Origin of the sequence: Aeromonas sp. QDB34 (assembly GCF_027705405.1) — a bacterium.
Classification (GTDB): domain Bacteria; phylum Pseudomonadota; class Gammaproteobacteria; order Enterobacterales; family Aeromonadaceae; genus Aeromonas; species Aeromonas hydrophila.
The window spans coordinates 1-57671 of record NZ_JAPDBT010000009.1 but is presented as its reverse complement, the minus strand read 5'-3'; the positions used below and the strand labels follow the sequence as shown (position 1 = coordinate 57671).

General features: G+C 52.7%; 53 protein-coding genes. 31 read left to right on the top strand and 22 right to left on the bottom strand.

Features of this window, described 5'->3' with window-relative positions; translation table 11 throughout:
* The first annotated feature begins 49 nt into the window (after positions 1–49).
* Both OKC29_RS13605 and OKC29_RS13600 read left to right on the top strand, forming a co-directional pair.
* Positions 50–1261, top strand: coding sequence for a NupC/NupG family nucleoside CNT transporter (locus OKC29_RS13605; RefSeq protein WP_270669305.1), 1212 nt, complete (start codon positions 50–52; stop codon positions 1259–1261).
* A gap of 182 nt (positions 1262–1443) precedes the next feature.
* Positions 1444–1887 carry an inhibitor of vertebrate lysozyme family protein gene (locus tag OKC29_RS13600; protein ID WP_101613918.1) on the top strand — a complete coding sequence of 148 codons (444 nt, stop codon included), beginning with the start codon at positions 1444–1446 and terminating at the stop codon, positions 1885–1887.
* A gap of 69 nt (positions 1888–1956) precedes the next feature.
* On the opposite strand, the gene OKC29_RS13595 is transcribed toward OKC29_RS13600, so the two are convergent.
* The 18 genes from OKC29_RS13595 to OKC29_RS13515 form a co-directional block, all read right to left on the bottom strand.
* Entirely contained in the window at positions 1957–2499 is a 543-nt protein-coding gene (locus OKC29_RS13595; RefSeq protein WP_043159739.1) for a beta/gamma crystallin-related protein, read from the bottom strand.
* A 197-nt stretch (positions 2500–2696) separates the two neighbouring features.
* A complete protein-coding gene (locus OKC29_RS13590) occupies positions 2697–2939 on the bottom strand; it encodes a DUF3297 family protein (RefSeq protein WP_005302916.1) in 243 nt (80 codons plus the stop codon).
* Positions 2940–3031: 92 nt separating this feature from the next.
* Positions 3032–3211, bottom strand: a complete 180-nt coding sequence (locus tag OKC29_RS13585; RefSeq protein ID WP_024944189.1) for a hypothetical protein — start codon at positions 3209–3211, stop codon at positions 3032–3034.
* 178 nt (positions 3212–3389) lie between these two features.
* Entirely contained in the window at positions 3390–3677 is a 288-nt protein-coding gene (locus OKC29_RS13580; RefSeq protein WP_168756049.1) for a hypothetical protein, read from the bottom strand.
* Positions 3678–3741: 64 nt separating this feature from the next.
* Positions 3742–3981: a DUF6678 family protein gene (locus OKC29_RS13575; protein WP_168756048.1), complete on the bottom strand. Its 240-nt coding sequence runs from the start codon at positions 3979–3981 to the stop codon at positions 3742–3744.
* Between the two features lie 327 nt (positions 3982–4308).
* A complete protein-coding gene (locus tag OKC29_RS13570) occupies positions 4309–4686 on the bottom strand; it encodes a DUF6896 domain-containing protein (RefSeq protein WP_168756047.1) in 378 nt (125 codons plus the stop codon).
* 216 nt (positions 4687–4902) lie between these two features.
* Positions 4903–5322, bottom strand: coding sequence for a hypothetical protein (locus OKC29_RS13565; protein ID WP_270669303.1), 420 nt, complete (start codon positions 5320–5322; stop codon positions 4903–4905).
* Between the two features lie 673 nt (positions 5323–5995).
* The gene (locus OKC29_RS13560) at positions 5996–6214 is read right to left on the bottom strand and encodes a CPCC family cysteine-rich protein (RefSeq protein ID WP_101613924.1); all 219 of its coding nucleotides are present in this window, start codon (positions 6212–6214) and stop codon (positions 5996–5998) included.
* Between the two features lie 151 nt (positions 6215–6365).
* Positions 6366–6692, bottom strand: a complete 327-nt coding sequence (locus OKC29_RS13555; RefSeq protein ID WP_101613925.1) for a DMP19 family protein — start codon at positions 6690–6692, stop codon at positions 6366–6368.
* A gap of 278 nt (positions 6693–6970) precedes the next feature.
* Positions 6971–7132, bottom strand: a complete 162-nt coding sequence (locus tag OKC29_RS23065) for a DMP19 family protein (protein ID WP_353736700.1) — start codon at positions 7130–7132, stop codon at positions 6971–6973.
* Positions 7133–7372: a hypothetical protein gene (locus OKC29_RS13550; RefSeq protein ID WP_201355644.1), complete on the bottom strand. Its 240-nt coding sequence runs from the start codon at positions 7370–7372 to the stop codon at positions 7133–7135. It abuts the gene before it with no gap.
* A 703-nt stretch (positions 7373–8075) separates the two neighbouring features.
* Positions 8076–8606 carry a hypothetical protein gene (locus tag OKC29_RS13545; protein ID WP_270669302.1) on the bottom strand — a complete coding sequence of 177 codons (531 nt, stop codon included), beginning with the start codon at positions 8604–8606 and terminating at the stop codon, positions 8076–8078.
* Between the two features lie 581 nt (positions 8607–9187).
* Positions 9188–9994 carry a tryptophan synthase subunit alpha gene (trpA, locus tag OKC29_RS13540; RefSeq protein WP_201355645.1) on the bottom strand — a complete coding sequence of 269 codons (807 nt, stop codon included), beginning with the start codon at positions 9992–9994 and terminating at the stop codon, positions 9188–9190.
* Positions 9991–11184, bottom strand: coding sequence for a tryptophan synthase subunit beta (trpB, locus tag OKC29_RS13535; RefSeq protein ID WP_011706727.1), 1194 nt, complete (start codon positions 11182–11184; stop codon positions 9991–9993). Before trpB ends, trpA begins: the two co-directional genes overlap by 4 nt.
* A gap of 80 nt (positions 11185–11264) precedes the next feature.
* Positions 11265–12785 carry a bifunctional indole-3-glycerol-phosphate synthase TrpC/phosphoribosylanthranilate isomerase TrpF gene (trpCF, locus tag OKC29_RS13530; protein ID WP_270669300.1) on the bottom strand — a complete coding sequence of 507 codons (1521 nt, stop codon included), beginning with the start codon at positions 12783–12785 and terminating at the stop codon, positions 11265–11267.
* Positions 12785–13798: an anthranilate phosphoribosyltransferase gene (gene trpD / locus OKC29_RS13525; protein WP_005302896.1), complete on the bottom strand. Its 1014-nt coding sequence runs from the start codon at positions 13796–13798 to the stop codon at positions 12785–12787. Before trpD ends, trpCF begins: the two co-directional genes overlap by 1 nt.
* A 15-nt stretch (positions 13799–13813) precedes the next feature.
* The gene (locus tag OKC29_RS13520) at positions 13814–14413 is read right to left on the bottom strand and encodes an aminodeoxychorismate/anthranilate synthase component II (protein WP_005359135.1); all 600 of its coding nucleotides are present in this window, start codon (positions 14411–14413) and stop codon (positions 13814–13816) included.
* Positions 14406–16040 (bottom strand): anthranilate synthase component 1, encoded by a 1635-nt coding sequence (locus tag OKC29_RS13515; RefSeq protein ID WP_241417576.1) that lies wholly within the window; start codon positions 16038–16040, stop codon positions 14406–14408. Before OKC29_RS13515 ends, OKC29_RS13520 begins: the two co-directional genes overlap by 8 nt.
* A 437-nt stretch (positions 16041–16477) precedes the next feature.
* On the opposite strand from OKC29_RS13515, the gene rnm reads away from it, so the two are divergent.
* From rnm to tesB, 6 genes are all read left to right on the top strand, one after another.
* The gene (gene rnm / locus OKC29_RS13510) at positions 16478–17359 is read left to right on the top strand and encodes an RNase RNM (RefSeq protein ID WP_168756044.1); all 882 of its coding nucleotides are present in this window, start codon (positions 16478–16480) and stop codon (positions 17357–17359) included.
* A gap of 102 nt (positions 17360–17461) precedes the next feature.
* Complete coding sequence (locus tag OKC29_RS13505; RefSeq protein WP_016351379.1) at positions 17462–18082, top strand: L-threonylcarbamoyladenylate synthase; 621 nt, start codon at positions 17462–17464, stop codon at positions 18080–18082.
* Positions 18075–18986: a segregation and condensation protein A gene (locus tag OKC29_RS13500; RefSeq protein WP_201355648.1), complete on the top strand. Its 912-nt coding sequence runs from the start codon at positions 18075–18077 to the stop codon at positions 18984–18986. The genes OKC29_RS13505 and OKC29_RS13500 overlap by 8 nt, the downstream gene beginning before the upstream one ends.
* A gap of 35 nt (positions 18987–19021) precedes the next feature.
* The gene (gene scpB / locus OKC29_RS13495; protein WP_011706719.1) at positions 19022–19618 is read left to right on the top strand and encodes an SMC-Scp complex subunit ScpB; all 597 of its coding nucleotides are present in this window, start codon (positions 19022–19024) and stop codon (positions 19616–19618) included.
* Positions 19611–20534, top strand: coding sequence for a 23S rRNA pseudouridine(2605) synthase RluB (rluB, locus tag OKC29_RS13490; protein ID WP_011706718.1), 924 nt, complete (start codon positions 19611–19613; stop codon positions 20532–20534). Before scpB ends, rluB begins: the two co-directional genes overlap by 8 nt.
* Positions 20535–20734: 200 nt before the next feature.
* Entirely contained in the window at positions 20735–21598 is an 864-nt protein-coding gene (gene tesB, locus OKC29_RS13485) for an acyl-CoA thioesterase II (protein ID WP_016351376.1), read from the top strand.
* Between the two features lie 64 nt (positions 21599–21662).
* On the opposite strand, the gene OKC29_RS13480 is transcribed toward tesB, so the two are convergent.
* The 3 genes from OKC29_RS13480 to OKC29_RS13470 all read right to left on the bottom strand — a co-directional run bounded on the left by OKC29_RS13480 (position 21663) and on the right by OKC29_RS13470 (position 24434).
* Entirely contained in the window at positions 21663–22841 is a 1179-nt protein-coding gene (locus OKC29_RS13480) for a dicarboxylate/amino acid:cation symporter (protein WP_011706715.1), read from the bottom strand.
* Between the two features lie 195 nt (positions 22842–23036).
* Positions 23037–23630 carry a class I SAM-dependent methyltransferase gene (locus OKC29_RS13475; protein ID WP_270669299.1) on the bottom strand — a complete coding sequence of 198 codons (594 nt, stop codon included), beginning with the start codon at positions 23628–23630 and terminating at the stop codon, positions 23037–23039.
* Between the two features lie 162 nt (positions 23631–23792).
* Complete coding sequence (locus OKC29_RS13470) at positions 23793–24434, bottom strand: TetR family transcriptional regulator (protein WP_042066025.1); 642 nt, start codon at positions 24432–24434, stop codon at positions 23793–23795.
* A 143-nt stretch (positions 24435–24577) separates the two neighbouring features.
* Between OKC29_RS13470 and OKC29_RS13465 the strand changes: the two genes are divergently transcribed.
* The 20 genes from OKC29_RS13465 (at position 24578) to OKC29_RS13370 (ending at position 53927) form a co-directional block, all read left to right on the top strand.
* Positions 24578–25771 (top strand): efflux RND transporter periplasmic adaptor subunit, encoded by a 1194-nt coding sequence (locus OKC29_RS13465; protein WP_029299706.1) that lies wholly within the window; start codon positions 24578–24580, stop codon positions 25769–25771.
* A 17-nt stretch (positions 25772–25788) separates the two neighbouring features.
* Entirely contained in the window at positions 25789–28938 is a 3150-nt protein-coding gene (locus OKC29_RS13460; RefSeq protein WP_029299709.1) for an efflux RND transporter permease subunit, read from the top strand.
* Positions 28931–30346, top strand: a complete 1416-nt coding sequence (locus OKC29_RS13455) for an efflux transporter outer membrane subunit (protein ID WP_270669298.1) — start codon at positions 28931–28933, stop codon at positions 30344–30346. The genes OKC29_RS13460 and OKC29_RS13455 overlap by 8 nt, the downstream gene beginning before the upstream one ends.
* Before the next feature lie 760 nt (positions 30347–31106).
* A complete protein-coding gene (rfbB, locus tag OKC29_RS13450; protein WP_043169758.1) occupies positions 31107–32192 on the top strand; it encodes a dTDP-glucose 4,6-dehydratase in 1086 nt (361 codons plus the stop codon).
* Positions 32192–33079, top strand: a complete 888-nt coding sequence (gene rfbD, locus OKC29_RS13445) for a dTDP-4-dehydrorhamnose reductase (protein ID WP_270669297.1) — start codon at positions 32192–32194, stop codon at positions 33077–33079. The genes rfbB and rfbD overlap by 1 nt, the downstream gene beginning before the upstream one ends.
* A 112-nt stretch (positions 33080–33191) precedes the next feature.
* The gene (gene rfbA / locus OKC29_RS13440) at positions 33192–34076 is read left to right on the top strand and encodes a glucose-1-phosphate thymidylyltransferase RfbA (protein WP_270669296.1); all 885 of its coding nucleotides are present in this window, start codon (positions 33192–33194) and stop codon (positions 34074–34076) included.
* A 56-nt stretch (positions 34077–34132) separates the two neighbouring features.
* Positions 34133–34696: a dTDP-4-dehydrorhamnose 3,5-epimerase gene (gene rfbC, locus OKC29_RS13435; protein WP_270669295.1), complete on the top strand. Its 564-nt coding sequence runs from the start codon at positions 34133–34135 to the stop codon at positions 34694–34696.
* 2 nt (positions 34697–34698) lie between these two features.
* Complete coding sequence (locus OKC29_RS13430; protein ID WP_270669294.1) at positions 34699–36102, top strand: mannose-1-phosphate guanylyltransferase/mannose-6-phosphate isomerase; 1404 nt, start codon at positions 34699–34701, stop codon at positions 36100–36102.
* 21 nt (positions 36103–36123) lie between these two features.
* The gene (locus OKC29_RS13425) at positions 36124–37485 is read left to right on the top strand and encodes a phosphomannomutase CpsG (RefSeq protein ID WP_270669293.1); all 1362 of its coding nucleotides are present in this window, start codon (positions 36124–36126) and stop codon (positions 37483–37485) included.
* A gap of 4 nt (positions 37486–37489) precedes the next feature.
* The gene (locus OKC29_RS13420; RefSeq protein ID WP_270669292.1) at positions 37490–38287 is read left to right on the top strand and encodes an ABC transporter permease; all 798 of its coding nucleotides are present in this window, start codon (positions 37490–37492) and stop codon (positions 38285–38287) included.
* Positions 38287–39564 carry an ABC transporter ATP-binding protein gene (locus OKC29_RS13415; protein WP_270669291.1) on the top strand — a complete coding sequence of 426 codons (1278 nt, stop codon included), beginning with the start codon at positions 38287–38289 and terminating at the stop codon, positions 39562–39564. The genes OKC29_RS13420 and OKC29_RS13415 overlap by 1 nt, the downstream gene beginning before the upstream one ends.
* A complete protein-coding gene (locus OKC29_RS13410; RefSeq protein ID WP_270669290.1) occupies positions 39564–41675 on the top strand; it encodes a methyltransferase domain-containing protein in 2112 nt (703 codons plus the stop codon). Before OKC29_RS13415 ends, OKC29_RS13410 begins: the two co-directional genes overlap by 1 nt.
* A 16-nt stretch (positions 41676–41691) precedes the next feature.
* Positions 41692–45708 (top strand): glycosyltransferase, encoded by a 4017-nt coding sequence (locus tag OKC29_RS13405; RefSeq protein WP_270669289.1) that lies wholly within the window; start codon positions 41692–41694, stop codon positions 45706–45708.
* A 12-nt stretch (positions 45709–45720) separates the two neighbouring features.
* Positions 45721–46755, top strand: a complete 1035-nt coding sequence (gmd, locus tag OKC29_RS13400) for a GDP-mannose 4,6-dehydratase (protein ID WP_270669288.1) — start codon at positions 45721–45723, stop codon at positions 46753–46755.
* Complete coding sequence (locus OKC29_RS13395) at positions 46715–47695, top strand: GDP-mannose 4,6-dehydratase (RefSeq protein ID WP_270669287.1); 981 nt, start codon at positions 46715–46717, stop codon at positions 47693–47695. Before gmd ends, OKC29_RS13395 begins: the two co-directional genes overlap by 41 nt.
* The gene (locus OKC29_RS13390) at positions 47692–48834 is read left to right on the top strand and encodes a glycosyltransferase family 4 protein (RefSeq protein ID WP_270669286.1); all 1143 of its coding nucleotides are present in this window, start codon (positions 47692–47694) and stop codon (positions 48832–48834) included. Before OKC29_RS13395 ends, OKC29_RS13390 begins: the two co-directional genes overlap by 4 nt.
* Positions 48786–49958, top strand: a complete 1173-nt coding sequence (locus OKC29_RS13385; protein ID WP_270669307.1) for a glycosyltransferase family 4 protein — start codon at positions 48786–48788, stop codon at positions 49956–49958. Before OKC29_RS13390 ends, OKC29_RS13385 begins: the two co-directional genes overlap by 49 nt.
* A complete protein-coding gene (locus tag OKC29_RS13380; protein WP_270669285.1) occupies positions 49955–50920 on the top strand; it encodes an NAD-dependent epimerase/dehydratase family protein in 966 nt (321 codons plus the stop codon). The genes OKC29_RS13385 and OKC29_RS13380 overlap by 4 nt, the downstream gene beginning before the upstream one ends.
* Positions 50920–51945 carry an MraY family glycosyltransferase gene (locus tag OKC29_RS13375; protein WP_270669284.1) on the top strand — a complete coding sequence of 342 codons (1026 nt, stop codon included), beginning with the start codon at positions 50920–50922 and terminating at the stop codon, positions 51943–51945. The genes OKC29_RS13380 and OKC29_RS13375 overlap by 1 nt, the downstream gene beginning before the upstream one ends.
* Positions 51942–53927 (top strand): nucleoside-diphosphate sugar epimerase/dehydratase, encoded by a 1986-nt coding sequence (locus tag OKC29_RS13370; RefSeq protein WP_270669283.1) that lies wholly within the window; start codon positions 51942–51944, stop codon positions 53925–53927. Before OKC29_RS13375 ends, OKC29_RS13370 begins: the two co-directional genes overlap by 4 nt.
* A gap of 257 nt (positions 53928–54184) precedes the next feature.
* Here the strand turns inward: OKC29_RS13370 and OKC29_RS13365 are convergent, their stop codons facing one another.
* A complete protein-coding gene (locus OKC29_RS13365; protein ID WP_270669282.1) occupies positions 54185–54373 on the bottom strand; it encodes a hypothetical protein in 189 nt (62 codons plus the stop codon).
* Positions 54374–54411: 38 nt separating this feature from the next.
* Between OKC29_RS13365 and wecA the strand changes: the two genes are divergently transcribed.
* From wecA to OKC29_RS13350, 3 genes are all read left to right on the top strand, one after another.
* Positions 54412–55455, top strand: a complete 1044-nt coding sequence (wecA, locus tag OKC29_RS13360; RefSeq protein WP_270669281.1) for a UDP-N-acetylglucosamine--undecaprenyl-phosphate N-acetylglucosaminephosphotransferase — start codon at positions 54412–54414, stop codon at positions 55453–55455.
* Between the two features lie 77 nt (positions 55456–55532).
* The gene (locus OKC29_RS13355) at positions 55533–56411 is read left to right on the top strand and encodes a glycosyltransferase family 2 protein (protein WP_270669280.1); all 879 of its coding nucleotides are present in this window, start codon (positions 55533–55535) and stop codon (positions 56409–56411) included.
* On the top strand, positions 56408–57499 hold the full coding sequence (locus OKC29_RS13350) for a glycosyltransferase (protein ID WP_270669279.1): 1092 nt from the start codon (positions 56408–56410) through the stop codon (positions 57497–57499). Before OKC29_RS13355 ends, OKC29_RS13350 begins: the two co-directional genes overlap by 4 nt.
* Positions 57500–57671: the final 172 nt, after the last annotated feature.

Here is a 57671-nt window from a genome sequence, read left to right as displayed (position 1 = left end):
ACCTGTCTGCAGACTTGCCGTATGAAACTTCTCTCTTCATAGGTGCAAGATGACGCTGTTATTGAGTCTGGTCGGTATGCTGGCCCTGATGTTTATCGCCTGGCTGGCCAGTGAAAACCGCCGTGCCATCCGCTGGCGGACCGTGCTCGGGGCCCTCGCCCTGCAAACCGGCTTTGCCGCCCTGGTGCTCTACTTCCCCCTCGGACAAATCATGCTCGGCGCCATGAGCAACGGCGTCTCCGCCCTGCTCGGCTTTGCCGACAGCGGCATCCGCTTCGTGTTTGGCGATCTGGCCAGCAACGGCTTCATCTTCGCCGTGCGGGTGCTGCCGCTGGTGATCTTCATCAGCGCGCTGATCGCCGTGCTCTATCACTTCGGCATCATGCAGTGGGTGATCCGGGTGCTGGGAGGCGGCATTCACCGCCTGCTCGGTACCAGCCGCGCCGAATCCCTGGTGGCCACCGGCAACATCTTCCTCTCGCAGGGGGAGTCGCCGCTGCTGATCCGCCCTTTCCTGGCCGGCATGACCCGCTCCGAGCTGTTTGCGGTGATGACCTGCGGCATGGCCTCGGTGGCAGGCTCTGTGCTCGGTGGTTACGCCGGGCTGGGTGTGGATCTGAAATACCTGATCGCAGCCTCCTTTATGGCGGCGCCGGGGGGCCTCTTGATGGCGAAACTCTTGGTGCCGGAGCAGCAGCAGGTGTGCGAGCAGGACGAGATCACCCTCGACAAGAGTGACTACAGCAACGCCATCGACGCCCTGGCGGGCGGCGCCATGAGCGGCATGAAGATCGCGGTGGCCATCGGCACTATCCTGCTGGCCTTTGTCAGCGTCATCACCATGATCAACGCCGGTCTCACCACGGTGGGCGAGTGGTTCGGCTGGGCCAATCTCTCCCTGCAGCAGCTGCTGGGCTATCTGTTTGCCCCGGTGGCCTGGCTCATCGGCGTGCCGGCCAGCGAGATGATGGCGGCAGGATCCTTGATCGGCCAGAAGGTGATCATGAACGAGTTCGTCGCCTACCTGGACTTTGCCAACATCAAGCAGGATCTCAGCGCCCATACCCAGATCATCATCACCTTCGCCCTCTGTGGTTTTGCCAACCTGGGCTCCATTGCGGTGCAGCTTGGTTCCATCGGTACCATGGCGCCGGAGCGCCGCCACGACGTGGCGAGCCTCGGCTTCAAGGCGGTGCTGGCGGCAACCCTGGCCAACCTGATGAGCGCCACCCTGGCGGGGCTGTTCGCCTCCCTCGGCTAAGCGACCCTTGCCCCCATGTACACCCCGTCTCACCACTGGCGCGGCGGGGTGTCGTCCATCTGGCGCCAGCCATTGACGCCTCGGCACGGCGTGGGCTCGACAGGGGCGGGCACAGGCGGTAGCGTGATGGCGCACGGCCAGTCCGTGCCCGTTCAGGCATTCATATAACAAGGAATCACACCATGACCCGTCTCTCGCGCGCATTGGCGCTCTCCCTGCTGCTGGTCGGCGCCGTACCGGCGTTTGCCGCCGCCACCTATACCTCGGATCTGCTGCTGTCGGCGGACTTCAAGGCCCCCTGGGCCAAGGCGACTCAGGGCATCAAGAACCTGCCCAAGTGGGTGCGCAGCGGCAACGGCACCAGCTCCCCGCTCGAAGCCGTGGCCGGCACCCCGTATCAGAGCGGCTCGGTCTGCAAACCTCACGACTGCGCCAGCCACTACATGCAGCTGCTGGTGGATGCCAAGGCCAAGCGGGTGTGGGGCGTGCTGATCGATCTGCCAGATAGCGACGCCGCCCGCGAAACCCCGTCCAAGTTCGCCCGCTACACCTGGCTCGGCCAGCCGGACAAGGGGATGCAGGCCGCCCTGATGAAGCAGGTTGAGGCCGACCCCAACTGGCAGTAAGCCTCGAAAAGCAAAAACCTCTGCCTGGGCAGAGGTTTTTTTATGGCGAAGAGGTGATGGGGCCAGGCGCTAGCGGCTCAGGATCCGCACCGAGCGGATGCGGTTGTTGAAGTCGGTCGCCTCCTGCTCGCCGCCCTTGCGGGTATAGTAGCCACCGCGAAAGTCGGTCTCCTCGAAGAAGCGCACCACCCAGCCAGCCGGTACGGTGAAGGAGGAGATGCGGTTGGCAAAGCCGTAGCGACCGAGATCCGCAATATCCCGGTCGATGCGCAGGGAGTCGCCGCTCTGATGGGCGCCGTCGAATACCAGCAGGGTGCTGGCGTCGTCCCCTTCGTCCAAGCGGGTTGTCAGGCAGCTCGCCTTGGCCGCCTCGCAAAACAGGCTGTTGTTGCCTTGGCCCTGCTGACAGCGGCGGCTCACCTTCTGGCGCGCCAGCCACTCGCTGCGCCCCGCATCGGCATAGACGCTGTTGAAGGGGGTCAGGGTACAGATGTGGATACGCCCGCCACCCTGGCTCTGGCCGTTCACCACGATCTGGGGATTGATAAGGATATCGGCGCGGACCGCTGTGCTCAGGGTCAACAGCGCCAGCAGGACAAACAGCTTGTTCATGGATGAGATCTTGCCAGTTCAAGGGGCGGCAAGGATTGCCGAGACGCAGCCTCGATGCAAGAGAGAGCGGCGCCCGCTGCGACACTCCTTGCCCACCATCGACGCAAAGATGAAAGGCTCAAAGCAGAACACCGGCGCAAGGCCGGTGTTCTGAACAGCATGGCGGCGGGCCCGGCGGGGCGCGCGGTCAGGGCCGCTTAGGCGTAGAAAGCCTCGACGGTGCCCTTGACGGTGATCAGCATGGGGTTGCCATAGCGATCCTTGGCCTTGGGGGAGGGGATCTTCACCCAACCTTCGCTGATGCAGTACTCCTCGACATTGGTGCGCTCCTTGCCGTTCACGCGAATGCCGATCTCGTGCTGGAAGCACTCCGCCACATGGTGCGGGCTGCGCGGGTTGGCCGCCAGACGGTCGGGCAGGGCCGGTTTGTTGTCGCTCATGGTCATTACCTGTTGTGGATGCAAAGTGCGCCATTGTAGACAATGGCCCCGCCGGGCTCAAGGCAGCGTCGGCGCTGCTTTGAGAATGTCGGTCAGGAGGAGCGCCAAACCGTGATCCTGCCATAGGCGGAGCCAGCCAGAGTGACAAGAAACATGGCGACATAGCTCCAGAGCGGCGGGTCGAAATAGAGATCCTCCGGCACGCTGCAAAGATAGAGGAAGGCAACCGCCAGAAGCGGTGTCAACAGAAGCTGGATAAGTGTTCTTATCATGGGGCGATTCACTTATTGGATGCGAAATATGGAGGATCAGGCGCTTGTCGCTAGCCTTTCGCTACGTTAATCAGCCATGCCAGTTGGTATTATTCAACGATGGGTCATTTTCTTCCGGCACTCTATTCTGTCACGTGCGTGCTATTTTGCGATTCCGGCCTGACGGGGAGTTGCCTTGTCACTCCGGTAGTTGAGATAACCATGCGACAAACCATTCAGCAGGCATGGAGGCAGACTCTTTATTCAACGCAACGTGGATATCCCAGTTCGTTTCTACCTCCGCGAGTATGGGCATCACGGCATCAATCTCTGCGGGGGCATCGACATCAGCGTATCTATTCCAGAAAGCCTCACACCAGTGAGCAATAGACTCATGATGGTGAGGTGCACTTTCTGGATGGGCGCCCCATATCAAAACCTGTTTTACATTGTCTGGCGTAAATGCCAGCTGTATTTCATCGGGCATATTGCTTTACCTGCAACATCAAAGTCGTGTGCGCAATGCAGAAAATAAGGGGCAACACAGTACGCTAGTTCGCGCAGTGATCCTGCCGCTGTGCCTGTAGAGGCTGGTTGTGCATGCAGACGAAAACGGGATGGCTCTCTTTTCTCACATAGCCCCAGACCCGGATACCACGCTCCAGCATGGTAAATTTGACACCGGCCTGGCTCGCAATATGAATCGCTTCATCCGTGAAATCTTCAATGTCCGGTGCCAGCAATGCCCCTCTGGAGTGAGCCTGGTATGCCAGGACGTCCAGGAACTCCATGGCCCAGAAGTTGCCCCCATATTGTGCCAGTTCTGGTGTATAGCTCTCACCATCTTCTGGAAATGTGGAGCCTCCGGATCCGTTCTCCGGTATTGGAAGAACCTGTTGCTTTGATGCAGCAACGCAAAAAGACTATTCCATTTTGAATTGTTCGAAACAGACGTCATGCCTGCCTTGATAACATACTCTTTGACTGGCTCTCTATGTCGAATGTCCATCACTATCCTCTAGGTCGAATGACACCTTGCCAGACAGATCTACGCCGCCGTGTCGTAACAAAATCCATGAAAACCAGATAATGGTTTGATAAACGTCTGGTGTTGTAGATCACCTTTCAAGCGCCATTTTTATAACGCGGTCAAGCAGTTCTTCATCCTCATGCAGCTCGCGGTACGCGGTGAAAGAGAGATTGCCGTCATTGTACTGTTTTTCAAAGAATATTTTTAAGCGCCATTCGTCGGGATCTGGGTTGTTGAAATCAAAGTCTATTCCACCGACAGAAGCAGTTCGGTATATATCGACACCAACACCATGAGTACGATAGACCCAATGAGTCCCTGGTATGGTCATTGTTCCCCTATGCTCTGGTTCCAATATTTTCTCTGCGGAGGCCAGATGAAAAACTCGCACAAGCAGCTCTTCAGCCCACTTCCTTTGTGCATACCATAGCGGAATAAGGTTTTTGATTTTTTCAAGATTATCCATTTTGCCCTCTCAGATTCTATGTTATGGCGTGTTATATCCAGCGGCGGCAACATATCTAGCGGTCGACATGGATAACAGAAATTTGTTCTGCGGCACATTCTGTGTTTGGGATTTGGCTGCAATATTACCCGACCATCTTGGCAAGATGGGGATTTTCAATTCAGACCAGTGAAGGCTATGAACGTCTTGAATGACAGGCAGACAAGACAGGAGTGATCATGGGAACAGCCGCTCATAAAGCTCTTGTTCAAATGGCATGCCAAATGGACTGGCAGTCACCAGATTCTTGCTGTAGCCATGTTTGTTTCCCTGTGCAATAAACCCCAGTGGAGTACCCTTGACCAACAGGGCGACGGAATGACCGTCAGGCGCCCAACGCAGCTCAATATCGCTTTCGAGGGGGGCATCACCTTCACTACCAGGAACAACAAACTTGAGGATTGCCGGCGGTGCGTTGTTGCCGCAGTACTCATTCAGATGTTCAGGGGATGGTACCGTATTGAGCAGCCAACAGTCCGCTGCAGGGTAATCAGACCCGGAGTCTGTCATGTAGAGCCAGACCGAAGTCCCTTCATCAGCAAGAATGGCCGCCTTATGGGAAACAGGATGTCTTTCGGATAAAAAAAGGGGGGTCATTTTTGATGAGCCTCAGATTGAGAGCATGATTGCACCATCAGATACCGGGCCCGTACCGGAATATCTGAATATGCCTGATTGAAATATACTCATGAAGATGGATTTATTGCATTTATAGGCGGCATGGATTGTGATGAAAAAAGGATGTTTGTACTTGCTAAAAATTACCGGATCTTAATTCGTAAATTGAATAGATATTGGTCAAGTACAAGTCCCACTGTGTTTCGGCCTCGGTGAGGCTCGGAAGTAGTTTCTCAATTTCAGGCTCCGCATCGACCTCAAGGTACTGGCACCAAAACCGATCACACCACTCCGCGATTGCCTTATAAGAGTAAGGATAAGACTCGGGCATCGCTCCCCACTTCAGCATTTGAATCGTGGCCTCCTTCGTGAAAGGTATCTCCACTGGCTGTCTCACGTTAACTTCGCTTGTCCTCTATTTATACTGCATAACGTTTTGTTAAGGTACAGGCTTTAGCCTGTCCCTGCGAGCAATTTGAACCATTTGTTAGGCCTCTTATATCCTGGATAAAAAAACACATAAACCATTCTTTATGAATAGATGAATCATTAGTTTCTGTTTATACATTCTTTACTTCCCCGTTACTGTTAACGGTAGGATTTTTTTTGCAGATTTTGAGCGTGATTATTTTTATGGTGGTTCTAATATTTTTCAAGCAGAATCTTTAATAAATCCTTGGGAATCTATAGCTTTATTTATAAAAGCATGTTGAGCTTCACGTAAGCTGCTAACATTAGCTCCACCTTCATAATCAGGGTCTGAGTTTTGTACCAAGTCATCTTCCCAGCCACAAAGCTCACAAATATCGAACGTACCTATAGCAGGCTCATCCAAAGTTTTATAGCCACAGCAAGGGCAGGTATATTTCAACAGTCTCTCCATAATGTATAACGATCAAAGCAGCTACGCGGTACGCGTCGGCTGACTTTGCTTGTTATGTTTTTAATGCCACCCCAACGTTGAGGTAGTATTGGATAATTAGTTTCCAGCGTTGTTCAGCTGCTTGCGAAAACTCTTCACGCTAGTCAGTACATTCACTAAAATATTCATCCGATGTAAAACACAAAAACGTATCTATTTCATTCGCTTCGAAGTCGACGCCAAAGCTTTCAAAGTGCTTTCGATAATTATCAATAATTTTCAGCGAGTTGAAATCACCTGCAAGCTTTAGAGCCCTTAAGACTAGAGGATACAATTCCATACTGTATGTAAAAAAATGATCCCAGCCCTCCATATCCGCTATTGATTCTAAGTACGCCACCGCGAAAATGGGCCACTCTTGTTCCGAAAGGTTGGTTTCATCGCCAATCCCTTTATCAAGTATTTCATCAACAGTTAGAGATTTCATAGCACCTCAAACATAATGTCCGCATTTGCGGAAAATAGAAGCGAAGCGGAAATTTGTCCGAAGCATGCGCTTGTTATACATTTAAAGACACTACCTTATTTTCCCTAACGAATTTATGTAAGAGCTCAGTAAGATTGTCTTCATATATGTAGAGTTCGGTATCTAAACTTTCTAAATCTGCTTCATAGTTTTCATCACCTTCATAACGTGCAAGTTGCTTCCATTTTTTATCTCGGCCTAACGAGGGTTTAGACTCTGAAAAACAGCGTATTTCCTTTTCAAGTAATCCATAAGAATGGATGGCATTGACTTTTGAGCCCCGCTAAAATCTCTAAACAATGGTCGCCAAGTGAATTAAAAAATAGCTGGTCAAAGCCGCCGTTGTGGACTTCACCATCAAAATACCACAGCAAATAAACTAACTGTGCTTCTGGGTTGATTCATTCTAGATATTCAGTATTTCCATCACTGCCTGTAAAAACTATTTCATGGCAGGCATGGAAGACATCAAATGCCGGCTCTTCATTATCTGAAAAGTCTGAGAAGTGCATGGGCATAACAGTGATTAGATAGAAGGCGGCACTAATCCGATAGCAGTGCCTTCCATATAACTCCGCTTTGCCTCTGACACTTGAACGTATTCGCTTGGCTTCTTCGTCGGTGATGGCAAGCGTCGGCATGGCTACCGCCCCTGAGTTTCAGCCCCCAGTTCGCTGCTTTTCATCCGTGAGCTAGCAACAATCGCTTTCATGGCGTTCTTCCGAGAGGTTGATTGTCATTCGGGTATCTTAAGGGGGAGGGGGCGCGTTGAGAAGCATGTTTTGGTGGGAATCTGTTTTGGATTAATACATTAGTCATTAAGGCGTGGGCTGATTGAGCATCTTGCTTGGCTGGAAATGCACGCTCCCCTCACCCCAGCCCTCTCCCAAGGGGAGAGGGAGCATATCTGTTGTTAGACGGGGCTGTGGCTGGCACGGTGTTGATCCCCCTCTTGTTTGCTGAGGCTAGGCCTCTTGTCCAGGCCGCGAGGCAGGATGCCGAGCGAGCGGCGCTGGGCCATGGACGGCCCATCGGCGCGTGCCATTGGACAAGAGGGTGAGCTGAAGGAGCCCGACGTCAGTCGGGCGAATAAGCGGGGGTGGCCTTTCTTTTGGTGACTTTTCTTTGGCCACGCAAAGGAAAGTCACTCGCCCACGCCAGAAGGGCGGGCGAAACCTTGTCGAGGGCGAAGCACTCGCATCTTGCGCAGTGAAGCCGAGCCATCATATCCAATCCGTGAACGTCCAGATACGCTGAGCTATTAGAACCTACGGACTGTTTGGCCGCGCCAGGGGACAAACAGTCTTGATATAATTGTTAGGTCATAAATCAAGGGAATAGCTTTTAGGGAAGCATTTCAACTGAGGGTGGTGGAATTATCGGAAGTGACAATTCAGCAGGCAACTCAGGAAATACCATAGCGGCTACTTCAGGATTCTTCAAGCCTGCTCCATCTGCAAAGCTCCAATTTTTTCCTTGGTCATCCGAATACGCCAGTATATATCCATCACCTACAGTCCTAACCTTTTCCGATTTCAAGGTAAGAATAGTTGGGAAGACCACATATATAAACTTACCGCTATAAACTGCTTTAGTTGCTGGTTTTACCAAATATTCTGATAATTCCATCCCTTGCTCTTTGATGCCAGCAAATGCTGCTCTGGTCATTTCTATTGCCTTATTCCGCCCGCCCATAAGTTGAACTGGCGTGGGGTGCATATTAGAGATAACAAACTCATGGTCGCCTGAAAATATTGCTGTACCTATTTTCTTTGCAATCATCTCGGCATGCTTAATTTCTGGGCGTTCAAGGTTCCCAGAGAATGCAGGATGAGCGAACATTAGTAGTATTAAAAGTTGGAAAATAAATTTCATAGTCGTCTCCAAACTCGAGTTTTGGCCTCACAGTGATTAGATAGAAATTGGTACTAATTCGATAGCAGAATCTTCCATATAGCTCCGCACAGCCCTGATAGTTACCACTAAAAAATCAAATTAAATAAAAATATTACCAGTCTGCCTATGATATTTGAACGTATTCGCTTGGCCTCCTTTTTTTGCCCTATACCTTACCACTGTCAAATAAGGAACCGTCCATGGCAAGTGCATGTAAAGCTACCGTCCTCCCCCAGTTAGCTGCTTTTCAGCCACGAGATAGCAACAATCGCTTCCATGACATGTTCCCGAGAGATAGATTGTCGTTTGGTTATTTTAAGGGGCCGGATTGAGACATGGAAAGAGGGAGTTGATAGAAATCTGAGCTGGTTCAACCAATTAGTGAAGGTTGTTGATTAAGTGAGCTGTTGGGTTAATGGGGGGGGGGAATTCCCCTCACCCTCTCCCAAGGGGAGAGGGGACAAAGACGCTGGGAGCGGCAACAAGCAAAAAATAGAAAGGGAGCCTATCAGGCTCCCTTTTTGCAGACATGGTCAATGGCATGTGACCCATGCCGCCCCTTATCGATTGGTCGCCGCCTTCATCCCTTCCACAAACTCTTTCAGACGGTTCAGCATATGCTCCGGATTCTGGTGGTGGGTCTCGATGATCTTCACCACGGCGGAGCCGGAGATGGCACCGGCGGCGCCAGCGGCAATCGCTTCACGTACCTGAGTCGGCTCGCTGATGCCAAAGCCGAGCAGGGCAGGGGGAGCATTGAACTCGCGCAGGGTATTGATGAGGCCCTCCACCGGCATGCCGGCCTTGGTCTCGGCACCGGTGACGCCAGCGCGGCTCACCAGATAGGTGTAACCATTACCCAGCTCCGCCACCTGTTGCAGGGTCTCGGCGTCGCCATTGGGCGGAGCGATAAAGATGCTGTCGATACCGCACTTGTCGGCAGCCGCCTTGTAGGGGGCGCACATCTGCACCGGCACGTCGGCGACCAGCACCGAGTCTACGCCCGCCTGCTGGCACTTCTCGTAGAAGCCGTCAATTTTGCGCACATAGACCAGGTTGGCGTAGACCAGCAGGCCAATGGGCAGCTGCGGGTACTTGGCGCGGATACGGCCTAGCAGCTCGAAGCAGTCGTCCGGGGTGGTGTGGCTGGCAAATGCCCGCAGGGCGGCGCCCTGAATGGTGGGGCCGTCCGCCACCGGATCGGAGAAGGGAATGCCGAGCTCGAGGGCATCGGCGCCCCCTGCGACCAGCGCATCGACGATGGCCAGCGACAATTCGGGGGTGGGGTCACCCAGCATCACGAACGGCACAAAGGCGCCCTGATTGGCCTTGTCCAGACGGGAGAAGAGTTGTGCGTAACGGTTCATGACAAGGTTCCTTCTTTCTCGAAAATGTCGGCAACAGTGAAGATATCTTTGTCGCCACGGCCGGAGAGGTTGACGATGAGCACCTGCTCTTTTTCCGGTTCACTGCGGGCCATCTTGAGGGCATGGGCCAGCGCGTGGGAGGACTCCAGCGCCGGGATGATGCCTTCGGATTTGGCCAGCTCCTGGAAGGCGTCCAGCGCCTCCTTGTCGGTCACCGAGGGGTACTCGGCGCGGCCGATGGCGGCCAGGTGGGCGTGCTGCGGGCCGACGGAGGGGAAGTCCAGCCCCGCCGAGACGGAGTAGGACTCCTGAATTTGACCCTGGGTGTCCTGCATCAGGTAGGAGTGCATGCCAAAGAAGACCCCCTTGCTGCCGTGACCGAGCGGCGCACCGTGCTCGCCGCTCTCGATGCCATGACCACCCGGCTCGACACCGATGAGGCGCACCGACGGCTCATCGATAAAGTCGGCAAACATGCCGATGGCGTTCGACCCGCCGCCGACGCAGGCGATCACCGCATCGGGCAGCCGCTCTTCCTTTTCGAAGCACTGGGCCTTGGCCTCTTCGCCGATCATCTTCTGGAACTCCCGCACGATAGTGGGGAAGGGGTGCGGGCCGGCGGCGGTACCGAGCAGGTAGTGGGCCGACTCGTAGTTGGCAGCCCAGTCGCGCAGCGCCTCGTTGCAGGCATCTTTGAGGGTGCTGGAACCGGAGTGCACCGGGATCACGGTGGCGCCCATCAGCTTCATGCGAAAGACGTTGGGCTTCTGGCGCTCGCAATCCTTGGCACCCATATAGACCCGGCACTTGAGGCCGAGCAGAGCGCAGGCCAGCGCGGTGGCCACACCATGCTGACCGGCACCGGTCTCGGCGATGATCTCGCTCTTGCCCATCCGCTTGGCCAGCAGCGCCTGACCCAGTACCTGGTTGGTCTTGTGGGCGCCGCCGTGCAGCAGGTCCTCACGCTTCAGATAGAGGCGGGTCTTGGTGCCCTTGGTCAGATTGCGAGTCAGGGTGAGCGGGGTCGGGCGACCGGCATACTCGGTCAGCAGGGTCTGAAATTCGGCGATAAAGGCCGGATCATCCTTGGCATCGACAAAGGCCTTCTCCAGCTGGAGCAGGGCGGGGATGAGGATCTGGGGCACGTACATGCCGCCAAATTCACCAAAAAACGGGTTGAGCAGGGTCATGGTTTCTTCCTTATACCTTGAGTCGAAAACGGAACATCAATTACGAAACAGTGATTCAGTAGTGGCCTCACAGGGCGCGCTTACAGTTGGCGCAGGGCGGCAAACGCGGCCGCCAGCTTGTGCGCATCCTTCTGGCCCGGGGCACTCTCCACCCCGGAGTTGAAATCAAGGCCGAGGCAGCCCACTTGCGCGGCTTGCAGGGCGTTGTCGGGGTTAAGGCCGCCCGCCAGCATCAGCTTGGCTTTATCGAGATGGGCCAGCAGGGCCCAGTCGAACGCCTGACCGGTGCCGCCGCTCTGGCTGCCGACCGCAGTTTTCACGACAGTATCCAGCAGCAGGCGATCGGCCGGGTAGTCGAGGGCGGGCAGCGGCTCGCCACTTTCCTTGCCAAGAGAGACGCCGACGGCCTTCCAGATCTGGCAGCCAGCCGGCAGCAGTACTCGCAGGCCCTCGATATAGGCGGCATCTTCATCCCCGTGCAGTTGCACCGCGGCGAGGCCAAGCGCTTCCACCGTCTTGGCGATGGTGGCGGGCTGGGCATTGCGAAATACCCCGACATAGGCGAGCGGCGCGCCCGCCATCACGGCGCGGGCGGCAGGGATGTCCACATAACGCGGGCTTTTGGCTACAAAGATAAGACCCCCGAATACCGCGCCCGCCTGATGGGCAGCGGCGGCATCCTCGGCGCGGGTGAGGCCGCACACCTTGTTCTGGCCCAGAGTGAACTTGCGCACCGCAGCCTCCAGATCCGGCTCGGCCATCAGGGACGAGCCCACCAGAAAGCCCTTGGCATGGTGGCGCAGATCCGCCACCTGGGCGCGGTGGTTGATGCCGGACTCGCTGATCACTACCCGATCGCTTGGAATGTCTTTGGCCAGCTGCTTGGTGCGGGCGAGGTCGACGCTCAAGTCGCGCAGATCCCGGTTGTTGATGCCAATCACCGGCGCCCCCAGCGCGATGGCGCGGGTCAGCTCCTCCTCGTTGCTCACCTCGGTGAGCACGCCAAGGCCCAGCTCCTTGGCGACCGCGAACAGGGCGCGATAGCCCTCGTCGGTGAGCACCGAGAGCATCAGCAGGATGGCGTCCGCCTGATAGTGGCGGGCCAGATAGACCTGATAGGGGTCAATCATGAAATCCTTGCAGAGCACCGGCTGCTGAACACGGCTGCGAACCCGCGGCAGGAAGGCGAAATCCCCCTGAAAGAACTTCTCGTCGGTCAGCACCGAGATGGCGGTGGCGTATTTGCCATAGATGTCGGCGATGGCCTCCGGGCTGAAGTCGTCGCGGATCAAGCCCTTGGAGGGGGAGGCCTTCTTGCACTCCAGAATGAAGCGGGTGGAGCCCGCCTTGAGCGCCCCGACGAAATCCCGATCGCTGGGGGTGAGCGTGCTCTGGAAGCTCTCCAGCGGCTGGGCCAGCTTGCGGGCGGCAACCCACTCCTGCTTGGCCGCCACGATCTTGCCGAGGATGGTCTGGCTGATGGAGGCCATGTTCAGAAAAGCATGGGGGGCAATAAGGTCTGACATCTCGTTATCCTTGCGAAGCTGGCTATTGCCCTGCGGGCGTACTGAATGACTGCTGTGCAGAGTCGTGGCTGACATCATGCCTCCTGATGACTCAAGGTGGCCAGCCGAGCGGCGAGCTCCGCCGTCTTGCCGCTTGCCAGCACCGCCAGCACCTCGGCCGCCGCGCTCTTGAGATCTTTCGCCTTGCCTGCCATCAGCAGCAGCGGTGCCACGTTAGCGGCAATGGCGGCGTTGTGGGCCGGGGTGCCACGCCCTTCCAGAATGGCGGCGGTGATGGCGCGGTTCTCTTCAGGCTCACCGCCCTGAATGGCGCTGACCGGGTAGGTCTCCAGGCCAAAGTCAGCTGGGGTTAACAGAAACTCGCGGATCTCTCCGTCACGGATCTGGGCCACCTGGGTCGGGCCGTGGATGGCAATCTCATCCAGCCCGGCGCCGTGCACCACCATACCGGTTTTCAGCCCCAGAGCCAGCAGGGTTTCGGCGATGGGGCGCACCAGCTCGGGGGCATAGACTCCCATCAGCTGATAGGTGGGGCGAGCGGGGTTGATAAGCGGCCCCAGCACGTTGAACAGGGTGCGGGTCTTGAGGGCCTGACGCACCGGCATGGCGTGGCGCACCCCGGCGTGATACTGGGGGGCGAACAAAAAGCAGATGCCGAGCTCGTCCAGGCAGCGGCGCGCCTGCGCCGGGCTCATGTCGAGCTTGATGCCCATCTTGTCCAGCAGATCGCTCGAACCCGACTTGCTCGAGACCGAGCGGTTGCCGTGCTTGGCCACTTTCAGGCCGCAGGCGGCGGCGACCAGCGCCGAGGTGGTGGAGACGTTGATGGTGTTGAGGCCATCGCCACCGGTGCCGACGATGTCGCAGAACTCATAGTCCGGACGCGGGAAGTCACGCGCTTCTGCCAAGAGGGCCTCGGCGGCGCCGGCGATCTCCTCCGGGGTCTCCCCCTTGATCTTGAGGGCGGTCAAGAGACTGGCGAGCACGATGGGATCCACTTCGCCACGTACCACCTGGCCGAAGGCGTCGCGGGTACTTTCACGGCTCAGAGACTGACCCTGATAGAGGGTGTTGAGATGATGATGCATGTTGGTCTCCTTACCTTACCGCACGCTGCTTTCTGGACGGGTGATATGGGCGAGCGCCTGGGTCAGCAGACGGGCCCCTTCCGAGGTCATGATGGATTCCGGGTGGAACTGGAAACCCAGCACCCGTTCATCCTGCTGCTCGATGGCCATGGGCATGCCTTGATAGTGGGCAATCACCGTCAGCTCTTCCGGCACATAGGTGGCGACTAGCGAGTGGTAGCGGGCCACCGGCAGCGGGCTTGGTAGACCGGCGAAGGCGCCGTGGCCGTTGTGCTCAATCAGCGAACGCTTGCCGTGGACGATCTCGCCTGCCGCGCCGACGGTGCCGCCGTAGGCTTCGCACAGGGCCTGATGGCCGAGACAAATGCCGAGGATGGGTACTTGACCGCGGGCCAGCTTGATGAGGTCGATGAGGCAACCCGCTTCATGGGGGGCGCCCGGCCCCGGCGAGAGCACCAGCACGGCGTCCCCTTCGCAGGCGGCGATCTCGCTCATGATGCGGCTGGCCGGCAGGCTGTTGCGGTAGATCCGCACCGGATAACCGAGGGAGCGGAACTGGTCGACGAGGTTGTACGTGAAAGAGTCGAAGTTATCGAGCAGGAAGATGTTAGTCATGGCTCACGTCCTTATGTTGCTCCTGCTGGGCGCTCAGGGCTTGCAGGGAGGTGCCATGGCTGGCTGCGATGGCGGCCAGCACGGCCGCCGCCTTGGCGCGGGTCTCGTCCGCCTCGGCCTGGGGCTTGGAGTCATAGACCACGCCGGCACCGGCCTGCACATGGGCCACGCCCTCTTTGACAAAGGCGGAGCGGATCACGATGCAGGTATCCATCTCGCCGGCGCCGTTGATGTAGCCGACCGCGCCGCCGTAGCTGCCGCGGCGCTTGCCTTCCACCATGCGAATGAGCTCGCTGGCGCGGATCTTGGGGGCGCCGGTGAGGGTGCCCATGTTCATGCAGGCCTGATAGGCGTGCAGGGCATCGAGATCCGAGCGAAGAGTGCCGACCACCTTGGAGACCAGATGCATCACGTGGCTGTAGCGATCCACTTTCAGCAGCTCCTTGACGTAGCGGGTGCCGGGCTCGGAGATGCGGGCGATGTCGTTGCGGCCCAGATCCACCAGCATCAGGTGCTCGGCCACCTCTTTCTCGTCCTGACGCAGTTCCAGCTCGATGCGGCCGTCGAGATCCCGGTTGATGCTGCCATCGGGGTTGAAGCCGCGGCGGCGGGTACCGGCAATGGGGTACATCTCCACGTCGCGGCTGGTGGCGCAGAATTTCACCGCGCTCTCCGGCGAGGCGCCAAACAGGGTGAAGCCCTCATCCTGCACGTAGAACATGTAGGGGCTGGGGTTGGTCTGTTTGAGGCGGCGATAGGCGGCGACGGGGCTGGGGCAGAGCAGGGAGAAGCAGCGGGACGGCACCACCTGGAAGATGTCACCGCGGCGAATGAAGCCCTTGAGCTTCTCCACCTCGGCGCAGAACTGCTTGTCGCTCTTGTCCACGCTCATGCCGCCGGCGAGGGCCGGGGTGGCCGGGGCCTGCGCGGGGGCTTGCTGGCAGGCGTGCTTGAACTGGGCGAGGCGCTCGCTCAGGCGGTGGTATCTGTCTTCCACCCGGCTCTCGTCGCTGTCGCCGCCAAAGATGCAGGCAAGCAGCGCAGTGGAACGTGCGATGTGGTCGATGGTGATCAGGGTCTCGGCCACGTAGAAGCAGTAGTCGGGGCAGTCGTTGCTCCCCTCCGGTACCTCTGGCAGATCCTCGAAGGAGGCGATGAGGTCGTAGGCGAAGCTGCCGGCCATAAACAGGGCTTCTTTACCGAGTTGGCAATCGAGCTCCCGCTGCAGGGTGCGCAGCACGTCCAGCACGCTGATCCCCTTGAGACGGCTGTCTTCATCCTGCTCCCGATCGGATGCCGGGAAGTCGAGCTGCAACTCTCCGGCCACCATGCTCTGGGCAACGGCGGCGGGCAGACGCTCGGCCAGCAGGCTCTGCAGCTGGGCGCCGTTGTCGTTCAGGCTGCGCACCCGCACGGTGCGGCCACGGCACTCGATGCGCAGGCAGGCGTCCACCAGCAGCAGGCTCTGTTTGCCGGCCTTGGAGTCGATCTCGACCGATTCGAGCAGCAGGTTGTTGGGGCGACCCTGGCAAAGCTCGCTGTAGAGTGCCAGCGGATCGGCCACGTAGGGGGCGTTGAGGGTGAGGGTATCGAATTCACCCAGAGGAAGGCGATGGCTGGCTGTCATAGTGCGTTCCCTTGCGTGTGATGCTGTTTACCGATGTTCATGACGTTGAATTCCTTGAAAATTTAATGGGTCTGGGGTGGCTGGTTCAGGGGCGCCATCGCCAGGTCAGGTTGCTTGTCTGAATTCTCGGTTTCATCACAGGTCCATTTGCCGGATAATAAAAAAGCCCGCTGGGGTCAGCGGGCTTTTTCTTTGGGTTCTTTATTTGCTGTCAGATTTACAGGTACAGCAACGACCACACGCCCGCATGTCAGGGAGTGTGCCACCACCAGATGGTCAGGATGGAAGTCGTTTGCATGATAAAGTCCTGTAAAAAGATGTTTGCAATGAAGTGCCTACAGAAAACGATAAAGCCGCGGCCAAGTCAAGTCGCTTTTTAGCCTTCTTTCACCGAATGTGTACCCATGGTGACCTGACCACGAGAGCGGAATAATCTGATGAGATTCGATCTACACTGCCATACCACGGCCTCGGATGGCGTGCTGAGCCCAGCCGAACTGGTGCGCCGCGCCGCCGCACAAGGGGTCGAAGTGTTAGCAGTCACTGACCACGATACCCTTGCCGGGCTTGATGAGGTGCGCCGCACCATCGACGCCGAGCAACTGCCGCTGCGGCTGGTGAGCGGGGTCGAGATCTCCACCGGCTGGGAGCATCACGAAATTCATATCGTGGCGCTGGGGGTGGATGAAAAAAATCCGCAGCTGGTGGCGTTTCTGGCCGGCCAGCTGGCCCGTCGGGAGGCGCGCGCCCAGGAAATAGGGCGTCGTCTGGAGAAGTGCCAGCTCTCCGGCACCTATGAAGAGGCCAAGCAGCTGGCCGGCGACGCCGCCGTCACTCGGGCCCACTTTGCCCGGGTGCTGATGGCGCGCGGGGTAGCCGATACCATGCAGAAGGTCTTCAAAAAGTACCTGAGCCGGGGCAACAAGGGCTATGCTCCGGCCGAGTGGCCCGAAATGGGCGAAGCGATCAGCGCCATTCACACCGCTGGCGGTCTGGCGGTGCTGGCCCACCCGAGCCGTTATGATCTCACCGCCAAGTGGATCAAGCGGCTGCTGGTGGCCTTCAAGGCGGCCGGTGGTGATGCCATGGAGGTTTCGCTGCCCCAGCAGAGCCCGCAGGAGCGGGCGAATCTCGGCCAGTGGGCCAAGGAGCACGACCTCTACATCTCGGTGGGATCGGATTTTCACTTCCCCTCCAACTGGACCGAGCTGGGGCGCCACCTCTGGTTGCCCAAGGAGGGCACGCCGCTCTGGCTGGCCCATCCCGGCCACTTCGGCCTGAGCGCCGAGCAGCACGCCGCCCTGCTGGCCAGCCGTTGATAGGCGCCGGCGGGCGTCAAACAGATTAAGGTAGTGTCGTGGAGCCTGGCTCCACGACCATCAAGCGGGCAGGCATTGCCGCCCCCATTGCGAGAACGAGTCATGAGTCAGCACTTTTACGTACATCCGGAAAACCCCCAGGCCCGTCTGATCAGCCAGGCGGTACAGATCATTCAGAACGGCGGCGTCATCGTCTATCCCACCGACTCGGGCTATGCGCTGGGTTGCCAGATGGGCGACAAGGGCGCGCTGGAGCGCATCTGCCGCATCCGCCGCATCGATCCCAACCACGACTTCACCCTGGTGTGCCGCGATCTCTCCGAGATCTCCACCTATGCCAAGGTGGACAACACGGCGTTTCGCCTGATCAAGAACAACACACCCGGCCCCTACACCTTCATCTTCAAGGCCACCAAGGAGGTGCCGCGCCGCCTGATGAACGAGAAGAAGAAGACCATCGGCATCCGGGTGCCGGACAACAAGATTGCCCAGGCGCTGCTGGAAGCGCTCGGCGAGCCGCTGCTCTCCACCACCCTGATCCTGCCGGAATCTGACATGGCGGAGTTCGACCCGGAGGAGATCTTCGACAAGCTGGGCAAACAGCTGGATCTGGTGGTCAACGGCGGTTATCTGGGCGAGCAGCCCACTACCGTGGTGGACTTCTCCGACGACGAGCCTGTGCTGCGCCGGCGTGGTGCCGGGGACCCGACTCCGTTTGAGTGATACTGCCGATCCTGTGCCGGTGACGACCACGCCCATGGCGGGCGAGAGGGGGACGAACCCGGCGGGGGAAGCCATTCCCCCCCAGGCCGTCCCGTCTCCCATCGCCCGGGTGCTGGGGCAGCCCTATCACGAGCTGCCCCAGGATTTGTTCATCCCGCCCGATGCGCTAGAGGTGTTTCTCGATACCTTCGAGGGGCCGCTCGATCTGTTGCTCTACCTCATCCGGCGCCAGCAGCTCGACATCCTCAACCTGCCGATCCTGCAGATCACCGCCCAGTACATGGAGTACGTGGAGCTGATGCAGGGCCTCAATCTGGAGCTGGCGGCCGAATACCTGCTGATGGCGGCCTGGCTGGCGGAGATAAAATCCCGTCTGCTGCTGCCCAAGGCGCCGGAGCTGGAAGATGAGGAGGAGGGGGAGGATCCCCGCGTTACCCTCATTCGCCGGCTGCAGGAGTACGAGCGCTACAAGGTAGGGGCGGAGCGGGTCAACGAGTTGCCGCGGCTGGAGCGGGAGATCTTCATCGCCACCGCCCTGCCGCCGGATTTTGGCGATCTCAAACCATTGACGCCCGATGTTTCGCTGGTTGAGCTCGCCCTTTACATGCAAAGTGTGGTAAAACGCGCGACTCATTTTGAACATCACCAGATCCGCCGTGAGCAGATCCCGACCCGGGTGCGCATGGCTGAGATCCTTGCCATGCTCTCGCTGGGCCAGACCCTGCGCCTGGATCGGGTGCTGCGCGCCGAAGAGGGGCGCATGGGGGTGTTGGTGACGTTTCTGGCACTGCTGGAGCTGTGCAAGGAGCAGTTGATCTGGATCCTGCAGGCGGAACCGCTGGGGCCGATCCACTTTGCCCTGGCCGGCCAGCATGAGGAGAGCGAGCGTGGCGCTGCCCACTGAACGGTTGAAGAGGCCGATGTTGCGAGGAGCGGACCATGGCGCTGCCGGCTGAACGACTCAAGACGCTGATCGAGGCGGCACTGTTCGTCGCCGGACGCCCGCTCAACGTCAGCGAGCTCAAGAGCAGCGTACTGGCGGACTACCCGGTCACCAGCCGCTACGTCCAGCTGTTGCTGGCGGAGCTCAGACAGGATTACAGCGAACGGGGGGTGGAGCTCAAGGAGGTCGCCTCCGGCTGGCGCTTTCAGGCCCGCCAGGAGTACGCCGAGGAGCTCTCCAGGCTCTGGAGCGAGCGGGCGCCCCGTTATTCGCGCGCCGTGATGGAGACGCTGACGTTGATCGCCTATCGTCAGCCCATCACCCGGGCCGAGATCGAAGCCATCCGCGGGGTGGCGGTCTCGAGTCAGATAGTGAATACCCTGAAAGAACGTGGCTGGGTGCGTAGCATCGGCCACAAGGAGGTAGTGGGCCGCCCGGAGCTGCTCGCCACCACCCGAGAATTTCTGGATTATTTTAATCTGCAGAGTCTGGAGCAGCTCCCCGAGCTGGATCCGGAACTGCAACCCTCGTTGTCCACGCTGACACTGGCAGCTGCGGGCAGCGATCAACAATCAGGTAACCCCGATGAGTGAAAAACTGCAAAAAGTGTTGGCCCGCGCGGGTCACGGCTCCCGTCGTGAGATGGAGGCCCTGATCACCGCAGGTCGGGTCAGTGTGGATGGCAAGGTTGCCACACTGGGGGATCGCGTCGAAGTGAACGCCGTGATCCGGGTGGATGGTCACCAGATCAAGACCCGTGCCGCAGAGGAAGTGATCTGCCGCGTGCTGGCTTACCATAAGCCGGAAGGGGAGATGTGTACCCGTCACGATCCGGAAGGTCGTCCCACCGTGTTTGATCGTCTGCCCAAGATGGAAGGGGCCCGCTGGATCGCGGTCGGCCGCCTTGACGTCAACACCTCAGGTCTGTTGCTGTTCACCACCGACGGTGAGCTGGCCAACCGGCTGATGCACCCGAGCCACGAAGTGGAGAGGGAATACGCGGTGCGGGTCTTTGGCGAGATCACCGAAGCCATGCTGCAGCGCCTGCGCAAGGGTGTGCAGCTGGAAGACGGCATGGCCAAGTTCAACAAGATCAAGCCGGCCGGCGGCGAGGGTCTGAACCAGTGGTTCAACGTCACCCTGACCGAAGGTCGCAACCGTGAAGTGCGCCGCCTGTGGGAATCCCAGGAAGTGCAGGTGAGCCGCCTGATGCGCATTCGCTACGGCGACGTGCAGCTGGATCGCGGCATCCCGCGCGGTGGCTGGCAGGAGCTGAAACTGCCCGAGGTGAACTATCTGCGTGGCCTGGTCAACTTGCCCAACGAGACCGAGTCCAAGGTTGATCTGCAGCAGGACGGCAAAACCAGTCGTCACAAGCAGGCCGCCCAGATCCGTCGCGCCGTCAAGCGCCACAAGGAGATGCAGGGCAAGGAGCCGCGTGCCCGTGCCACCACGGCCCGTCGCAAGCCGACCTCCTCCACCCGCAACTCGGGTACCGGCAGCAAGTAAGCGCTGCGTGGCCGCAAGGCCGCACTGCAAAAGGCCCGCCTCTTCGGCGGGCCTTTTCGTTGGCACCTTTTGAGTTCGTTATTGTTCAAATTCACGTAAAGCTGAATTAATGGGGCCGGGCAGGCGACTGCCAGGGGCGGGGGTGGTTGCTCGGCACGGGCGGGCTTGTTAGCCTTCCCGCACTGACACAGGAGATAATAATGAGCAAGGTACTTGATGAGCTGCTGGCGTTGCTGGCGCTCGAAAAAATCGAGGAGGGCCTGTTTCGGGGCCAGAGCCAGGATCTCGGTCTGCGGGCCGTGTTTGGTGGACAGGTAATGGGACAGGCCTTGTCAGCCGCCAAACAGACGGTGGCAAGCGATCGCCAGGTGCACAGCTTCCACTCCTACTTCCTGCGCCCCGGCGATGCCAACCGTCCCATCGTCTACGACGTGGAGAACATCCGCGACGGTCAGACCGTCTCCACCCGTCGGGTCAAGGCCATTCAGGGCGGCAAGCCCATCTTCTATCTCAATGCCTCCTTCCAGGTCGAGGCGGACGGCTTTGAACACCAGATCGCCATGCCGGCGGGGATCACGCCGCCCGAGCAGCTCAAGAGCGAGCTGGAGCTGGTGCGCCCCTACGAGCAGCAGATCCCGCCCGCCCTGCGCGACAAGATCATGTGCGAGAAGCCCATCGAAATTCGCCCGGTGACCCTGGTTGACCCGATCCGCCCCGATGTGCACGAGCCGCTGCGCCACGTCTGGTTCAAGGCCAATGGCCAGATGCCGGACGATCAGCGGGTGCACAAGTACCTGCTGGCCTATGCCTCCGACTTTCACTTCCTGTTCACCGCCCTGCAGCCCCACGGCGTGTCGTACTGGGAGCCGGACATGCAGGTGGCCACCATCGATCACTCCATGTGGTTCCACCGGGACTTCCGGCTGGACGACTGGCTGCTCTACGTGGTGGACAGCCCGAGCGCCAGCGCCGGTCGCGGCCTGGTGCGCGGCCAGTTCTTCACTCGCGATGGCGTGCTGGTGGCGAGCACGGCGCAGGAAGGGGTGATCCGCCGCCGTGGTTGATGAGCGCTGACCGCCAACAAAAAACGGGAGCCAATGGCTCCCGTTTTTTTATGCGCTTGCTCTATCAGGCCGCATCTTGCTCGGCGCTGAGCGCTGGCTCGCCGCTTTGGGCGAAACGGTCGGCCCACAGGGCGATGACGCCGTCGCCGGTGACGTTACAGGCGGTGCCGAAGCTGTCCTGGGCCAGGTAGAGGGCGATCATCAGGGCGATGGAGGCCTCACCGAACCCCAGCATGGAGGTGAGCAGACCCAGCGCGGACATGACGCCGCCACCCGGGGCACCCGGCGCGGCGATCATGATGACGCCCAGCATCATGATGAAGGGCAGCATGGTGTCTATGCCCGGAATGGCCAGATGCTCGGAGAGGAACATCACGGCGGTGGCGCAGGTCACTAGCGTGATGGTGGAGCCACACAGGTGAATGGTGGCGCACAGCGGCACGGTGAAGTTGGCGATGCCGTCGCTCACGCCGTTGTTCTTGCTGGCCTGCAGGGCGACCGGGATGGTGGCGGCGCTGGACATGGTGCCGAGGGCGGTGAAGTAGGCTGGCAGCATGTTCTTGATGAGCTGGGCCGGGGAGCGGCCCAGGGCCAGACCGGTGCCGACGAACAGCACGGAGAGCCAGAGCCAGTGCATGACGATGGCCATCACCAGCACCACGCCGAAGGTCTTCAGGGTGGCGAATACAGTGCCTTCCACCGTCATCTCGACGAAGACGCCGGCGATGTAGAACGGCAACAGCGGGATGATCACCTTGGCCAGCAGGCGGTCGATGATGTCACGGCCCTGATCGGCGACCCGGCGCAGATCGGTGGCCTGGGTGGCGCTGATGCCGATGCCGAACACGAAGGCGGCGGCCAGCGCCGACATCACCCCGAACAGCGGCGGGATCTCCAGGTTGATGTAGGAGGCGAGCTTGATGGCGCTCTCGGCGGTGGGCTCGGCGGCGGTGGTCAGGCGCGGGATCAGGTTGCTGGCCACGGTAAAGGCGAACAGACCCGCCAGTATGGTGGAGCAGTAAGAGAGGGCGACCGTCTTGCCCAGCAGTTTGCCGGAGTTCTTCGGCAGGCTGGCGATGCCGCTCATGATGAAGAACAGGATGATGAGCGGAATAGTGAAGGTGATCAGCTGACCTATGACTGTCTTGGCCGTAAACAGCACGCGTGCGACCCATTCCGGGGCGTAGAGACCGAGCAAGAGACCGGCGAGGATGCCGGCAACCAGTTTGAGGACAAGTTTCATAAGTAAATCCAGGTGTTAGTGTCTGATTTGTTATTTAATTTTGATTTTAATGCCGCTTTTTAACACAAAATCCGCATCATGTCTGTCGTGTGTGCGTTAATGTCGAGTTAAATATTGTTAAATGTGATAATGGTGGTGATAGCCACTGACGAGGTGAGCGCGAAGAAAGGTTGGTGATTAATTTGACGCGCCCTTTCAGGCGCGGATAAGCAAAGCGTGCAGCCAGCGGCCATCCGCCTGCTCACACTCCCAGCACCGCTGCAGTTGCAGCGGCAGCGGGGCGATGAGCTGGCGCAGGCCGTCCTCATCGAGCGGGGTCAGGGATAGGTGCGCTTGGGCTGAGGGATCACCAAGAGTGCTGCCGGTGGCAACGATCTGGCCACTGGGGTGGGGAAAGGCGCAGTAGAGCGGCCCGGCGGGCTTGAGCAGGCCGGCCAGATGGGTCAGCGCGTCGCTGAGCTCGTCTAGCGCGATCGCCGGCAAGGCCCCGCGCGCCCAGATACCGTCATAGGGCACCACGCTATGCAACTGCTCGATGCGGCAGACCCGCACCGGCTGGCCGCTGCGCCGAGAGGCTACCCTGGCCTGTGCCAGGCGGGCATCGAAGGCAGTCACCACCAGCCCCTGCTGGCGAAAGAAGCAGAGATCGTCGCCTTCGCCGCAGCCCGCCTCCAGCAGGTGGGCGCCCGGTGGCAGCAGCGCCAGAAACGCTTGGCGCGCCGCTGACCATGGGTCGGCTGAGGACGTGGCAATGGAGACCGGAGGGCAAGAGGAGGATGAACGGGACATGGCGGGCACCTTGGTTCGGGGGGCGCAACTCAATTTCGGGGGCGTGACTATAGCAAACTTGAGCCAATTTGGCGCCGGGGCGCCAAAGTGATGGCAGGAGATGGAAGGAAGTGAGGGGGTGTCTGCGCCTGGCCAGGGCCGCCAGTGTTCGGCCTTGCTGGCTCAGGAGCGACGGGCGGCCGGGCCGGTTGGCAGGGCGATCAGGGCGAACAGGCTGTCCAGCAGGAAGTCGGCCTCCTGGCGCAGATCGATGCGCTCCGGAAAATGCAGCCAGTTGATGATGTAGCCATCCAGGGTGCAGTGCAGCAGGGTGGCGGCCCGCTGCAGATCCAGCCCCTGCGGCAGCTGGCCGAGGCGCACTGCATTGCCCAGGGTGGTTTCCAGATCCCGGAAGAAGTTGCTGGACTGGCTGCGCATGTGTTCGCGCAAGGAGATGGCCTCTCCCTCCAGCGACTCTAGGTTGAACATGATGGTGAACATCTGCTGATGGGCCGGGTTGGTGCAGATTTTGACCAGCACCTCCTTGAGGAAGGTGCGCAGCTTGCCGAGGGGGTCGGGCTCCAGCTCGGAGACACAGGCATCGAGCTGATGGGAGAGGGGTTGGCACAGCTCTTCCCAGAGGGAGACGAACAGCTCTTCCTTGTTCTTGAAATGCCAGTAAATGGCGCCCCGGGTCAGCTCGGCTGCCCTGGCGATGTCGGTCAGGCTGGTCTTGGCCAGGCCGTGTGAGCAGAACAGATCCAGGGCCGTACTCATGATGTGGCAGCGGGTCTGCTGCGCCTCTTCTTTGGTTCTTCTGGCCATCTCTGCGCGCACCTTGTAAAAGTAAAAAAAGTCACTTACATACATTTATGAATGTATGTATATTGCCTCATCTTTCCGATTTTACCAACCGGGTCCTATAAACCCTGTGGTTATTCATTGATAGACAGAGGCTCAGGTTCTCCATGCATAAACATATTCTCGCACGTTCAGTCGGCCTTGCGCTGCTGGCGAGCGGTCTGCTGACCGCTTGCGGCGAACAGGGCAGTGCCCAGCAGGGGCCCGGTGCGATGCCGCCGGCCGCGGTGGATGTCGTCACCCTGCACACGGCGCCGCTACAGCTCACCACCGAGCTGACCGGCCGCAGCGCCCCGCTGCGGGTCGCCGAGGTGCGCCCCCAGGTGAGCGGCATCATTCTCAAGCGTCTCTTTACCGAGGGCAGTGACGTCAAGGCCGGCCAGCTGCTGTACCAGATCGACCCCGCCGTCTATCAGGCTGCGGTGGCCAGTGCCAAGGCCAACCTGGCCAAGGCGCAGGCCAACGAGCAGAGCGCCCGCCTCAAGGCCAAGCGCTATGCCGAGCTGGTGAAGGTGAAGGCCATCAGCAGCCAGGAGTATGACGACGCCGACGCGGCCTGGAAGCAGCAGCTGGCCGAAATCGGTGCCGCCAAGGCGGCGCTGCAGACCGCCAACATCAACCTGGCCTACACCCGCATAACGGCGCCCATCAGCGGCCGCATCGGCAAGTCCGCGGTGACCGAGGGTGCCCTGGTGACGGCCCAGCAGGCCGACAGCCTCACCTCCATTCAGCAGCTCGATCCCATGTATGTGGACGTGCGCCAGTCCACCGCCGATCTGCTGCGTCTCAAGCGCCAGGTGGCGGCCGGCAAGCTGACCCAGGACGAGCAGAAAGGCGCCCGGGTGAGCTTCCAGCTGGAAGATGGCTCCACCTACGGCGAAGAGGGCTCGCTGCAGTTCTCCGACGTGACCGTGGATGAGACCACCGGCATGGTGACCCTGCGGGTGATCGTCCCCAACCCTCATCAGCTGCTGCTGCCGGGCATGTTCATGCGTGCCACCCTGCAGGAGGGCGAGCGCGCCGAAGGGCTGTTGGTGCCGCAGACCGCGGTGACCCGTACCCCGAAAGGCGGCGCCACCGTGATGGTGGTGACGGCGGACAACAAGGTGGAGCTGCGTGAAGTGCAGCTGGGCCGCATCGTCGGCAGTGACTGGGTGGTGGAATCCGGTCTCAAGGCGGGCGAACGGGTGATCGTCGCCGGCCTGCAAAAGGTAAAACCCGGGGTCGTCGTGGCACCTGCTGAACAGAGTGCCGCTGCGCAGTCTGCCCAGGCGCCGGCCAATGCCCCGGCCAACAAGTAGGATGGAGTAGTCGCCTCATGGCACGATTTTTCATAGACAGACCCATTTTCGCCTGGGTGATCGCCCTGGTGATCATGCTGGCGGGGAGCCTGGCCATCATCAAGCTGCCGGTCGCCCAGTACCCGAGCATTGCGCCGCCGGCGGTGGGCATTTCCGCCAGCTACCCGGGGGCCTCCGCCAAGACGGTGGAAGACTCGGTGACCCAGATCATCGAGCAGAACATGACCGGGCTGGATCACCTGCTCTACATGTCCTCCCAGTCGGACTCCTCCGGCCGGGTATCGGTCACCCTCACCTTCCAGCCGGGGACTGACCCCGACATCGCCCAGGTGCAGGTGCAGAACAAGCTGCAGCAAGCCATGTCGCTGTTGCCGCAAGAGGTGCAGCAGCAGGGGATCCGGGTCCAGAAAACCTCCAGCAGCTTCCTGATGGTGGCCGCTTTCATCTCCAAAGATGGCGCCATGACCAACGATGACCTGGCCGACTATGTGGTGGCCAACATCAAGGAGCCGCTCAGCCGTCTGGACGGGGTAGGGGACATCACCCTGTTCGGCAGCCAGTACTCCATGCGGGTCTGGCTCGATCCCAACAAACTCAACCGGGTGCAGATGACCCCGGGTGACGTGCAGGCCGCCATCAAGGCGCAGAATACTCAGGTGGCCTTCGGCAAGCTGGGGGGCACCCCGGCGGTGACCGATCAGCAGTTCACCGCCACCATCATGGGGCAGACCCGGCTCTCCACTGTGGAGGAGTTCAACGACATCCTGCTGCGGGTGAACCAGGACGGCTCCAAGGTGCGGCTCAAAGACGTGGCCCGGGTCGAGCTGGCCGGCGAAAGCTACGATGCCGAGGCGCTCTACAACGGTCAGTCGACCGCGGCGGTGGCCATCAAGCTGGCAACCGGTGCCAATGCGCTGGATACCGCCGAGAAGGTGCGTGGCAAGCTGAATGAGCTCTCCACCTACTTCCCGGCCAACATGGAGATCGTCTACCCGTACGACACCACGCCGTTCGTGAAGATCTCCATCGAGGAGGTGGTGCAGACTCTGGTGGAGGCGATCTTCCTGGTGTTCTGCGTGATGTATCTGTTCCTGCAGAACTTCCGTGCCACCCTAATCCCGACCATTGCGGTGCCCGTGGTGCTGCTGGGGACCTTCGGCGTCATGTCGGCGTTCGGCTTCTCCATCAACACCCTGACCATGTTCGGTCTGGTGCTGGCTATCGGCCTCTTGGTGGATGACGCCATCGTGGTGGTGGAGAACGTGGAGCGTCTGATGAGCGAGGAGGATCTCTCTCCACTCGAAGCGACCCGCAAGTCCATGACCCAGATCACCGGCGCCCTGGTGGGGATCGCCCTGGTGCTCTCGGCGGTGTTCGTGCCGATGGCCTTCTTCGGCGGCTCGACCGGTGCCATCTATCGCCAGTTCTCCCTCACCATCGTCTCGGCCATGGTGCTGTCGGTGCTGGTGGCGCTGATCCTGACTCCGGCCCTGTGTGCCACCCTGCTCAAGCCCATCAAGCATGGTGAGTTCGGTGCCAAGCGCGGCTTCTTCGGCTGGTTCAACCGGGCCTTCGACGCCAGCGCCAACCGCTACCAGAGCGGGGTGCGCAAGGTGGTCAAGCAAGGGGTGCGCTACGGCATCATCTACGCCGCCATGCTGGCGGTACTGGCCATCCTGTTCATGCGCATGCCCACCTCCTTCCTGCCGGAAGAGGATCAGGGGGTCATCATGTCCATGGTGCAGCTGCCGGTCGGTGCGACCAAGCAGCGCACCGAGGTGGTGCTGGCCGACATGCGCGACTACTTCATGAAAAATGAGAAGGATAACGTCGACTCCGTGCTGACGGTGGCGGGCTTCAGCTTCGCCGGTAGCGGTCAGAACAGCGGCATGGCGTTCATCAAGCTGAAAGACTGGAAGGAGCGCAACACGCCGGATCGCAGCGCCAATGCCATCATCGGTCGTGCCATGGGCTACCTGTTCAGCATCAAGGAAGCCCAGGTGTTTGCCTTCAACCTGCCTCCGATCCCGGAGCTCGGGACGGCGACCGGTTTTGACTTCTTCTTGCAGGATCGGGCCGGCGTGGGTCACGACAAGCTGATGGCGGCGCGTAACCAGCTGCTCGGCATGGCGGCGCAGGATCCCAATCTGGTGCGGGTGCGCCCGAACGGGATGGAAGACACCCCCCAGCTCGACATCAAGATCGACTACGAGAAGGCGCTGGCGCAGGGGCTCTCGATCAGCGACATCAACAGCACGCTCTCCAGTGCCTGGGGCTCTGCCTATGTGAACGACTTCGTCGACAGAGGCCGGGTCAAGAAGGTCTATTTGCAGGCGGATGCCCCCTTCCGGATGAACCCGGAAGATCTCAAGCTCTGGTACGTGCGCAACAGCGCCGGTCAGATGGTGCCTTTCTCTGCCTTTGCCAGCACCGACTGGAGCTTCGGCTCGCCACGACTGGAGCGTTACAACGGCGTGCCGGCGATGGAGATCGTCGGGGAAGCGGCTCCGGGCAAGAGTACCGGTGACGCCATGGCCGCCATCGAGCAGATGGTGAAGCAGCTGCCGGAAGGCATCGGCATCGAGTGGACCGGTCTCTCCTATCAGGAGCGGCAGGCGGGCTCTCAGGCACCGGCCCTGTACGCCATCTCGCTGCTGGTGGTGTTCCTCTGTCTGGCCGCCCTCTACGAGAGCTGGAGCATCCCGTTCTCGGTGATGCTGGTGGTGCCGCTCGGGGTGCTGGGGGCCATTGTGGCCGCCACCCTGCGCGGGCTGGAGAACGACGTCTACTTCCAGGTAGGCCTGCTCACCACCATCGGTTTGTCGGCCAAGAACGCGATCCTCATCGTCGAGTTCGCCAAGGAGCTCTATGACAGGGGCATGGGGCTGAGCGAAGCCGTGGTGGAGGCGGCGCGCCTGCGTCTGCGCCCGATCCTGATGACCTCGCTCGCCTTCATCCTCGGCGTATTGCCGCTGGTGATCAGTACCGGGGCCGGCGCCAGCAGCCGCAACGCCATCGGTACCGGCGTGATGGGGGGGATGATCAGTGCCACCGTGCTGGCCATCTTCTTCGTGCCGCTGTTCTTCGTGCTGGTGATGCGCTATTTCACCAAGCACAGCACCAAGCAGGCGCGTCTGGCCCATGCCGAGGAGATCAAACATGACTAAGACCCTGATCGCCCTGAGCGTGACGCTGCTGCTGGGGGGCTGTTCCATGGCCCCCGATTACCAGCGCCCGGAGCTGCCGCAAGGCGCCGCCTGGCAGAACAACCAGACAGGGGAGGCGGCCGTCTCCCCCTGGCGCCAGCAGTTCCTCGATCCTGCCCTGCAGCAGTTGATCGCCACGGCCCTCGAGAACAACCGGGATCTGCGCATCGCGGCCCTCAATGTGGAGGCCTACGAGGCCAGATACCGGATCCAGCGGGCGGCCCAGCTGCCGACCCTGGCGGCCAATGGCTCGGGTACCCGCCAGCAGGGATCGGACGATCTCAGCAGCACGGGGCAGGGCACCATCAGCAGCCAGTACGGTGCCAACATCGGCATCACCTCCTACGAGCTGGACCTGTTTGGCCGGATCCAGAGCCTCAAAGATCAGGCGTTGGAAAACTATCTAGCGCAGGTGGAGACTCAGCGCAGCACCCAGATCGCGCTGATCGCCTCGGTGGCCAACGCCTATCTCACCCTGCTGGCGGATCAGGAGTTGCTCGCGCTGAGCGAGGCGACCCTGGCCACCGAGCAGGAGAGCTATGGCCTGACCGAGCACAAATACCGGCTGGGGGCCGCCTCCGAAATGGAGCTGGCCCAGGGCCGTACCGCGCTGGAGAGTGCCAAGGTGAGCCTGGCCCAGTATCAACGACAGGTGAAGCAGGATCGCAACGGCCTGGCGCTGCTGCTCGGGACTGGCGTCCCCGCGCTGATGACCGAGCCGGCGACCCTGGCCGAGGTGCAGCTTGCTGCCATCCCGGTGGGCGCCCCATCCAGCCTGCTGCAACAGCGCCCGGACATCCTGGCGGCCGAACACAGCCTGAAGGCGGCCAATGCCAATATCGGCGCCGCTCGTGCGGCTTTCTTTCCGACCATCTCGCTGACCGCGACGGCGGGTACCGCCAGCAACCAGTTGAGCGGACTGTTTGACGGCGGCACCGGCACCTGGACCTTCATGCCGCAGATCAACCTGCCGATTTTTGATGGCGGCAAGCGCATCGCGGATCTGGACGTGGCCGAGGTAAGCACCAGGCAGGCGGTGGCGAGCTACGAGAAGAGCATCCAGACCGCGTTCAAGGAAGTGGCGGATACGCTCGGCGCCCAGGCTGATTATCAGCAGCAGCTGCAGGCGCAGCAGGCACTGGTGGAGGCGAACCAGACCTACTTCAAGCTGGCGGAGGTGCGCTACGAGAAGGGGGTGGACAGTTATCTCACCCGACTGGATGCCCAGCGCTCGCTGTTCAGTGCCAAGCAGGGGCTGATCAGTACCCGTCTGGCGCAGCTCAGCAACCAGGTCGCGCTCTACAAGGCCGTCGGCGGCGGTTGGCAAGCCGCCGATGCCGAGGGTGACAAGGGCGAGCGCCAGCAGTAGGCACACTCATACCTTCCATCAGCAGGCCAATACGGGGCGAACCATCGGGTTCGCCCCGTTTCTTTTGAGCAAAAACATATACATATGAAGCCCAAATGACATAATACGTCGTGCAGACAGTCTATCGGCAGTCTGCAGAGATGGGTGAAAAGACCTGAATTCTGAGCATTCAGTGAATGGCAATTGTAAGAAAGTGTTACTCATCTTCTTCAAGGATTGGAGCAAAATGGTGTTCTTGTGAGCTAGCTCCACTCCGATACGCAATTTATCACTATTTTTACTTGGGATATTAGCAGTGGAAAATGATGATGAGGTGTCGATAGGGGCTTTTTGAATGATGACCGAACATTTCCGGCCACCAATAGAGTGTTGAGCAACAGCAAAATGGGTTGTAGATGACTTGTTTTGAGCAAGGTTGTTTTGGCTATTCAAGGCGCAGGGAAAGGCGCTAGAATCCAGACTTTGTCCTTGGGGCATAGCAATTTATATGGCTTCAGCTTGTGCAACGGCCAGGCTGAAGGCCAAACAGACAGCAATCTTGTCATCAGGGACGATGGCAGAACAATCCCAAGCTGGAGGGCATTATGACCAACAGCACATACATTCTGGTTAAAAGCAGCAAACTGGGGGCTGTAACTCAGGGGCGGTAGCTATCGCTTTTGATTTGCACAGCATCAGACATTCTCTGCAAAGACGAGGGTAATCGTCGATTCAGTGCGTCTAAAAACTAAGTTTTCTATTAATTTTCAAGAGCATAACTATGAAAATTCTTGTCACTGGTGGTGCTGGTTTTATCGGTTCGGCGGTTGTTCGTCATATCATCCGAGATACCAATGACTCAGTTATCAACCTCGACAAACTCACCTATGCGGGCAACCTGGAATCCTTGGCCTGTGTCGCCAGCAGTGAACGTTATGCCTTTGAACTGGTGGATATCTGCAACCGCGCCGAGCTGGATCGGGTGTTTGCTCAGTATCAGCCGGATGCCGTAATGCACCTGGCTGCCGAGAGCCATGTTGATCGTTCCATCACCGGCCCCGCCGACTTCATCGAGACCAATATCGTCGGCACCTACATGCTGTTGGAAGCGGCTCGCGCCTACTGGAACGGCCTGGATGAGGTACGCAAGGCGGCCTTCCGTTTCCACCATATCTCCACCGACGAGGTGTATGGCGACCTGCCCCATCCGGATGAAGTGGTCCCCGGTGTGGCACTGCCGCTCTTCACCGAAACCACCCCCTATGCCCCCAGCAGCCCCTATTCTGCTTCCAAGGCTTCCAGTGACCATCTGGTGCGCGCCTGGCGCCGTACTTACGGTCTGCCGACCGTCGTCACCAACTGCTCCAACAACTACGGTCCGTACCACTTCCCCGAGAAGCTGATCCCGCTGGTGATCCTCAACGCCCTGGATGGCAAACCGCTGCCGGTGTACGGCAAGGGTGACCAGATCCGTGACTGGCTCTATGTGGAAGATCACGCCCGCGCGCTTTATACCGTGGTCACCACAGGTGTCATCGGCGAGACCTACAACATCGGCGGCCACAACGAGAAACAGAATCTGGAAGTCGTGCATACCATCTGCGATCTGCTGGATGAAATGGTGCCCAAAGCCGGCTCCTACCGCGATCAAATCACCTACGTGGCCGACCGCCCTGGCCATGACCGCCGTTATGCCATTGACGCCAGCAAGATGAGCGCTGAACTCGCTTGGCAACCGCAAGAAACTTTTGAATCCGGCATTCGCAAGACAGTGCTGTGGTATCTGGATAACCAGCAGTGGGTCAACAACGTCAAGAGCGGCGCCTACCAATCCTGGATTGAACAAAACTACGGGAAGCGTGCCTGATGCATATTCTGCTGTTTGGCAAGAATGGTCAGGTTGGCTGGGAGCTGCAACGTGCACTGGCACCACTGGGCCGTATCACAGCCGTCGATTTTGACTCCACCGATTATTGCGGTGACTTCAGCAAGCCGGCCGGCGTAGCGGAGACTGTGCGCCAGGTGAAGCCGGATGTCATCGCGAACGCGGCGGCCCACACTGCGGTAGACAAAGCCGAGAGCGAGCGGGAGTTTGCCGAACTGCTCAACGCGACCAGTGTGGCGGCGATTGCCAGAGAAGCGGAGGCATTGGGAGCCTGGCTAGTTCACTACTCCACCGACTATGTGTTCGATGGTAGTGGTGAGCGCCCCTGGCTTGAAACCGATGCGACCGCACCGCTGAATGCGTACGGCGAAACCAAGCTGGCGGGTGAGCAGGCTGCGGCCCTGTGCTCGCGTCACCTGATCTTCCGCACCAGCTGGGTCTACGCGGCCCGCGGTGCCAACTTTGCCAAGACCATGCTGCGTTTTGGCAAGGAGCGTAGCGAACTGTCTGTCATCAATGACCAGTTTGGCACCCCGACCGGTGCTGAATTGCTGGCGGATTGCACCGCCCATGCGCTCCGCGTGGCGCAGAGCAGACCCGAGGTCGCCGGGCTGTACCATCTGATTGCCTCCGGTACCACCACTTGGTTTGACTACGCCCAGCTGGTGTTTGCCAAAGCCAGAGAGGCCGGGGTTAAACTGGCGGTCACGCAGCTCAATGCGGTGCCAACCAGCGCCTTCCCGACCCCGGCCAAACGCCCTCATAACTCCCGCTTGGATACCAGCAAGTTCCAGCGCACCTTCGATCTGGTACTGCCGGACTGGTCCGTCGGTGTAGAGCGGATGTTGACCGAAACTCTGGGCAAGTAAATCACAGGCCTGGGACGTATTGAACACCTCTCTGGCTGGCAGGGATAAAACAGAAAGGTGTTGTATCAAGCCACCCTTCTCGTTTGTAATTTAAAAATAAGAAACAAGCATCATGACCAAACGTAAAGGCATTATTCTGGCTGGGGGCTCTGGCACACGTCTCTACCCCGTCACCATGGCTGTCAGCAAGCAGCTGCTACCGATCTATGATAAGCCGATGATCTACTACCCATTGAGCACCCTGATGCTGGCGGGCATTCGCGATATTTTGATCATCAGTACCCCGCAAGATATCCCCCGCTTTGAACAATTACTGGGCGATGGCAGCCAGTGGGGCCTGAATTTGCAATACAAGGTGCAGCCAAGCCCGGACGGGTTGGCACAAGCCTTTATTCTGGGTGAAGAGTTCATCGGTTCAGACCCCTGTGCACTGGTGCTGGGAGACAACATCTTCTACGGCCACGACTTGCAGAAACAGCTGGAAGCGGCAGCCAGTAAAGACAGTGGTGCCACCGTTTTTGCCTATCATGTGCATGATCCGGAGCGTTATGGGGTGGTGGAGTTTGATAAGCAAGGCAGCGTTATTTCGCTGGAAGAGAAGCCACAGGATCCCAAGAGCAACTATGCGGTCACTGGCCTCTATTTCTACGACAACAGCGTGGTGGAGATCGCCAAGGGTCTGAAACCGTCGCCGCGTGGTGAGCTGGAAATCACCGATGTGAACCGTATCTACTTGGAGCAAGGTAGTTTATCGGTGGTGATGATGGGCCGCGGTTATGCCTGGCTTGATACCGGAACCTATGAAAGCCTGATTGAAGCGAGCAACTTTATTCAGATTATCGAAACTCGTCAGGGGTTGAAAGTCGCTTGCCCAGAAGAGATCGCTTATCGCAAAAAATTTATTGATGTAGAGCAGGTACGTGCGCTCGCACTACCATTAGAAAAGAATACCTATGGACAATATTTGCTAAGAATGGTTGAACAAAGTCTGATGTGATATCTGGGTGGTGTTACCACTCTGTACCACGAATAAATTTAATTGGCATATCTGAGATGAATGTAATAAAGACGGAGCTCCCTGACATACTTCTATTTGAGCCTAGGGTATTTAGTGATGAGCGTGGTTTTTTCTTTGAAAGTTTCAATCATAAGCTATTTGAAGAAGCGGTGGGATACCCTGTCACCTTTGTACAAGATAATCACTCAAAATCATCTAAAGGTGTATTGCGTGGTTTGCACTATCAACTTCCCCCGCATGCGCAAGGAAAGTTAGTGCGCTGTATCATTGGTGAAATATTTGATGTTGCAGTTGATATTCGTAAAAGCTCGCCGACTTTTGGACGATGGGTTGGAACCCATTTGTCAGATACAAACAAACGTCAATTGTGGATTCCTGAAGGATTCGCTCATGGGTTTATCACAAGAACAGAGACCGCAGAAGTTTTATATAAAACAACTAATTATTACCAACCAGATTTTGAACATTCAATATGTTGGAATGATCAGCAGCTATCAATAAAATGGGGTAATGAGATGTTCCCTGTATTATCTAGGAAGGATGCAAGTGCAAATTCATTTATGATGGCTAAAAAATTTAACTCTAATTTCATGGTGTAGTTATGACAGTTTTAATTCCTGCAATTATGTGTGGTGGTAGCGGTTCTAGATTATGGCCCATTTCACGTGAACAACATCCCAAGCCATTTATTAAATTATCGGATAATCAGAGTTTTTTACAAAAAGCATTTTTGCGTGGCGCTACACTATCCGATATAGGCGAGATATTAACTATTACTAATAGAGAGTTGTATTTCAAAACACTAGATTCATTCAAAGAGGTGAATGAGCGTTCGCTCCCAACCTCCTTTATACTTGAGCCGTACGGCCGTAATACTGCCGCAGCAGTAGCCTCTGCCGCCATTTATGCTTACGATACATATGGTGATGATGCGATCGTACTGGTGTTAGCCGCGGATCACTTGATCACAGAGCTGACTGCTTTTTCTAATGCAGTTACCTGCGCTATTGAATTAGCTAAAACAGGGCGTTTGGTAACATTCGGTATTAAACCTCATACACCTGAGACAGGTTATGGTTACATTGAAGCCCAGGGCTCTGATGTCTTGCGTTTTGTTGAAAAACCAACCTTGAATAAAGCAAAAGAGTATCTAGAAAGTGGTCGTTTTTTCTGGAATTCTGGCATGTTTTGTTTCAAAGCGAGTTCTATGATCATAGAAATGGAAATGCACTGCCCTGAGGTATTAGAAGCCACAAAATCCTGCATCAGTAAATCAGATGTAATCCAGAATAAAAAGGTTAAACATATAGATTTGGATTCCGAGACATTTAATCAGGTTCCTGATATTTCAGTTGATTATGCAGTGATGGAAAGATCACAAAACGTTTCAGTAGTTCCTTGTGATATTGGTTGGAGTGATATTGGCTCTTGGTCAGCGATTAGTGACCTACATCCGTCTGATGAAAGTGGAAATACGGTTCAAGGCCATGCCATTTTACATGATACCACAAATTGTTATGTTACAAGTGAAGAGCGAGTGATTGGGGCTGTCGGTGTCGACAATTTAGTTATTGTAGATACTGCTGATGCATTGTTGGTAGCAAATAAGAATAATAGTCAAGATGTTAAAGTAATTTATAATCAACTTAAAAAAATTAATCACGATGCATTCAAAACCCACCGTACTGTGTACTGTCCATGGGGGCGTTATACCCTTCTCGAGGTTGGCGAGCGTTTCAAAATTAAGCGCCTCGAGGTTAAACCTGGCGCCAGCCTGACAATGCAAATGCACCATCACCGCAATGAACATTGGGTTGTGCTATCTGGTGTTGCAGAAGTGAATTATGATGGTCAAGAAGAACTATTGACTGCAAATCAATCAACCTATATTCCTGCTGGTCATCGCCATCAGTTAAAAAACCCCGGATTGATAGATTTAGTGATGCTTGAAGTTCAAACCGGAGATTACCTTGGTGAAGATGATATTGTGGATTTTAACAAATAATAATTGCCGAGAGATATAGCAATGAAATTGACTTGTTTTAAAGCGTACGATATTCGTGGGAAATTGGGCGATGAGTTAAACACCGAGATTGCTTATCGAATTGGCCGTGCCACAGCACAACACTTGAGTGCTAAGACCATTGCTGTGGGTGGCGATGTGCGCCTGACCAGTGTTGAGTTAAAACAAGCCCTTTCTATGGGTATTATGGATGCCGGCTGTGATGTGCTTGATCTTGGTATGACCGGCACCGAAGAGATCTATTTTTCCGCGTTTACATTAGATATTGATGGCGCGATTGAAGTGACGGCCAGCCATAACCCAATGGACTACAACGGCATGAAATTGGTTGGACGTGGTGCATACCCAATTAGTGGTGATAGTGGTTTGAATGATATCCGCGCATTGGCTGAATCGGGGGAATTTTCTGTCTCGCCACAGTTAGGTTCTTTGACAAAGTTGTCAATTCTTGATGATTATGTTGATCATTTATTAACTTATATTAATCTATCGGTATTGCGACCGCTAAAATTGGTCGTCAATTCCGGTAATGGTGCTGCAGGGCATGTAATTAATGTTATTGAGGAACGTTTTAATGCCCTTAAGGTTCCTGTTGAGTTTATAAAAATTCATCATGAGGAAGATGGCAACTTCCCCAATGGTATTCCTAATCCATTGCTGCCAGAGAATCGTTCCGCAACAGCTGATGCGGTAAAGGAGCATGGCGCAGATATGGGGATAGCGTGGGATGGCGATTTTGACCGCTGCTTTTTGTTTGATGAGTATGGCGAGTTTATCGAAGGATATTATATTGTTGGATTGTTGGCTGAAGCATTTTTAGCTAGTCATCCCGGTGAGAAAATTATCCATGACCCACGTCTGACTTGGAATACTATCGATGTGGTCAAACAGGCTGGGGGCGTTCCTGTACTAAGTAAAACCGGCCATGCTTTTATCAAGGAACGGATGCGCTTGGAAAATGCTATATATGGTGGTGAGATGAGCGCTCATCACTATTTTCGCAATTTTGGCTATTGTGATAGTGGGATGATCCCATGGTTATTGGTGGCACAACTGGTATCAGTGAAACAGGCAAGTTTGTCACAATTGGTTGGTGAACGGTTGGCTGCTTATCCGTGTAGTGGTGAAATTAATTACCGAGTTAGCGACTCAGCTAAGGTTATTTCGCGTATTGAAGCTAAATATGTACCGCAAGCTTTGGTGGTTGATCGCACTGATGGTTTGAGCATTGAAATGAAAGATTGGCGTCTAAATGTACGCACCTCAAACACTGAGCCCTTGTTACGCCTAAACATCGAAAGCCGAGCGGATCAAGCATTGGTGTGGCAAGTAGTGGCTGCAGTGGAAGCCTTGATTAAGGGGTGATGGAATGTCAGTTGCAATGGTAAGTGCGTTATGGCGTTATCGAGGGTTCATTCTCGGTAATGTCAAACGCGAATTTCAAGTTAAGTACCAGAATACCTTATTGGGGGCTGCGTGGAACATCATCAACCCACTGGCGATGATCATTGTGTATACGGTGATTTTTTCAAATGTGATGCGGGCCAAGTTACCAGGAGTGGATCACACCTTTGCCTATAGTATTTACTTGTGTGCAGGGGTATTAATATGGGGATTATTTTCTGAAATTGTCGGGCGTAGTCAGAATGTATTTTTGGATAACGCTAACTTATTGAAAAAAATAAGTTTTCCAAGGTTATGTCTGCCGGTTACAGTAATTTGTAATGCATTACTTAACTTTATCATTGTGTTTGGCCTATTTTCACTATTTTTGCTATTGGTTGGTTATTTCCCCGGCTTGCCTTACTTAGCGTTAATACCTGTACTGATAGTGTTGATCATATTCGCTATAGGATTGGGGATGACACTGGGTGTGCTGAATGTCTTTTTTCGTGATATTGGCCAGTTTTTTGGTATCGCCTTGCAGTTTTGGTTTTGGCTTACCCCGATTATCTATCCCGCAGATATTTTGCCTGCAGCAATTAAACCTTATATTGTGCTGAACCCACTGGCTTCAGTGGTAGCTGCATGTCAGCAGATTCTGGTGCAGGGGGTTTGGCCACAATGGAGAAGTTTGTGGCTGGTGACTGTGGTTGGGGTATTGCTAGTCCTACTTGGCTTATCTCTATTCCGCAAACACGCGGGTGACATGGTGGATGAATTGTAATGGGGATGATTACGGTTAAACAATTAGGTAAAGCTTATAAGCAGTACCCAACGCGCTGGACGCGATTGGCTGAATGGGTTTTACCGGGAAAAAAGCCAAGACACTGTTTGAAGTGGGTAATGCAAGATGTGAACTTTACTGTGCAGCCTGGAGAGGCGGTGGGAATTATTGGTATCAACGGTGCCGGTAAGAGTACTTTGCTGAAAATGATTACTGGTACCACACAGCCCACCACGGGTTCTATTTCATTGCGGGGAAGAGTAGCAGCTCTGTTAGAGCTAGGGATGGGTTTCCATCCAGAATTTACTGGGCGTCAGAATGTGTATATGGCGGGCCAGCTTTTCGGGTATTCTACTGATGAAATCGAAATGTTATTTCCTGAAATAGAGGCTTTCGCCGAGATTGGGGAATACATTGAGCAACCTTTAAGAATGTATTCTTCTGGCATGCAAGCTCGCCTAGCATTCGCTGTAGCAACAGCAACTAGACCAGATATTCTGATTGTCGATGAAGCGTTGTCAGTTGGTGACATATATTTTCAATCCAAATGTTATTCAAGGATTGCTGAGTATAAGAAACAAGGGATGACACTACTGCTAGTATCTCATGCGGTAATGGATATATCCAAACAGTGCGATCGAGCTATCTTTTTAAAGTCTGGTAAAGTTTACGCCGATGGACCTTCTAGAGAAGTTGTCAATATGTATATGGATGACTTGTTTGGAAAAAAGAAAGTTGAAAATGAAAAGAACAAAGTTATAACGCTCAGCCAGAATTCAGAAGATCTCTACCATACTCGGCCAGGGTACCTTAAAGAAGAATACCGCTGGGGACTGGGGGGGGCTAAAATTATCGACTATGTGACGGTTTGTGGCGGTGTCGAGTATCCGTCTGTAATCAATACCAACGATAAGTTGGATGTCTATGTTAAAGTATTTTTTGAGCGTGATTTTGAACATATCACTCCAGGTATCTTAATTAAGAGTCTTGAAGGGGTATTTATCTATGGAAGTAATTCATATCTTTCAAGTAAAGGTAAAATTTTACCAGATGGGAAATCTGGGCATGTCGCAATTTATAAGTTTAGCCTGAATCTTTGCTTAAATGAAGGGGCCTATTTGCTTTCTCTAGGACTTTCTGCTGGAGATCCCACACAGACGACAGACCCGGTGGATAGAAGATATGACTCTATCTTGTTGAAAGTTACCAATAACATCCATATGTGGGGCTTAGTCGATATGCAGGTTGATTTTGTACAGATTGAGGAGTTTTTCTAATGATGCATCAAGAAAAATCAATTACAACGTTGGTTAAACAATTACCTGAAGTATATCAACCGATATTTAAGCATCCGGAATTTACAGCGCAGGCATCACGTAGTTGCCTTGATCGATTAGAAACTATCGCCTCTACATACGATTACATTTCTAAAGAGAAAGGGAAACCTCTAAAAGTTCTGGATTTAGGGTGTGCACAAGGTTTCTTTAGCTTGAGCTTGGCTGAGCGTGGTGCGATTGTCACTGCAGTGGACTATAGCCAGCCAAATATCGATGTTTGCAAAAAATTAGCAGAAGAAAATAGCAGTTTTAACGTAGAGTTTTTGTTGGGCAGCATAGAAACTATTGTACAGGAAAGAGTAAAAGAGCAGGAGTACGATTTAGTCCTCGGGTTAAGTGTCTTCCATCATCTAGTCTATGAGCATGGTGCAGAGTATGTTTTTGATTTATTAAAAATTCTCTCCAATAAAGTTGAAACCGGCATATTTGAATTTGCATTGAATACAGAGCCCTTGTATTGGGCCGCATCTCAACCAGAAGATCCTCGCCAACTGATCGAGTCTTATATATTTAGCCATCATGTTTCAATGTATGGCACTCATTTATCAGCAGTTGAACGACCACTGTTTTTTGCTAGTAATAAATATTGGAATCTCAATGAGTTTTTTGGTGTCATTGATCATGTCAAGTATAGTTCTCATCAACTAGATACCACATATCACGATAATAAAAGACGTTATTATTTTTCAGGTGACAAAATCATCAAGATTTTCTTAAAAAATAGCACGAATTCAAATTATTCAGAACTATTGAATGAATCTGTATTCTTGAAAGAGAACATCCCTAGATTTCATGCTCCAAAACTATTTTTGCATGGTAGTAACAATGGTGAGTCATGGCTTGCAAGAACTTTGATTCCTGGACGTCTATTACTAGATATTATTTTGGCTGGCGATGAATATGATGATGAAAAAGTCATTTCAAGTCTTCTTGAACAAGTAACAGCCCTAGAGGAACATGGTTTATACCATAATGATCTCAGGCCTTGGAATATTTTGATTGGTAATGATTCACAAACCTATATTATTGATTATGGTTCGATTGAAAGCTCTAGTAGAGATGGTGATGATCTCTACGGCCAGATACTGAGTTTTTTTGTTCTTCTGAAAGAAATTTCACAGCATAAGATTAGGGAACAAGGTAGTCAGCGTCCACGCTTTATATCACCTCATGATTTTCCTGAAAAATACCAGAAATGGATTGCTAAGGTATGGATGATACCAAGTCAGCAATGGAGTTTTAAAAGTATTTCCATTGCCTACTATGAACAAGATGGTATTATTGGTGATGTTCCCGTATCTGCAATATTTGAGAGCTATTTATCCATCACAACAAACCATATTAATTGGAATGTTAAGCAGCTGCAGGATGTTGTGGCTAACAGAATTGATACGTTAGCGGATGATATATGTGTGCAAAACAAAAATTTGCTTTCAGAACTCAATAAGAAAGAAGATATATATTTTAAATTAATCAAGCAGCTTTCAGAAAAACTTGATAGAGCAGTAGATATAGCTAGCGAGCGACATACTCAATCTTTATTTGAACGTGATACAAATAGTAAAGTATTGGCGGAAGCTAAAGCTCATTTTGTCACAGAGTTAGATGTACAAAAGAAAATTTCAGATAATTTACGAAATGAGCTTGACTTAGTTTATGGCAGTAATTCTTGGAAGGTAACGTATCCTTTACGCCTAGTATCAAAGTCTATCAATTTTTTCTTCCAGCCTCGGAAGTTACTATCAACGATTAAATCGGTAGCCAAAAAAAAAATTAAAGGTTTAGCCTTTATTGTTAATATGTTTTTTTCAAATCGACCACTTTTGAAGCAGAGAGTGGTGCGCTGGTTGAATCGCTATCCTGAACTTAAATATAGATTAAAAAGAAATTTACCAAGAGGTTACAATAATGCACCAACTTTGTCGACTTTTACGAACATAGCTTTACCTGAAAACCCTTATGGAAAGGCAGAGAAAGAATCGCCTTGTGCTGTAAAAAAAATTGGCATGCATGAGAAGCAAAAATCAGTGCTTGAGTCATGGTTATATTGATGGATGGTCTGTTTAGATGATGAAGAAAATACTTTGTCTTAATTTTTTTCCTGCCTTCGTTCCTGTATCAAATGGAGGTGAATTTAAACTTTATAACTTCTATAAGGCTCTGAGTAAATACCATCATATAACACTGCTTACTTCTACTTATCCCGGTGTTAGCGAGGAAACTGTATATCACACAGCTACATTTGTAGAGCACCGGATTCCGAAAGATAACTATTTTGAGCAATGCTGGGGTGAGTTATCAAGCTATCTTTCTGATGGGAGTGGAGATCTTTCCGCTCCTGCCATAGCAGCTAGTTCGCTATATCCCACAGCATTTTTGGCTGCATACCTAAATTATTATGAATCCGCAGATATAATTGTTCATGACTCACCTTTTACTGTTGATTATGATATTTTTTTAGGTTTTGACAATAAGTTAAGAATCTACAATTCATATAACTGTGAGACTGAATTGTATCAAACTCTTCATCCATCTGAAAAATCACAACCTATTGTCGAGTTAGTTGCCACAGCTGAAAAAAAACTCTTAAATAACTCAGATTTGATTCTTTACTGTGGTGAAAGTGATTATGAGTCATTTAAAAAAATAGTACCGCATAAAGAGTCTGTGATGCTATATTCGCCAAACGGCATGCTCGAACAACATCGTATTGTACCTCATCGTATTAAAAAAAATAATCATTCAGTGGTGTTTGTTGGTAGTGCTCATTTGCCAAATGTGAAAGCAGCATCCTATATTGCCCGAGTAATCGCGCCGAAATGTCTCAATATAATTTTCGATATTGTCGGTGATTGCTTGCCAGAGGGGAAATATGCTAATAATGTTATTAGGCATGGGCGGGTTTCCGACGGAAAGAAAGTTCAGATATTTGAAAATGCAAGTATGGCACTCAACCCGATGGAATCTGGCAGCGGTTCTAACATCAAAGCTTTGGATTATTTTTCTTATGCTTTACCTATTCTGTCTACTTCGTTTGGGATGCGAGGGTTTAATATTGAATCAGGTAAGCACTTTATTGAAGGTGCACTCGCTGATTTTCCTGCGTTGTTAAAGCATCATCTTGCTGATGAAAACTTTGAAAATACCATTGAGATAGGTTCTTCTGGTAAGCATCTTGCCAGTAAAAACTATACATGGGATGCCATAGTTGCGAATCTTCTTCCTGAATTGGAGAGTTTATTCAAAGAGCCTAATACTTATACCTTAGTTCTCAATGATTACAACTCTTTCTCTGGTGTGGGAGGGGGCGCTACGCGTACTAGAGGACTATATCAGGCAGTTAATGATATTTCTTTTGTCGTTTTCATTTGTTTTTCAGATGATGAAAAGTTTTCTTCAAGAAAATTTAATGATAAAACGCATGTAATCAGTATTCCTAAATCAATAGATCACCGCAAAGAGGTTGATGAGTTAAATTCACTGTTTCATATTTCTTGTGATGATATCATCGCAAGTAACCATTGTGTAAAAAACAATCTGCTGGTTACTGTCTATAATATCCTAAAAAAATCTGCACGTTTCATCGTGGTAGAGCATCCTTATATGACACCATTGCCGATTGCCTATCACGATCGGTTTATATACTCATCGCAAAATAATGAAACGAAGCTAAAATCTGCATTATTAGAATGGCACCCTAAAAAAGACTACCTGACTGATATGGCTACTGCGGTTGAAAAAAATGCGGTCGAAAAATCTGCATCAACGATCGCCGTCTCCGATGATGATGCCTATAGCTTGTTAGTAGGTAAAAAAACCTCAGGGCCAATGATCGTTGTTCGTAACGGCTCACAGTTGCCTGTTGCGATTAGTGAAAGCTTAAACCAGGAAATAGCGAAAAAGGTACAAAAAAAATCAGCGGTATTCCTTGGCTCGGCACATATGCCAAACGTAGATGCGATTAACTATCTATTAAAGGAAGTTGTAACTAAATGCCCCGATGTGCAATTTAATATTGTTGGTTCTGTTTGTGATTCAATCAGTGTTAAACCTGCGAAAAACGTTGTTCTGTGGGGGATGGTTGATGAGGAGACTAAATGTGCCATTCTTCATAATAGTTTATTGGCAGTAAATCCAGTTATTTCAGGTAGTGGCTCGAACATAAAATTGGCAGATTATTTTGCGAATGGTTTGTTTGTTGTCAGCACAAGATTTGGTTTGCGTGGTTACCCTGATAATATACAAAAGCATATCGCTTTGGCTGATCCTGAGGCGTTTTCACGTGTGATAAATTCATTGTCAACGACTGATGATATTTTCTCTGACGAAATGAGACAAGAGCGGAAAAATATATTCTTTGCCAACCTTTCTATGGTAGGTATTGCCAAAAAATTTGTCGATTTATTAGTAAACTTGGAAAAGCCAAAACGCAAGGTACTCTTTGTTACCTACCGTTATACTTACCCAGAGCTTGGTGGGGCAGAGTCAAATTTAAAACGTTTCTTGAAAGCTCTTGGAGACACCCAAGATTTTGAGATCGATGTCGTGACAACAGAAGTTAGCAGAATAAACAATCATGATCGTTTTATGGATCACTTCGATTTTGATGCTGAGATGGGGGCGCCAATCGAAATGTCCAACTTGCGTTTTGCTCGTTTTCCGGTAGATTGTGTGCCGACATCAGCTCAGCACAAGGCAATGAATTTAGCGTGGCGAGTTCAGCCGGTATTTGAAAAGGCCATTGTTCAGCAAGCCGCAAAGTTGCTTCAGAATGGGCTTGCATGGGGATGGGCTGATTTAGAGGGAGAGGCTCCGAACTATTCTCGGTGGAGTTATTCGTCTTGTGCGGTCAATGTCGTAAAAACAAGTAAGCTAAAGTTAACGGGATACGCTCCAGAAAAATCATTGATCACCTTGCAGTCTACAAGTGGTGCCGTATACCTCAGTCAAGAAATGGAAAATAATTTTACCATTGAACTGACAGTGGAGGGGGGGTTACTTGAAATTTTCACGTCAAATAAGTTCATCGAGAGACAAGATCCTCGACCACTAGGTTTTATTCTTAACGAGTTGTGCATTGATGATGTTCCACTGGATATCGCGCTAACGCCGCTGGCAGATGCAACTCGTATTCCGGCAGAGAAAGTGTTTAATGTTCTGTCTCACGCAGCAGAGCAGACTCGCTTCCCGCTAAATGTAACTCTTACGGATATAAGAGGGCCACACTCGTCTTCAATGGAGAGCTACATTACCTCACATATCGATAAATATGATCTATTAGTCACTCATAACCTAGTTTTCAAACCGGCTATTTTTGCCCTTGAAGTAGCAAAACAAAGCAATGTGCCTTCTTTATTGATACCACATGCTCATCTTGATGATGATTACTATCATTTCCCTGACTTGCTTAATGCTGCCCGTAATGCGACAAAAGTGCTGGCGGTACCTAAAGCAGCTAGTACTTTCTATGCCGAGAAGGGCTGTTGCTCCGAGTATCTGCCTGGTGGTGCAGATACTGAAGAAGAGTTTCTGGAAAGCGACCGTGCCGAATTTAACAGGGTTTACGCTAGTGATGAGGATTTTGTGCTTGTCTTGGGACGTAAGTCTGGTGCTAAAGGGTATCGTGCTGTAATCCAGGCCATTGAGTCTATCAATAAATCCGGTAAGAAACTTCATTTGGTGATGATTGGGCCGGATGACGATGGTGTCGCCATCAACTCACCTTATGTCTCTTACTTAGATAGGCAACCTCGTTCCGTGGTGCGAGGTGCATTGATGTCATGTCTTGCTCTGGTAAATATGAGCTCTAGCGAAAGTTTTGGTATTGTATTACTTGAGGCATGGCTTGCTAAAAAACCTGTGATAGCCAATAAATATTGTATCGCTTTTCATGATATGGCTGTTGACAAAGAAAATGCATTAATGGTTGCTACTGACGATTTGCATGATGCGTTATTTAGAATTTTAAATGAGCCATTATTACGCACGAAATTAGGAGAGAATGGTTACAAAACAGCACTGGATTTTAGTTGGACTTTAGCTGAAAATAAATTTGTTGATTTCTGTCGTAGTGTTATTAAATAAAGGGGTGTTTTTATGTCCATTGCGCTAATTACAGGTATTACTGGCCAAGATGGTGCCTATCTGGCCGAGCTATTATTAGAAAAAGGCTATACCGTATATGGCACTTATCGCCGCACTAGTTCAGTGAACTTCTGGCGCATTGAAGAGTTGGGTATTGCCAAGCATCCTAACTTGCATTTGGTGGAATATGATCTGACCGATTTGTCAGCCAGTATTCGTTTGTTGCAATCAACTGGGGCAACTGAGGTGTATAACCTAGCTGCGCAAAGTTTTGTTGGCGTTTCTTTTGATCAGCCAGCTACCACTGCCGAGATTACTGGTATCGGGCCACTGAACTTACTGGAAGCGATCCGTATCGTTAATCCGAAAATTCGTTTCTATCAAGCATCGACCTCTGAGATGTTTGGCAAGGTACAGGCCATTCCGCAAGTGGAAGATACGCCGTTTTACCCGCGTAGCCCTTACGGTGTTGCCAAGCTATATGCTCACTGGATCACCATTAACTATCGTGAGAGTTACGGTATTTTCGGTTGCAGCGGTATTTTGTTTAACCACGAATCCCCATTGCGTGGCCAAGAGTTTGTAACTCGCAAGATCACCGACTCAGTCGCCAAGATCAAACTCGGCAAGCTGGATGTTCTCGAATTGGGGAACCTCGATGCTAAACGCGATTGGGGCTTTGCTAAAGAGTATGTTGAAGGCATGTGGCGTATGCTGCAAGCCGATGAGCCAGATACCTTTGTGCTTGCTACCAACCGTACAGAAACCGTGCGAGACTTTGTGGCCATGGCATTTAAAGCGGCAGGTGTTACCTTGCGCTTTGAAGGAGAAGCCGAACAAGAAGTGGGCATTGATGTCACCACCGGTAAGGTGTTGGTCAAGGTTAACCAGAAGTTCTACCGCCCAGCGGAGGTTGAATTACTGATCGGCAACCCTGCCAAAGCTAAGGAAGTGTTAGGTTGGGAGCCAAAAACCACGCTGGAAGAGTTATGCCAGATGATGGTGAATGAAGATCTGCGCCGTAATCAGCAAGGATTTAGTTTCTAATTTAAAAGCCAGCGATGTAATTATCGCTGGCATTTTTCCAAGGTTGATAATGAACAAGTCACGAGTTGTAATTACCGGCGTTCAGGGCTTCACTGGCCACTATATGTCTGCAGAGATGACTAATGCCGGGTATGAGGTTTTTGGTTTAGGTGTTAATCCTTGTGATGCTAGAAATTATTTTCAAGCAGATTTAAATGATAAAACCACTCTGGCTAAGGCATTCGAGCAGATACAACCAGATGTAGTGATCCATTTGGCAGCTTTAGCCTTTGTCGGCCATGGGGATGCTAATGGTTTTTATCAGGTCAACTTGCTTGGCACCCGAAATTTACTTGAAGCGTTGGCCAGTGCTCCCCATCAACCGCAAGCCGTTTTGTTAGCCAGCAGTGCCAATATATATGGTAATCGCTCCGAAGGAATGCTCTCTGAACAAACCTTACCTGATCCCGCAAATGATTATGCCGTAAGTAAATTAGCTATGGAGCATATGGCTAGGCTGTGGATGGATCGCCTACCGATTCTCATTACCCGCCCATTTAACTACACAGGAGTTGGGCAAACCGAGAACTTCTTGTTGCCTAAAATCGTCACGCACTTCAAGAGAAAGGCTGATGTAATTGAATTGGGTAATCTTGATGTGTGGCGAGATTTTAGTGATGTCCGTTCCTTGGTAAATGCCTATCGCCGTTTAATTGAAGCCAAGGCATTTGGCCAAACTGTGAACGTGTGCTCTGGTACAACCCATAGCCTGCGAGAAGTGATGGCTATGTGCGAGCAGATCACCGGCCACAACATGAGTATTCAAGTTAACCCCGCTTTTGTGCGCGCAAATGAAGTAAAAACCTTGTGTGGTGATGCCAGTTTATTGCGCTCTTTAATCGGAGACTGGCAAACACCTGACTTAGCCGACACATTTCGCTGGATGTTAGACCAAGCATGAAGGTGATTTTATCTGTCGAGCCAATCCGCTTTCCATTGACCGGAATCGGCCGTTACACATGGGAGCTTGCCAATGCCCTACAACACACTCCAGAAATAAAAGAGCTGACCTTTTTTGTAGGCCGGCGTTTTTTGCAAGAACTGCCAACAGCGCAAGAAAAGGCGGCCAAGAACCATTCGCTAAAACGTTGGGTGCAATCTAGCCATTTCGCATCTGAAACCTATAGATTATTGATGCCTTTTCTACGTAAGCAGGTATTAAAAGGACATGAAGACTTTCTTTATCATGGTCCTAATTTCTTTTTGCCTCCCTTTGCGGGTAAAAAAGTCGCCACCTTCCATGATCTTTCTCCATTCACCTGGACGCAATGCAACACTCCTCAGCGGATCAGGTTTATTCAAAAAGAGTGTTTAAATACCCTAGCAACTGCCGATGCCCTGATCACCGATTCACTTTATAATCGACAAGAATTAGCCGATTACTTTAACTGGCCCATTGAACGCATTTTTGCCGTGCCGTTAGCCTGTTCGGCTGATTTTCACCCCAGACGTCCGGCGCAATGCCAAGTGGTGTTGCAGCGATATAACTTGAGTTATCAAGGTTATTCTTTGTATGTCGGTACCATTGAGCCTCGTAAAAATATTACGGTGTTGCTCGACGCCTATTCCAGATTGCCACTAGATACTCGGAGGCGTTATCCCTTGATTTTGACTGGTTATCAGGGGTGGCAAAATGAACAGATTATGGAAAAAATTAGCCAAGCTCAGCGACAGGGATGGGCACGTTACCTTGGATTTTTACCTGCCGCCGATTTGCCTATTCTATTTTCTGGCGCTAAATTATTCTGTTTCCCCTCTCTGTATGAAGGCTTCGGACTGCCGGTGTTAGAGGCTATGGCCTCTGGTGTTCCGGTAGTTTGCTCTAATTCATCTTCTTTACCCGAAGTGATCGGCGAGGCAGGCTTGATGTGCGATCCTCAAGATACGGTCAAGTTTAGTGAGTTATTGCTAACCAGTTTGGAGGATGATATTTGGCGTAACCAAGCTATCACTAACGGATTGGTGCAATCACAGCAATTTTCTTGGCAAAGGTGTGCTGTGCAAACGCTGGCGGTTTATCAAAAGGTATTAAAAAGATAATGCGGATCCTTCATTTTTTTAAAACATATTATCCGGATGCCTTTGGTGGTATTCAGCAGGTTATTTATCAATTAGCCGAAGGGGCTGTGCAAGCGGGTGCCCATGTTGACGTATTAACCTTAAGTGCTAAAAATCCTAAGCAAATATATGACATTGCCAATCACAAAGTGTACACAGCAAAGCAAGATATTTATGTGGCCTCAACGGGCTTATCGTGGTCTGCGATAACGCAGTTTAAAGCACTCGCAGCACAGGCTGATGTGATCCATTACCACTTTCCATGGCCTTATATGGATTTGGTTCATCAGCTGGTGCGCCCGAATAAACCCTGCGTAGTGAGCTACCATTCCGATATCGTCAAACAAAAGTATCTGTTGCGGCTTTATCAACCGTTAATGATGTCTTTTCTCAAGAAGGTGGATGCCGTAGTTGCTGCAGCACCTAATTACGTGCAAACCAGCTCGGTGTTGCAATCATTTGATCGAGAAATTGAAGTTATTCCATATGGTTTAGATGAAAAATCCTATAGCCAACCAGCTTTGGCAACCTTAAGCAAGTGGAAAACAAAGCTGCCAGAAAAGTTTTATTTATTTATTGGCTTTTTGCGTTATTACAAGGGGTTATCTTATCTGCTGGAAGCGCTGAAAGAGCTGGATTATCCCTTGGTGGTTATCGGTGAGGGGCCGTGTGAGCTGGAGTTAAAACAGCAAGCGGAAAAACTGCAACTTAAAAATATTCATTTTGTCGGACCTATGCCAGACGAAGATAAAATTGCGTTATTAACTTTGTGTTACGCGGTAGTTTTTCCTTCCCATCTGCGTTCTGAAGCGTTTGGTATGACTTTGCTAGAGGCATCAATGTATGGTAAGCCAATGATTACTTGCGAGATTGGTACAGGCACTACCTATATCAATATTCATGGTGAAACCGGCTTGGTTGCCAAACCCGCTCACTGTGACTCCTTGCGTACAGCTATGCAGCAATTGTGGAGTGACCCCCAAATGGCAGTCCAAATGGGCATTAACGCGCGCAAGCGATTTGAAGAAAACTTCACAGCTCAAGTGATGAACCAGCGTTATATGCAACTCTATCAGCGCGTGATGGATGGCCATAAAAATCGATGAAAATAAACGCAATCGCATCATGCGGAGTACTAGTTACCGGTGCCAACGGATTTGTAGGCAAGGCGGTCTGTGAACACCTGCTTAGGTGTGGGGTGAATGTGAAAGGTGCTGTGCGCAGTAACCCGTTTGCTTCGTACCAAGTTCAGGCTCCCTCTTTGACTGTCGATGCAGACTGGACGGTCCTTTTGCAACAAGTGGATGTGGTTGTCCACTGTGCAGCCAGGGTGCATGTGATGTCAGATACTGCGGCAGATCCCCTGACGGCTTTTCGAGCGGTGAATACAGAGGGCACCCTCGCTCTTGCCCGGCAGGCTGCTGAGGCAGGGGTAAAGCGCTTCATCTTTATCAGCTCTATCAAAGTGAATGGCGAGCGCACCGAGCCAGGCAAGCCATTTGATGAACATGTGCAGAGTCCGCCAGAAGATCCCTATGGACGCTCGAAGTATGAGGCGGAGCAGGGGCTGATGGCGCTCGCGAAAGAGTGTGATATGGCTGTTACCATCATTCGTCCTCCTCTTATTTATGGGGAAGGAGTGAAGGCTAACTTCGCCAGTATGATGACGTGGGTGCGCAAAGGGATCCCGCTCCCTTTTGCCCGTTTGAACAATGTGCGCAGTTTGTTGGCGTTGCCTAATCTGTGTGACTTTATTGCCCATGCGATGGTGCATCCTGCCGCAGTGAACCAGGTCTTTCTGGTTGCCGATCCTGTTGCGGTGTCGACGTCTCAGTTATTGGCGGCGATTGCTGATGCTGAAGGAGTTTCCTGTCGGCTGTTTTATCTCCCTCCGGGAGTGATAAGAGGGCTGGGCCGCTGTTTGGGGATTGATGCCAAGCTACAACGGATTTATGGCTCTCTGGAAATGGATACCGGTAAGGTTCAGAGCCGATTACAATGGTCGGCACCCTATTCGCTCTCTCAGACCCTATCTCTGATGGCATCTTCTCATAGTGAGTCGTCTTGATGCTGGCATTTGTTTTGTTGTTGATGTTTTGTCTGTTTCTTTCAATCACCATGACCGGCCTGCTCAGGCGTTACGCCCAGACCCGCTTGCTTGACCAACCCAACCATCGAAGTTCGCATCAGGTGCCCACCCCGAGAGGCGGTGGTATGGCTATCGTGGCTACCTTTCTGTTGGCGACCCCTTTACTTGTCGCCCTGATCCCACTGCCCTATGGCATATCCCAGAGCAGTGTCGCACTGATATGGGTTGCTGCTCTTGGCATTGCACTGGTTGGTTTTATCGATGACCACATCTCTCTCAAGCCCCGAACCCGCCTGATTGTGCAGAGCATGGCGGCAGCTTTGGTGGTATCTGCGGTTGATGGGTTGCCAGAGCTGACTTTCTTTGGCTGGCAGCTGGATCTTGCCTGGCTCGGTTATCTATTGGCTTGGCTGGGGGTGATCTGGTTTATCAATCTATACAACTTTATGGATGGTATCGATGGCTTGGCGGCAGGAGAGGCCGTTGTCATCTGCCTGTTCATGGCGTTATTTCACTATCTGGCTGGGGGGGAGTGGTCGTCTGCAGGTTTGGCGCTGCTACTGGGAGCATCTGCCGCGGGCTTCTTGTGCTGGAATTTTCCGCCGGCCAGGATCTTTATGGGGGATGGTGGCAGTGGTTTTCTTGGCCTGATGCTGGCAGCCCTGATGCTGCTGGATGCAGTTTCATCTCCCCAGTTCCTATGGGCATGGCTCGTCATGCTCGGGGTATTTGTGGTTGATGCAACCTGGACACTGCTGAATCGCTATCGTCTGAAGTGTCGCCTGAGCGAGGCTCATCGGACCCATGCATTCCAGTATGCGGCGAGGCGTTGGCAGAGTCACCGAAACGTGACATTGACTGTGCTTCTTATAAATAGCCTCTGGCTTGCGCCGATCGCTGTCATGATTGTATTGGGCCAGCTCGATGGTGCTTTCGGTCTGGTCATTGCCTACTTGCCGTTAGCTTTTCTTGCGTATCACCTGAATGCAGGAGTACCGGAATGAGAAATGAGCTTTTACCCGGTGGTAGCTGGCTACTGACCTGTCTGGGTTCCCTGTCACGAGCCAGCAAGCGTGCAGTATCTGTCACCGTTGATATGATCCTGATCACCATGACCTATTGGGGGGCTTACTGGATCCGGCTTGAACATAATTGGCCAATCGATAGCCCGCATCATTGGGCTCTGCTTGGCGCAATTATCATTGTCAGCATCAGTTTGTTTGTACGGTTGGGGCTGTATCGCGCAGTGCTCCGATATGTCAGCTTTCGGGTGCTATGGACAATCTCGCTAGGGGCATTTCTTTCAACCTGCTTCTTTGTTCTCTCTGCGTTTTATTTCGATATCTTCCTGCCTAGAACGGTCTCGGTTATCTATCTCTCCTTTTTGGTGTTACTGGTAGGCGGTGTGCGGCTGTTTTTCCGGGCGCTCCTTAATACCACCCGTTTGGCTCGCACCCAGGTGTTGATCTACGGCGCGGGCTCTTCGGGCCGACAGCTGCAAATGGCCTTGTTGCAAGGCAATGAGTTTTATCCCGTTGCCTTTGTTGATGATGATCCCGCCAAACAGGGGTGTGTAATCCAGGGGTGTACTGTCTATAACAGCGCCCAGTTGCCAACCTTGATTGACCACCATGGTGTACAGAAGATCTTGTTGGCCATGCCGAGCAGCACCAGGGCTCGTCGCCAGGAAGTGATCAATGCACTTGAGCCCCTCTCTTGCGAAGTGCTTTCTATCCCGGGAATGGCCGATCTGGTCAATGGTTCGGCCCGCATTGATCAGCTCAACGAGGTCTCCATTGATGATCTGTTGGGCAGAGATCCGGTAGAGCCGGTGACCACATTAATGGAAGCCAATATCACAGGCAAAGCGGTCATGGTGACCGGTGCCGGTGGTTCCATTGGCTCTGAGCTCTGTCGCCAGATCTTGCGGTGCCGGCCATCCGCCCTAGTACTGTTCGAATTATCTGAATATGCCCTCTATGTCTTGCACAAGAACCTGCGGGAGCAGTGTCAGCGTGAAGGAATCGAAACGGATCTGGTGCCGTTACTGGGATCAGTGCAGCGCCAGCATCGTCTAAAGACGGTGATGCAGAGTTTCAAGATCCAGACCGTTTACCATACTGCGGCTTACAAACATGTTCCGCTGGTTGAGTTCAACATCATTGAAGGGGTGCGTAACAATGTATTCGGCACGCTTTATGCCGCGCAAGCTGCCATTGAGGCAGAGGTGGAAACATTCGTGCTCATCTCCACCGATAAAGCCGTGCGGCCAACCAACACCATGGGAGCCAGCAAGCGCCTGGCGGAGTTGATATTGCAAGCTTTGACCCGTGAGAAGCACAACACCCGCTTTTGCATGGTGCGCTTTGGCAATGTCCTTGGCTCTTCGGGATCTGTGGTGCCGTTATTCAGACAGCAGATAGATAAAGGGGGGCCCATCACCCTGACTCACCCCGATATCATCCGTTATTTTATGACGATACCTGAGGCTGCCCAGTTGGTGATCCAGGCGGGGGCCATGGGGGAGGGGGGCGACGTTTTTGTGCTCGATATGGGTCAACCGGTAAGGATCATGGAGCTGGCTAAACGCATGATACGCCTGAGCGGTCTTACTCTGCGCGATGAGCAACGGCCCGATGGTGATATTGCCATTGAGGTAACCGGGTTGCGACCGGGTGAAAAGCTCTACGAAGAGTTACTGATTGGTGATGATGCCAGAGGAACCGAACATCCCAGGATCATGGTGGCACAAGAGAGCTGGTTGCCCTGGTCGCGACTACGCCCCTTGTTAGCCTCGTTGGATGATGCCTGTCACCGTTTTGATCAACAGCAAGTGCGCGACATCCTGATGCATGCACCGGCAGCCTTCGAACCCACGGATGGTATTTGTGATCTGGTGTGGCTGGCCAAACAGCAGCTACCAGCAAGTGATAATGTGGTCAAATTGCCCCCACATAGCATAGATTTCTTGCTTGCCAATCACTGAGTTTGTAAATGAGCGCCCATCATTGGGCGCTTTTTTTTTGCTTGAATTGCCTGTGTTGGTTGTTTTTTAATCGATTGGGCCTATCGTGGACTAGATTGGCTACTCATTTCGACGAACCGCAGGTAGAATTCACCCTCCACTAATTTCGGAATAATCCTACATTTTTTGCGTGAAATAATGTTGCAAAATAAGCGGAGTTATGACGAATGGTTGGAATGACGGCTTGCTTTGTTGTCATGCTCGTCAACAGTAAAGTATCAAAAATTGCATATCGGTTTACTGATGCTTTCAACAATAATGGTGGCTGTATGCACACTGGGAGCTGTAACCCAGGGGCGGTAGCTATTCATTTTTTCAACGGTTTGGTTGTTTTTTGAGCGGTCACTGGCTGTTTTGCCACCTGTTGGGTGTTGGCGGTCATCAGGCAAATAAAAACAGGTCGCCATCAGAAGCGAACCTGAAATTATCAAGGGATAAAACAATAATGGAAACGTCTGGTCTGGTTGCATTTGTTGGAACCGCGCTGGCTATCGCCTGTTTGCGTCCACTATCTGCCAAGCTACAACTCGTTGACTTACCGAATCAACGTAAACAACATGTCGGTGCGATCCCCCTGATTGGCGGAATTGCAGTTTGTCTGGGGGTGTACCTCAGTGTCTTCTTCACTCTTCCATTGCAGAATGCGATCATTACCATGTTGGCGTGTGCGGGTTGCATGATGGTGATCGGTGCCATCGATGATGCCAAGGACATTTCTCCATGGATCAGACTTACCCTGCAAGCATTGCTCATCCTTATCCTCTGCCTGTCGACCGATATCAGCCTCCATCAGTTTGGTGATGTGCTGGGTATCGGGAACATTACGATTCCATTTATTGACTTGTTGATTGCCGTCGTTGCGGTTTGCGCGGCTATCAATGCCTATAATATGATGGACGGTATCGATGGGCTGGCTGGCAGCATGGCTGGTATTTCATTAGTGGGGCTTTCCATTCTGTTTGCCAGCTCAATGCCCGATATGACCCAAATTTGTCTAATCATTACGATTGCCTTGGTTCCCTATCTGATTGTTAATCTCAATATTCCTCCTTTCAAGCGCAAGATTTTCCTGGGGGATGCTGGTTCCATGTTCCTCGGTTTTATCATCGGCTATCTGGTGTTGTTTGGCTCACAGCATCACGAACTGGAACCAGCGTTTCGCCCTGTGACGGCTCTCTGGTTGATCGGTTTGCCACTGATGGATATGGTGGGCATCATGATCCGTCGTATTCGAAAAGGGCAGTCTCCTCTGCGTCCGGATCGCAATCATCTGCATCATATTCTTCTACACGCCGGTTTTACCCCTCGTGAATCCTTGTTGCTGATTGTCGTAGCCAACCTTGGTGTTGTGTTCTTCGGTATTCTGGCCGAAAGGACAAAGTTGCCCGAGTGGCTTATGATGACGCTCTATCTGTTGCTGTTTTTGGCTTATTCACTCTGTTTGACATATGCGTGGAAATTGGGGAAATTCATTAAGAAGATTAAATAACATAGTTATATAATAAAATTTATTTAAGATGTACCTTTCTGAGTCTCATTTTTATAGTTATCTATATGGATTTTTTTATGGGTTTTTCTGTTGTCATACCTGTTTTTAATAAGCAGAGAGAAGTTGAAAGAACAATAAAGAGTGTTCTGGCTCAAGAGTGTGATTTTGATATTGAAGTTGTCGCTGTAGATGATGGGTCGACAGATGATAGTTTTAACGTAATTCAGGCTATCGAAGATCCCCGTGTTCGGCTTATTAGAAAGGAGAATGGCGGGGAGTCTGATGCAAGAAATATCGGAATATTGAATTGTAAGTATGAGAATGTGGCTTTTTTGGATGCCGATGATGTATGGGAAATAGATTTTTTATCAACAATAGGTATGCTTATATCTAAATATCCTAATGCTGAAGTGTTTTGCACCAAATATGCACGAGTCAATGGTTGCTCGAGAAATGAACCTAATCATGGTTTGTGGCTAAAGTCCGATGGTTATATAGATGATTATTTTAAACAAGTGAATTCAATGCTGGGAGATATGATTCTTACATCGTCATCAGTTTGCATAAAAAAAAGTGCAATATCCAAAGTTGGATTGTTCCCTTATGGTGATAGATTGGGGGCGGATCAAGATTATTGGTTTCGAATATTCTCTCGGGGATTGAAGGTTGCATATTCAAATAAAATTTGTGCTATCTATTTTTTAGATGCCTCTGAACGAATTTGTAATAATCTTGATAGATATAACAACCTGAATTTTATAAAGAGAAACTACTCAAGAGTTAATAGTAAGGAGGCGAATCGTTATCTTGCAAATGCTCGCATTGGTGCAATCAATGACTTGTTTGATCAAGGTAAAAAAATTGAAGCAACGTTAACATTGCTCAAAGAGTGTTTATTCTTGAAGTATGCAACACCCAAAAGATTATTTGCATCAGTAGCTAAGGTTTTAAAATGAATCAAATCTATTTTATTCTTAATGAGAATAAGGTTGTTTTTCATGATGAAGATAAACCATGTTCAGGCACCTTATCATCAACACTGATGCTTATCAATGGGTTTAAAGGACGATATTCTATAACCGTTTATCATCAAGGCGAGGCAAGAAGTGTTGATGGTGTTGAATATGTAAATGTTAAAAACTTGAGTTTGTTATCAAAAGTTGATGCTATAGCTATATTTGTAGGTAGTGCAGGGAGTTTTCTCGAAGCCAACTCGGTCAAGTTTAGAAAAAGCTATTATTGGTTGCATAACTTTGAAAGAACAAATAATAAGAAGAACCTCATTATAAAGAAAGAGTTGACTGGAATTATTTGTGTTTCGAAGTACCAAATGTTCACGATGTTAAAATCAGGGGTGTTTTTTAAATCTACATATATTCATAATCCATTTGAGTTTAAAAAAGAAATTAATATTGCGTTTGCTGGGGCATTAAAAAAAGAAAAAAGCATCGATAATGTAATTCGCCTGTGGCGTAATTTACGTAATAACGGGGTTTTAGTAAATCTGCATATTTTCGGTTCAGGCGATATTTATGGTCTGAAGGATTACATTCCTGGAAAGTCAGGTGTAATAGACGCAAGATTTGAAGTGGAATTTATCGACTTGATGCTTGACCAAGATGGGAATCTCGATAGTAGTCTTATTTTTTATGGTATGCAAGATAAAATAACAATGAGTGAAGTTATTTCTAAATGTGATTATTTTATTTCTGGATTAAATGAAAATGGTGCTGCGGAGTGTTTTTCTATGGCATTTTTGGAAGCTCAGGCAATGAATACTCCAATATTAACCCTTATTCGAGGCGGGCAGCCCGAGTCTCTATATCATTCAGGCTCAAAGGCATTTGTTTCTATTTTAACTCTGGAGCGTTATTTAATAAAGACAATAGAAAAAAGAAATGAGTTATCTTTAGAGAAAATAATAGGAGAATGGGAAAGTTACATAGGAAATAATAACAAAGCACTGCAGTATAAGAAGCAATTATTAGCGATGTTTTCGGGGTGCTATGTTGTTTGTGCGAAGTTAATTAGTCGTTTTTTATAATATCCTAGGGGACATATCAACATATACAAGATTTATTTTTGATAATAATTTTTTTAAAAAATTTCTCTATGCTGATGCAATATTCTTTGTTGTCTCGCGAATTCAACTTCGAAGTGCGACACTCGCCTATGCCGCCTGACGGTACTCTTCGAATACCTTGACAGGCTGCCTG

What these genes read in the sequence shown, in the direction of transcription:
- OKC29_RS13605 (WP_270669305.1), top strand. Translation starts at nt 50, where the DNA reads ATGACGCTGTTATTGAGTCTGGTCGGTATGCTGGCCCTGATGTTTATC.
- OKC29_RS13600 (WP_101613918.1), top strand. Translation starts at nt 1,444, where the DNA reads ATGACCCGTCTCTCGCGCGCATTGGCGCTCTCCCTGCTGCTGGTCGGC.
- OKC29_RS13595 (WP_043159739.1), bottom strand. Translation starts at nt 2,499, where the DNA reads ATGAACAAGCTGTTTGTCCTGCTGGCGCTGTTGACCCTGAGCACAGCG.
- OKC29_RS13590 (WP_005302916.1), bottom strand. Translation starts at nt 2,939, where the DNA reads ATGAGCGACAACAAACCGGCCCTGCCCGACCGTCTGGCGGCCAACCCG.
- OKC29_RS13585 (WP_024944189.1), bottom strand. Translation starts at nt 3,211, where the DNA reads ATGATAAGAACACTTATCCAGCTTCTGTTGACACCGCTTCTGGCGGTT.
- OKC29_RS13580 (WP_168756049.1), bottom strand. Translation starts at nt 3,677, where the DNA reads ATGCCCGATGAAATACAGCTGGCATTTACGCCAGACAATGTAAAACAG.
- OKC29_RS13575 (WP_168756048.1), bottom strand. Translation starts at nt 3,981, where the DNA reads ATGGAGTTCCTGGACGTCCTGGCATACCAGGCTCACTCCAGAGGGGCA.
- OKC29_RS13570 (WP_168756047.1), bottom strand. Translation starts at nt 4,686, where the DNA reads ATGGATAATCTTGAAAAAATCAAAAACCTTATTCCGCTATGGTATGCA.
- OKC29_RS13565 (WP_270669303.1), bottom strand. Translation starts at nt 5,322, where the DNA reads ATGACCCCCCTTTTTTTATCCGAAAGACATCCTGTTTCCCATAAGGCG.
- OKC29_RS13555 (WP_101613925.1), bottom strand. Translation starts at nt 6,692, where the DNA reads ATGAAATCTCTAACTGTTGATGAAATACTTGATAAAGGGATTGGCGAT.
- OKC29_RS13550 (WP_201355644.1), bottom strand. Translation starts at nt 7,372, where the DNA reads ATGCCGACGCTTGCCATCACCGACGAAGAAGCCAAGCGAATACGTTCA.
- OKC29_RS13545 (WP_270669302.1), bottom strand. Translation starts at nt 8,606, where the DNA reads ATGAAATTTATTTTCCAACTTTTAATACTACTAATGTTCGCTCATCCT.
- trpA (WP_201355645.1), bottom strand. Translation starts at nt 9,994, where the DNA reads ATGAACCGTTACGCACAACTCTTCTCCCGTCTGGACAAGGCCAATCAG.
- trpB (WP_011706727.1), bottom strand. Translation starts at nt 11,184, where the DNA reads ATGACCCTGCTCAACCCGTTTTTTGGTGAATTTGGCGGCATGTACGTG.
- trpCF (WP_270669300.1), bottom strand. Translation starts at nt 12,785, where the DNA reads ATGTCAGCCACGACTCTGCACAGCAGTCATTCAGTACGCCCGCAGGGC.
- trpD (WP_005302896.1), bottom strand. Translation starts at nt 13,798, where the DNA reads ATGCATCATCATCTCAACACCCTCTATCAGGGTCAGTCTCTGAGCCGT.
- OKC29_RS13520 (WP_005359135.1), bottom strand. Translation starts at nt 14,413, where the DNA reads ATGACTAACATCTTCCTGCTCGATAACTTCGACTCTTTCACGTACAAC.
- OKC29_RS13515 (WP_241417576.1), bottom strand. Translation starts at nt 16,040, where the DNA reads ATGACAGCCAGCCATCGCCTTCCTCTGGGTGAATTCGATACCCTCACC.
- rnm (WP_168756044.1), top strand. Translation starts at nt 16,478, where the DNA reads ATGAGATTCGATCTACACTGCCATACCACGGCCTCGGATGGCGTGCTG.
- OKC29_RS13505 (WP_016351379.1), top strand. Translation starts at nt 17,462, where the DNA reads ATGAGTCAGCACTTTTACGTACATCCGGAAAACCCCCAGGCCCGTCTG.
- scpB (WP_011706719.1), top strand. Translation starts at nt 19,022, where the DNA reads ATGGCGCTGCCGGCTGAACGACTCAAGACGCTGATCGAGGCGGCACTG.
- rluB (WP_011706718.1), top strand. Translation starts at nt 19,611, where the DNA reads ATGAGTGAAAAACTGCAAAAAGTGTTGGCCCGCGCGGGTCACGGCTCC.
- tesB (WP_016351376.1), top strand. Translation starts at nt 20,735, where the DNA reads ATGAGCAAGGTACTTGATGAGCTGCTGGCGTTGCTGGCGCTCGAAAAA.
- OKC29_RS13480 (WP_011706715.1), bottom strand. Translation starts at nt 22,841, where the DNA reads ATGAAACTTGTCCTCAAACTGGTTGCCGGCATCCTCGCCGGTCTCTTG.
- OKC29_RS13475 (WP_270669299.1), bottom strand. Translation starts at nt 23,630, where the DNA reads ATGTCCCGTTCATCCTCCTCTTGCCCTCCGGTCTCCATTGCCACGTCC.
- OKC29_RS13470 (WP_042066025.1), bottom strand. Translation starts at nt 24,434, where the DNA reads ATGGCCAGAAGAACCAAAGAAGAGGCGCAGCAGACCCGCTGCCACATC.
- OKC29_RS13465 (WP_029299706.1), top strand. Translation starts at nt 24,578, where the DNA reads ATGCATAAACATATTCTCGCACGTTCAGTCGGCCTTGCGCTGCTGGCG.
- OKC29_RS13460 (WP_029299709.1), top strand. Translation starts at nt 25,789, where the DNA reads ATGGCACGATTTTTCATAGACAGACCCATTTTCGCCTGGGTGATCGCC.
- OKC29_RS13455 (WP_270669298.1), top strand. Translation starts at nt 28,931, where the DNA reads ATGACTAAGACCCTGATCGCCCTGAGCGTGACGCTGCTGCTGGGGGGC.
- rfbB (WP_043169758.1), top strand. Translation starts at nt 31,107, where the DNA reads ATGAAAATTCTTGTCACTGGTGGTGCTGGTTTTATCGGTTCGGCGGTT.
- rfbD (WP_270669297.1), top strand. Translation starts at nt 32,192, where the DNA reads ATGCATATTCTGCTGTTTGGCAAGAATGGTCAGGTTGGCTGGGAGCTG.
- rfbA (WP_270669296.1), top strand. Translation starts at nt 33,192, where the DNA reads ATGACCAAACGTAAAGGCATTATTCTGGCTGGGGGCTCTGGCACACGT.
- rfbC (WP_270669295.1), top strand. Translation starts at nt 34,133, where the DNA reads ATGAATGTAATAAAGACGGAGCTCCCTGACATACTTCTATTTGAGCCT.
- OKC29_RS13430 (WP_270669294.1), top strand. Translation starts at nt 34,699, where the DNA reads ATGACAGTTTTAATTCCTGCAATTATGTGTGGTGGTAGCGGTTCTAGA.
- OKC29_RS13425 (WP_270669293.1), top strand. Translation starts at nt 36,124, where the DNA reads ATGAAATTGACTTGTTTTAAAGCGTACGATATTCGTGGGAAATTGGGC.
- OKC29_RS13420 (WP_270669292.1), top strand. Translation starts at nt 37,490, where the DNA reads ATGTCAGTTGCAATGGTAAGTGCGTTATGGCGTTATCGAGGGTTCATT.
- OKC29_RS13415 (WP_270669291.1), top strand. Translation starts at nt 38,287, where the DNA reads ATGGGGATGATTACGGTTAAACAATTAGGTAAAGCTTATAAGCAGTAC.
- OKC29_RS13410 (WP_270669290.1), top strand. Translation starts at nt 39,564, where the DNA reads ATGATGCATCAAGAAAAATCAATTACAACGTTGGTTAAACAATTACCT.
- OKC29_RS13405 (WP_270669289.1), top strand. Translation starts at nt 41,692, where the DNA reads ATGATGAAGAAAATACTTTGTCTTAATTTTTTTCCTGCCTTCGTTCCT.
- gmd (WP_270669288.1), top strand. Translation starts at nt 45,721, where the DNA reads ATGTCCATTGCGCTAATTACAGGTATTACTGGCCAAGATGGTGCCTAT.
- OKC29_RS13395 (WP_270669287.1), top strand. Translation starts at nt 46,715, where the DNA reads ATGAAGATCTGCGCCGTAATCAGCAAGGATTTAGTTTCTAATTTAAAA.
- OKC29_RS13390 (WP_270669286.1), top strand. Translation starts at nt 47,692, where the DNA reads ATGAAGGTGATTTTATCTGTCGAGCCAATCCGCTTTCCATTGACCGGA.
- OKC29_RS13380 (WP_270669285.1), top strand. Translation starts at nt 49,955, where the DNA reads ATGAAAATAAACGCAATCGCATCATGCGGAGTACTAGTTACCGGTGCC.
- OKC29_RS13375 (WP_270669284.1), top strand. Translation starts at nt 50,920, where the DNA reads ATGCTGGCATTTGTTTTGTTGTTGATGTTTTGTCTGTTTCTTTCAATC.
- OKC29_RS13370 (WP_270669283.1), top strand. Translation starts at nt 51,942, where the DNA reads ATGAGAAATGAGCTTTTACCCGGTGGTAGCTGGCTACTGACCTGTCTG.
- OKC29_RS13365 (WP_270669282.1), bottom strand. Translation starts at nt 54,373, where the DNA reads ATGGCGACCTGTTTTTATTTGCCTGATGACCGCCAACACCCAACAGGT.
- wecA (WP_270669281.1), top strand. Translation starts at nt 54,412, where the DNA reads ATGGAAACGTCTGGTCTGGTTGCATTTGTTGGAACCGCGCTGGCTATC.
- OKC29_RS13355 (WP_270669280.1), top strand. Translation starts at nt 55,533, where the DNA reads ATGGGTTTTTCTGTTGTCATACCTGTTTTTAATAAGCAGAGAGAAGTT.
- OKC29_RS13350 (WP_270669279.1), top strand. Translation starts at nt 56,408, where the DNA reads ATGAATCAAATCTATTTTATTCTTAATGAGAATAAGGTTGTTTTTCAT.